50 protein-coding genes, 1 pseudogene and 1 riboswitch (1 of these 52 running past the window's edge) are annotated in these 57,671 nt (G+C 40.4%); of the genes and pseudogenes, 27 read left to right on the top strand and 24 right to left on the bottom strand.

Features of this window, described 5'->3' with window-relative positions; translation table 11 throughout:
* Positions 1–140: 140 nt before the first annotated feature.
* The 6 genes and pseudogenes from H6G75_RS21275 to H6G75_RS21300 all read right to left on the bottom strand — a co-directional run.
* Positions 141–239: pseudogene (locus H6G75_RS21275) on the bottom strand (Uma2 family endonuclease); the annotation flags it as partial.
* A gap of 116 nt (positions 240–355) precedes the next feature.
* On the bottom strand, positions 356–1,600 hold the full coding sequence (locus H6G75_RS21280) for a bifunctional sterol desaturase/short chain dehydrogenase (protein ID WP_190982012.1): 1,245 nt from the start codon (positions 1,598–1,600) through the stop codon (positions 356–358).
* A gap of 881 nt (positions 1,601–2,481) precedes the next feature.
* Complete coding sequence (locus tag H6G75_RS21285; protein ID WP_190982077.1) at positions 2,482–2,733, bottom strand: hypothetical protein; 252 nt, start codon at positions 2,731–2,733, stop codon at positions 2,482–2,484.
* 380 nt (positions 2,734–3,113) lie between these two features.
* Positions 3,114–3,749 carry a hypothetical protein gene (locus H6G75_RS21290; protein ID WP_190982013.1) on the bottom strand — a complete coding sequence of 212 codons (636 nt, stop codon included), beginning with the start codon at positions 3,747–3,749 and terminating at the stop codon, positions 3,114–3,116.
* Between the two features lie 117 nt (positions 3,750–3,866).
* Positions 3,867–4,622, bottom strand: coding sequence for an intradiol ring-cleavage dioxygenase (locus tag H6G75_RS21295; RefSeq protein ID WP_190982014.1), 756 nt, complete (start codon positions 4,620–4,622; stop codon positions 3,867–3,869).
* A gap of 251 nt (positions 4,623–4,873) precedes the next feature.
* The gene (locus tag H6G75_RS21300; RefSeq protein WP_190982015.1) at positions 4,874–5,134 is read right to left on the bottom strand and encodes a hypothetical protein; all 261 of its coding nucleotides are present in this window, start codon (positions 5,132–5,134) and stop codon (positions 4,874–4,876) included.
* 204 nt (positions 5,135–5,338) lie between these two features.
* On the opposite strand from H6G75_RS21300, the gene H6G75_RS21305 reads away from it, so the two are divergent.
* On the top strand, positions 5,339–6,022 hold the full coding sequence (locus H6G75_RS21305; protein ID WP_190982016.1) for a winged helix-turn-helix domain-containing protein: 684 nt from the start codon (positions 5,339–5,341) through the stop codon (positions 6,020–6,022).
* Complete coding sequence (locus H6G75_RS21310) at positions 6,019–7,479, top strand: ATP-binding protein (protein WP_190982017.1); 1,461 nt, start codon at positions 6,019–6,021, stop codon at positions 7,477–7,479. Before H6G75_RS21305 ends, H6G75_RS21310 begins: the two co-directional genes overlap by 4 nt.
* Before the next feature lie 246 nt (positions 7,480–7,725).
* Here H6G75_RS21310 and H6G75_RS21315 read toward each other — a convergent pair whose 3' ends face one another.
* Positions 7,726–7,944 (bottom strand): hypothetical protein, encoded by a 219-nt coding sequence (locus H6G75_RS21315; RefSeq protein ID WP_190592138.1) that lies wholly within the window; start codon positions 7,942–7,944, stop codon positions 7,726–7,728.
* 228 nt (positions 7,945–8,172) lie between these two features.
* Between H6G75_RS21315 and H6G75_RS21320 the strand changes: the two genes are divergently transcribed.
* The gene (locus H6G75_RS21320; RefSeq protein ID WP_190982018.1) at positions 8,173–8,487 is read left to right on the top strand and encodes a threonine dehydratase; all 315 of its coding nucleotides are present in this window, start codon (positions 8,173–8,175) and stop codon (positions 8,485–8,487) included.
* A 114-nt stretch (positions 8,488–8,601) separates the two neighbouring features.
* On the opposite strand, the gene H6G75_RS21325 is transcribed toward H6G75_RS21320, so the two are convergent.
* Positions 8,602–8,970 (bottom strand): Crp/Fnr family transcriptional regulator, encoded by a 369-nt coding sequence (locus H6G75_RS21325; RefSeq protein ID WP_190982075.1) that lies wholly within the window; start codon positions 8,968–8,970, stop codon positions 8,602–8,604.
* Between the two features lie 526 nt (positions 8,971–9,496).
* Here H6G75_RS21325 and H6G75_RS21330 point away from each other — a divergent pair.
* Positions 9,497–9,748, top strand: a complete 252-nt coding sequence (locus H6G75_RS21330) for a DUF6464 family protein (RefSeq protein WP_190982019.1) — start codon at positions 9,497–9,499, stop codon at positions 9,746–9,748.
* Between the two features lie 88 nt (positions 9,749–9,836).
* On the opposite strand, the gene H6G75_RS21335 is transcribed toward H6G75_RS21330, so the two are convergent.
* On the bottom strand, positions 9,837–10,433 hold the full coding sequence (locus tag H6G75_RS21335; RefSeq protein ID WP_190982020.1) for a hypothetical protein: 597 nt from the start codon (positions 10,431–10,433) through the stop codon (positions 9,837–9,839).
* 591 nt (positions 10,434–11,024) lie between these two features.
* Here H6G75_RS21335 and H6G75_RS21340 point away from each other — a divergent pair.
* Positions 11,025–11,579, top strand: a complete 555-nt coding sequence (locus H6G75_RS21340) for a methylmalonic aciduria and homocystinuria type D protein (protein WP_190982021.1) — start codon at positions 11,025–11,027, stop codon at positions 11,577–11,579.
* A 52-nt stretch (positions 11,580–11,631) separates the two neighbouring features.
* On the opposite strand, the gene H6G75_RS21345 is transcribed toward H6G75_RS21340, so the two are convergent.
* Positions 11,632–12,237 (bottom strand): thermonuclease family protein, encoded by a 606-nt coding sequence (locus H6G75_RS21345; protein WP_190982022.1) that lies wholly within the window; start codon positions 12,235–12,237, stop codon positions 11,632–11,634.
* A gap of 88 nt (positions 12,238–12,325) precedes the next feature.
* Positions 12,326–12,466: riboswitch (cobalamin riboswitch) on the top strand.
* 25 nt (positions 12,467–12,491) lie between these two features.
* Here H6G75_RS21345 and H6G75_RS21350 point away from each other — a divergent pair.
* The 5 genes from H6G75_RS21350 to H6G75_RS21370 all read left to right on the top strand — a co-directional run bounded on the left by H6G75_RS21350 (position 12,492) and on the right by H6G75_RS21370 (position 15,920).
* Positions 12,492–13,271, top strand: coding sequence for an energy-coupling factor ABC transporter permease (locus H6G75_RS21350; RefSeq protein WP_190982023.1), 780 nt, complete (start codon positions 12,492–12,494; stop codon positions 13,269–13,271).
* Entirely contained in the window at positions 13,258–13,560 is a 303-nt protein-coding gene (locus H6G75_RS21355; protein ID WP_190982024.1) for an energy-coupling factor ABC transporter substrate-binding protein, read from the top strand. Before H6G75_RS21350 ends, H6G75_RS21355 begins: the two co-directional genes overlap by 14 nt.
* Positions 13,557–14,369 (top strand): cobalt ECF transporter T component CbiQ, encoded by an 813-nt coding sequence (gene cbiQ, locus H6G75_RS21360; RefSeq protein ID WP_190982025.1) that lies wholly within the window; start codon positions 13,557–13,559, stop codon positions 14,367–14,369. The genes H6G75_RS21355 and cbiQ overlap by 4 nt, the downstream gene beginning before the upstream one ends.
* Positions 14,344–15,180, top strand: coding sequence for an energy-coupling factor ABC transporter ATP-binding protein (locus H6G75_RS21365; RefSeq protein WP_190982026.1), 837 nt, complete (start codon positions 14,344–14,346; stop codon positions 15,178–15,180). Before cbiQ ends, H6G75_RS21365 begins: the two co-directional genes overlap by 26 nt.
* A gap of 71 nt (positions 15,181–15,251) precedes the next feature.
* A complete protein-coding gene (locus H6G75_RS21370; protein ID WP_190982027.1) occupies positions 15,252–15,920 on the top strand; it encodes a Uma2 family endonuclease in 669 nt (222 codons plus the stop codon).
* Positions 15,921–16,061: 141 nt separating this feature from the next.
* Here the strand turns inward: H6G75_RS21370 and H6G75_RS21375 are convergent, their stop codons facing one another.
* Positions 16,062–21,797, bottom strand: coding sequence for an alpha-2-macroglobulin (locus tag H6G75_RS21375; protein ID WP_190982028.1), 5,736 nt, complete (start codon positions 21,795–21,797; stop codon positions 16,062–16,064).
* A gap of 351 nt (positions 21,798–22,148) precedes the next feature.
* On the opposite strand from H6G75_RS21375, the gene pbpC reads away from it, so the two are divergent.
* From pbpC to H6G75_RS21395, 4 genes are all read left to right on the top strand, one after another.
* Positions 22,149–24,470: a penicillin-binding protein 1C gene (gene pbpC, locus H6G75_RS21380; RefSeq protein WP_190982029.1), complete on the top strand. Its 2,322-nt coding sequence runs from the start codon at positions 22,149–22,151 to the stop codon at positions 24,468–24,470.
* Positions 24,471–24,694: 224 nt separating this feature from the next.
* Positions 24,695–26,581, top strand: coding sequence for an ATP-binding protein (locus H6G75_RS21385; protein WP_190982030.1), 1,887 nt, complete (start codon positions 24,695–24,697; stop codon positions 26,579–26,581).
* A 9-nt stretch (positions 26,582–26,590) separates the two neighbouring features.
* Complete coding sequence (locus H6G75_RS21390; RefSeq protein ID WP_190982031.1) at positions 26,591–27,856, top strand: sensor histidine kinase; 1,266 nt, start codon at positions 26,591–26,593, stop codon at positions 27,854–27,856.
* Positions 27,857–28,027: 171 nt separating this feature from the next.
* On the top strand, positions 28,028–28,183 hold the full coding sequence (locus tag H6G75_RS21395) for a hypothetical protein (protein ID WP_190982032.1): 156 nt from the start codon (positions 28,028–28,030) through the stop codon (positions 28,181–28,183).
* Between the two features lie 19 nt (positions 28,184–28,202).
* Here the strand turns inward: H6G75_RS21395 and H6G75_RS21400 are convergent, their stop codons facing one another.
* Both H6G75_RS21400 and H6G75_RS21405 read right to left on the bottom strand, forming a co-directional pair.
* Positions 28,203–28,739: a hypothetical protein gene (locus H6G75_RS21400; protein WP_242051604.1), complete on the bottom strand. Its 537-nt coding sequence runs from the start codon at positions 28,737–28,739 to the stop codon at positions 28,203–28,205.
* A 378-nt stretch (positions 28,740–29,117) separates the two neighbouring features.
* Positions 29,118–29,474: a Rieske (2Fe-2S) protein gene (locus H6G75_RS21405; protein WP_190592154.1), complete on the bottom strand. Its 357-nt coding sequence runs from the start codon at positions 29,472–29,474 to the stop codon at positions 29,118–29,120.
* A 151-nt stretch (positions 29,475–29,625) separates the two neighbouring features.
* Between H6G75_RS21405 and H6G75_RS21410 the strand changes: the two genes are divergently transcribed.
* Positions 29,626–29,886 carry a hypothetical protein gene (locus tag H6G75_RS21410; RefSeq protein ID WP_190592155.1) on the top strand — a complete coding sequence of 87 codons (261 nt, stop codon included), beginning with the start codon at positions 29,626–29,628 and terminating at the stop codon, positions 29,884–29,886.
* A 174-nt stretch (positions 29,887–30,060) separates the two neighbouring features.
* Here H6G75_RS21410 and H6G75_RS21415 read toward each other — a convergent pair whose 3' ends face one another.
* Complete coding sequence (locus H6G75_RS21415) at positions 30,061–31,179, bottom strand: ferrochelatase (RefSeq protein ID WP_190982034.1); 1,119 nt, start codon at positions 31,177–31,179, stop codon at positions 30,061–30,063.
* A 338-nt stretch (positions 31,180–31,517) separates the two neighbouring features.
* Between H6G75_RS21415 and H6G75_RS21420 the strand changes: the two genes are divergently transcribed.
* The 3 genes from H6G75_RS21420 (at position 31,518) to ilvB (ending at position 35,654) form a co-directional block, all read left to right on the top strand.
* Entirely contained in the window at positions 31,518–32,060 is a 543-nt protein-coding gene (locus tag H6G75_RS21420) for a hypothetical protein (protein WP_190982035.1), read from the top strand.
* 190 nt (positions 32,061–32,250) lie between these two features.
* Positions 32,251–33,513: an MFS transporter gene (locus tag H6G75_RS21425; RefSeq protein WP_190982036.1), complete on the top strand. Its 1,263-nt coding sequence runs from the start codon at positions 32,251–32,253 to the stop codon at positions 33,511–33,513.
* A gap of 245 nt (positions 33,514–33,758) precedes the next feature.
* On the top strand, positions 33,759–35,654 hold the full coding sequence (ilvB, locus tag H6G75_RS21430) for a biosynthetic-type acetolactate synthase large subunit (protein WP_190982037.1): 1,896 nt from the start codon (positions 33,759–33,761) through the stop codon (positions 35,652–35,654).
* 169 nt (positions 35,655–35,823) lie between these two features.
* Here ilvB and H6G75_RS21435 read toward each other — a convergent pair whose 3' ends face one another.
* Together H6G75_RS21435 and H6G75_RS21440 are read right to left on the bottom strand one after the other, a co-directional pair.
* Positions 35,824–36,861: a cyanophycinase gene (locus H6G75_RS21435; RefSeq protein WP_190982038.1), complete on the bottom strand. Its 1,038-nt coding sequence runs from the start codon at positions 36,859–36,861 to the stop codon at positions 35,824–35,826.
* Positions 36,862–37,024: 163 nt separating this feature from the next.
* Positions 37,025–38,212, bottom strand: coding sequence for a glycosyltransferase family 4 protein (locus H6G75_RS21440; RefSeq protein ID WP_190982039.1), 1,188 nt, complete (start codon positions 38,210–38,212; stop codon positions 37,025–37,027).
* A 428-nt stretch (positions 38,213–38,640) separates the two neighbouring features.
* Between H6G75_RS21440 and H6G75_RS21445 the strand changes: the two genes are divergently transcribed.
* Positions 38,641–39,150, top strand: coding sequence for a hypothetical protein (locus H6G75_RS21445; RefSeq protein WP_190982040.1), 510 nt, complete (start codon positions 38,641–38,643; stop codon positions 39,148–39,150).
* A gap of 132 nt (positions 39,151–39,282) precedes the next feature.
* Here H6G75_RS21445 and lepA read toward each other — a convergent pair whose 3' ends face one another.
* Positions 39,283–41,094, bottom strand: a complete 1,812-nt coding sequence (gene lepA / locus H6G75_RS21450) for a translation elongation factor 4 (RefSeq protein WP_190982041.1) — start codon at positions 41,092–41,094, stop codon at positions 39,283–39,285.
* Positions 41,095–41,686: 592 nt separating this feature from the next.
* Here lepA and H6G75_RS21455 point away from each other — a divergent pair.
* Positions 41,687–41,923 carry a hypothetical protein gene (locus tag H6G75_RS21455; RefSeq protein WP_190982042.1) on the top strand — a complete coding sequence of 79 codons (237 nt, stop codon included), beginning with the start codon at positions 41,687–41,689 and terminating at the stop codon, positions 41,921–41,923.
* Between the two features lie 149 nt (positions 41,924–42,072).
* A complete protein-coding gene (locus H6G75_RS21460) occupies positions 42,073–43,827 on the top strand; it encodes an ATP-binding protein (RefSeq protein WP_190982043.1) in 1,755 nt (584 codons plus the stop codon).
* 72 nt (positions 43,828–43,899) lie between these two features.
* Here the strand turns inward: H6G75_RS21460 and H6G75_RS21465 are convergent, their stop codons facing one another.
* Positions 43,900–45,204 carry a glutamate-5-semialdehyde dehydrogenase gene (locus tag H6G75_RS21465; protein ID WP_190982044.1) on the bottom strand — a complete coding sequence of 435 codons (1,305 nt, stop codon included), beginning with the start codon at positions 45,202–45,204 and terminating at the stop codon, positions 43,900–43,902.
* 97 nt (positions 45,205–45,301) lie between these two features.
* Positions 45,302–46,225, bottom strand: coding sequence for a nucleoside hydrolase (locus H6G75_RS21470; RefSeq protein ID WP_190982045.1), 924 nt, complete (start codon positions 46,223–46,225; stop codon positions 45,302–45,304).
* 16 nt (positions 46,226–46,241) lie between these two features.
* Here H6G75_RS21470 and H6G75_RS21475 point away from each other — a divergent pair, with 16 nt between their 5' ends.
* On the top strand, positions 46,242–46,673 hold the full coding sequence (locus H6G75_RS21475) for a nucleoside deaminase (protein WP_190982046.1): 432 nt from the start codon (positions 46,242–46,244) through the stop codon (positions 46,671–46,673).
* A gap of 7 nt (positions 46,674–46,680) precedes the next feature.
* Here H6G75_RS21475 and rbsK read toward each other — a convergent pair whose 3' ends face one another.
* Positions 46,681–47,640 (bottom strand): ribokinase, encoded by a 960-nt coding sequence (gene rbsK, locus H6G75_RS21480; RefSeq protein WP_190982047.1) that lies wholly within the window; start codon positions 47,638–47,640, stop codon positions 46,681–46,683.
* 237 nt (positions 47,641–47,877) lie between these two features.
* Here rbsK and H6G75_RS21485 point away from each other — a divergent pair, with 237 nt between their 5' ends.
* Complete coding sequence (locus tag H6G75_RS21485; protein ID WP_190982048.1) at positions 47,878–49,491, top strand: NAD(P)/FAD-dependent oxidoreductase; 1,614 nt, start codon at positions 47,878–47,880, stop codon at positions 49,489–49,491.
* Between the two features lie 200 nt (positions 49,492–49,691).
* Positions 49,692–50,072: a calcium-binding protein gene (locus H6G75_RS21490; RefSeq protein ID WP_190982049.1), complete on the top strand. Its 381-nt coding sequence runs from the start codon at positions 49,692–49,694 to the stop codon at positions 50,070–50,072.
* A gap of 19 nt (positions 50,073–50,091) precedes the next feature.
* Here H6G75_RS21490 and H6G75_RS21495 read toward each other — a convergent pair whose 3' ends face one another.
* Positions 50,092–50,658 carry a sugar O-acetyltransferase gene (locus H6G75_RS21495; protein WP_190982050.1) on the bottom strand — a complete coding sequence of 189 codons (567 nt, stop codon included), beginning with the start codon at positions 50,656–50,658 and terminating at the stop codon, positions 50,092–50,094.
* Positions 50,659–50,787: 129 nt separating this feature from the next.
* Between H6G75_RS21495 and H6G75_RS21500 the strand changes: the two genes are divergently transcribed.
* Both H6G75_RS21500 and H6G75_RS21505 read left to right on the top strand, forming a co-directional pair.
* A complete protein-coding gene (locus tag H6G75_RS21500) occupies positions 50,788–51,975 on the top strand; it encodes a patatin-like phospholipase family protein (protein ID WP_190982051.1) in 1,188 nt (395 codons plus the stop codon).
* Between the two features lie 444 nt (positions 51,976–52,419).
* Positions 52,420–52,767, top strand: coding sequence for an alpha/beta hydrolase (locus tag H6G75_RS21505; RefSeq protein ID WP_242051605.1), 348 nt, complete (start codon positions 52,420–52,422; stop codon positions 52,765–52,767).
* A gap of 81 nt (positions 52,768–52,848) precedes the next feature.
* Here the strand turns inward: H6G75_RS21505 and H6G75_RS21510 are convergent, their stop codons facing one another.
* From H6G75_RS21510 to H6G75_RS21520, 3 genes are all read right to left on the bottom strand, one after another.
* On the bottom strand, positions 52,849–53,967 hold the full coding sequence (locus H6G75_RS21510) for a mechanosensitive ion channel family protein (RefSeq protein ID WP_190982053.1): 1,119 nt from the start codon (positions 53,965–53,967) through the stop codon (positions 52,849–52,851).
* A 577-nt stretch (positions 53,968–54,544) separates the two neighbouring features.
* Positions 54,545–56,221 (bottom strand): NAD(P)H-quinone oxidoreductase subunit 4, encoded by a 1,677-nt coding sequence (locus tag H6G75_RS21515; RefSeq protein ID WP_190982076.1) that lies wholly within the window; start codon positions 56,219–56,221, stop codon positions 54,545–54,547.
* 194 nt (positions 56,222–56,415) lie between these two features.
* Positions 56,416–56,925, bottom strand: a complete 510-nt coding sequence (locus tag H6G75_RS21520) for a GNAT family N-acetyltransferase (RefSeq protein ID WP_190982054.1) — start codon at positions 56,923–56,925, stop codon at positions 56,416–56,418.
* A 167-nt stretch (positions 56,926–57,092) separates the two neighbouring features.
* On the opposite strand from H6G75_RS21520, the gene H6G75_RS21525 reads away from it, so the two are divergent.
* On the top strand, positions 57,093–57,671 hold the 5' portion of the coding sequence (locus H6G75_RS21525; RefSeq protein WP_190982055.1) for an isopenicillin N synthase family oxygenase. It continues 330 nt past the right edge of the window; the window shows 579 of its 909 coding nt (coding positions 1–579); the start codon lies at positions 57,093–57,095; its stop codon lies off the right edge, out of view.

Here is a 57,671-nt window from a genome sequence, read left to right on the forward strand (position 1 = left end):
AACTGTCTTTGTGAGATCCCACCCTCTAAGTACGCATCAATTATTTTCTGCCGAAAGTCAAGTGAGTATGCTTTCATTTATATCTTCTCATAATCTATATCTTATCTAATTACTGTATCTCATTAGACTGGAAAACGCTATAATTCTCCATTAATAATTTCGTAGCGTGTCCACTCATTTTCAGGTAGAACCTCTATATCGTGGATTGTCCAGCGTACTCCTTCAATAGCTTGACTCATAATAGTTTCCGTTTAGCTGGTTGCCTGTCTTTGTTTCATTTTATCTGCTAGAACCGAGTCAGAATTATACATACGATCGCCATCCTACATTTTACTGATGAGCGATCGCATTAATTCTAGTTCTTGGCTTTACTAAACACGCGATAATACAGCCATGTACTAGTCTCCTTGAAGGGAAATAGCAAATACGTCAAGGGATTAATTGTCACGATAATATTGCGAAAGTCCCGGACTGCCAAAAATACAATGAATTTTGCCACTTGGGTGGCTGACATTACCCCATAAGGATTAAGTTGACTTTTAAACGGGCCGAGAATTAATTTGCGAATGATGCAATTACCTTCTAAACGTTTAAGGGTAATAATATTTCCCAAGGTGCGTTTACTCAGTTCATAAAGGGGACTCAGGGCTGGTGATACCTCTGCTTCCGAAGTATTCACCCAAATTTCCTTGGTGGCTTTGTCTTGTGGCCCTGTCACCGTTGTCATGAAGATATCCATCAACCGCAATGCTGAAAAAGTATTCACCTCATAAGATGAATTGATGGCTTCGGGTGTGCGATCGCCATAAACATTCACACCATGATTGATAATCAAAATATCGACTTTTTCTAACCTATCTCGCAGTTGTGCCTCATTGCCCAACTCCCAAGGAAGTACCATTACTCCTGTTTGAGTGTTTAGCTTCTCTGGATTTGTCGTAATAGCTACAACCTTGGCATTGTGTTTAATCAATTCTGCCGTTAACGCTTGTCCCAAAGTTCCCGATGCACCAGTTATGGCAATGGTTTTACCTTTAAGAGAAAGTGCTGTACCCAGAATTTTATCCACCAACGGAAACACACCACTGTAATAAGCATTTACATCATCAAAATGGTGTCGCCAATGGTAAGCACGATTTACCCACAAACTCGAAGGAATAATTTCTAAAGGGCCGGGTAAGTGATTATAGTCAGTATCAATTTTTCCTTGAAAATAGCGTACCGATGCCCCATACAAAAAGGTGCAAGCGTATAGTACCCCTAACCACAACCCCCATTGGTTCACTAATAAAGCCACTATTATCAAAACAAAGACTAAAAGCACCGACTCTACAATATCGTGGTAAAGCTGAGATTCTTGATAAATTTTGAGAGAAACTACCGATAAGTCTCGCCGATAGGCTGCATGGTGTTTGTTATGCCATTTAGCCAACCAACTCACTTTGTGACATAAAGCATGGTAAGTGTCCCTGAGTACCTCTGCCAGCAACAGCGAAAAAACACCCCAAGCTGCAAACTGTAACCAGTTATTTACCAGCAGCCAATTAATCTGTAAATTTGCTTCAATCACAGTCCAGTTTTCAGCTAACATCTTTATCATATTTTTCAGTATGCCATTATCTTAATCAATCTTTATATTCTGATAAGATTGGCAAACCTTGATGCAGTTAGTTGAAAATTTTCAATTCATTCATCCTGAATCACACAGACTGTAGCCACACAGGGCTGATACAGAACCCAAATTGGAGTGGCTGGGGAGTAGTGTCGTTTTCTTTAAGGTCGATACAGATAGACTGCAAGGGGTAAGGGAAAAGAATGAAAGACCGATGAATTCGTGAAATTGTATCCGAACTTACGCAGAATTTGTTCCCAATTCCCTACTCTACAAATGAATGTCATGTTTTATGGCTGTACTTTAGCTTTATTAATAAAGATAAGTCAGATAATAAGAAATACTAAAAGCAAACATTACTAAGATGACAGGAATTAAATGATTTAACTCTAACTTGCGTTTCTTAAGTATTTGCCAACAAGATAGAGGAATTATCAAAGGCCAAAAGAGAGTTGTAATTAAAGATACAAGCAAATACAAAAATTTCTCTTCTGGAGAAGATGCAGGATGACGTAGAGAGAATCTTAGCCAGTTACCAAAAAAATAGCAGGTCATCAAAAGATAAGTAATGAATAACGTTACAGTTACTGGCATTTGATTCATAATTCATTCCTTACTTAAGGCTATGCAAGTTTTTGTTAATGAATTATTATTTTTGCAGATTTTATGATCATATTTTGTAGCGAAGAGACAACAGATAAAACAGTAGTTCCACTTAATGCGAAAAAATTTGAGGAAGTAGGTTGCTACTAATTAAGGTCGTTATTTAACAAGCACATTTTTCTTACTGGCTTATAAAATGTGGTATTGAGCAGATATTAAGACATAGCTAAATTTGAGGGTGTAGTAAAAAAGCGCCAAATCTCACGTTAATTTAGTACATCTTTAACGCCTACCCAGCCAGTTATTTTTTTGTAGGATCTGACATAACTTGTAACAGGAAGGTTTTTTGGCAGTTCAGGTTTACTAGGTATTTCTTCTCTGATAACTTCTGCTAACAAACTAGGACGCTGACAACTTAATACAGGCATATCTTGCCAACAGTGGCGGCAAAACCAGGTAATTTCAGAACCACGCACATGTTGTAAGAGTACTTCCGAACAGCAAGGACAGTAATTCATATTTTTCTACAATGAATTGATATAAAAGGGTTTTAAAATTAAGGCAGTCACTTGCTTTAACTGTGGTCATTCAAATAACTGTCTGTATCTACGAGGATAGTTATGAAATATAAGAATGTTGTGAAGAAAATAATATTAATCAACTATTCGTAATATTTATACAACTTGGTTTAAGTAATAACCTCAGACTTTTATGAATAAAGGTTACAATTCTTAGATGTAGTGATCTGTTTTGATTGTTGAAATCATCTGTAAAGGCTGGAAATAGGAAAGAGCTTTTTTGGGTGTGCTGTATTTTGTCTGAAAAAACAGCGATAGAGTCTGTTCTATTTTTGGAAAACAAACTCTATCGCTGTATAGTTGCAATTAATTTTCTGACTCTATCTTCTTGCATCAGAACGATTTTCTTCAGGAGGATTAGCAGGAACACCCAAAGCATCCTTTAATTTTTGTTCACTGACACCCAACTTCTGGGCAGCGGCGGCAAAATCAGGGCGGGGTGGGCGTTGACCTTGTCCTTGCCCTTGTCCGGGAGGGTTAGCCGGAACACCCAAAGCATCTTTTAATTTTTGTTCACTGACACCCAACTTCTGGGCAGCAGCAGCAAAATCAGGGCGGGGTGGGCGTTGACCTTGTCCTTGCCCTTGTCCGGGAGGATTAGCCGGAACACCCAAAGCATCTTTTAATTTTTGTTCACTGACACCCAACTTCTGGGCAGCGGCGGCAAAATCAGGGCGGGGTGGGCGTTGACCTTGTCCTTGCCCTTGTCCGGGAGGATTAGCCGGAACACCCAAAGCATCTTTTAATTTTTGTTCACTGACACCCAACTTCTGGGCGGCAGCGGCAAAGTCGGGGCGGGGTGGGCGTTGACCTTCTGGTGGTTGGTTGGAAGGTTGTGAAGCTTGAGCAATTTTATACGCTGGATTAGCTGCATTGACTTGATTTAAGGAAATTACACCGAATGTACCAGCGAGAATGGAAATTGTAGCTACGAATGCGGCTTTGTTGAGTTTCATAATTATCCTCTAGAAAGTTAAGTTGTTGATGTTTTTTATTTAACCGAGTAAAAATTACAGTTCGCCCTGATTGTGGATTACATTTTTGTAATTTTTGTGCATAGTATTTTGCCAAAATTACGTCATTTGCAGTCCAACATCAAAAGAGGCGGTGTAACCTTTTCCATTGCTTTTCAGCTTGAGTAACATTTGTTCGCCACCATCTTGAAAAATTCCGTCATCAGCATTCTTGATAGTGCGCTGTCCTTTGCTGACGTAAGGTGCTTGGGTGTAAATGCGATCGCTCATCGCATCGTCAAAATATAATTGCGATGTAAACTCATATTTCTCTTGTGTACGCACCTTCAAGTGGATATGCACAGTTCTCCCTTCATACCAACCAGGGTAAATAGTTGTGAACTGGACATTCCCCTGAGCGTCGGTGACTTGATAACCACGCAAGAACTTTTTACCCACAGTATTAAAACTTTGGTCTGTCACATCAGAATAAACACCCAACGCATCACAGTGCCAAATATCGACAATGGCACCTGCAACGGGTGTACAGCCAGTACTGCCAACCTGAGAAATGTGCAGTGTTAATTGCAGAGGTACACCTGCTTTGATTGCACCATCAGCAGGATCAATGCGAATATCAGAACGATTGAGTTTCTCATCCACAAAATATGGCCCTTCGGTTTGCTGTGGACTGAGAACACAACTAGGTGATGTTGCAGACTTGACTGTAGATGATACTGGCACAGATGCACTGATTTGTTCTTGTGTAGAAACAGATTTTCTCGGTATACAACCCACAACAAAGATTGCAGTTCCGGCTGCTCTAAATAAACCCAGTGCCTCTCTGCGATTTAATAGACGATTTTTGGTATTCATAAACTCTAGTAAGACTTATGTACAAAGATTATCTGTGGAGACTGGGTGAAGGGGTTTAAGAGGGTGTTTGAAAAGTGGTTGGTTGTGATTATTAGCACTTCTTGATCCCCCCTAACCCCCCTTTTTAAGGGGGGAAATGCTTTAAAGTCACCCTTTTTTAAGGGGGATTTAGGGGGATCTAAAATGTTTGGCTACTAACAATAGGACTTTTAAAACATCCTCTAAGGGTTTTAGATAAGTAAAGTCAAAATTCAAAAGTTGTCTTTCTTGTGACTATTTAAGTCTTGCTGAGAATTTGGGTTTTGACGATTACTTTGAGGGAGATTCTTTTTTGCTTGTGGACGGACTTGGCGACGTTTAATTTGTGGTTTTTTATTAGTTATTGGTTGTCCTGTAATATTTGTATTATGCACAGAAGTAGCATCGGCATTTGCTGAATTAGTTCCCACAAATCCAGAGGTTCCAATCATCAAAGGAATTATTGCTATACCTAATACTCTACGAATATTCATTATAATTAACCTCAAAATTTGCTGTAGCTGATATTTATGATTAAGCCATCTCAAAATGACAGACAGGCTATTTTCTCCATTACATTTTTGTAATTTGCTAAATTCTGAAGATTTGAGATAATAGTGGTATAAATTACAGATTTGTAATTTTAGTCACAAGAGGACAAATCTATAATGAAATCATCATTGAATTAGAGAAGACTTGTGAACGTTCTGTTTGTCGAAGATGAAGCAAAAATTGCGAACTTCGTCCGGGCTGGACTGAAGGAGCAAGGATTTGTCGTAGACTATTGCGACAACGGTGATGAGGGATATCTGCGAGCAATGGATAATGAATACGATGCCATTATTCTTGACATTATGGTGCCAGGAAAAGATGGACTGTCGATTCTCAAACAACTACGGCGAGAAGGGCGGAATGCTCCGGTAATTTTGTTAACAGCACGTAATGAATTAGACGATCGCCTGGCTGGTTTAAACTTGGGAGCCGATGATTACATTGCTAAACCTTTTTTTGTGGAAGAATTAGCGGCGCGGATTCATGCGGTGGTGCGTCGGAGTGTGGGCGATCGCCAAAATTTATTGACGGTTGGCTCAATCAAACTCGATCGCATCGCGCGGGAAGTCACTTGCAATCAACGCGCCATCGAACTTACTAGCCGCGAATTTAATTTACTGGAATATCTGATGCGTTCTCCCGGAAGAGTTTTTACCCGTACCCAAATCTTAGAACATATTTGGGGTTACGATTTTAACCCTAATACCAATGTTGTGGATGTGTGTATTCAGCGCATTCGCAAAAAAATTGAGCCGATTGATGAAACAAATTGGATTGAAAGTATTCGCGGCGTTGGCTATCGGTTTCGCAAACCAGAGAATCAATCGTGAAACATCTGCGATCGTTTCGACTCCGGATTGCGTTGTTATCTGCGGCTTTAGCTGGTACTACCTTGGTAGGTTTTGGTGCAATATCCTGGTTTCAGATTTACAATGCCAAAATTAGCCGCTTAGATGGCGAACTGTTAAATCAGTTAATCCGCGCCAATCGTCCCCCAGAACCAGGAAAGGAACCTCCCCGCCCAGAATTTTTACCTGTTGGCTTGGGTACAAATACCAAAATTCCTGTCGCCTTACTGGTGCTGAATACTGAGGGTAAAACCGTCTACGAATTTAACTCCTTAACTGGGGATACTGAGGTGAAAAATCTCTTGGTGAAGCGTTTAGAGTTAGCACCTGCACCGCCAGATATTCCCCGACAAAGAAGACCTGTAATTTTCGGCGCAAATCCGCCAGGACAACCACCACCGCGCCCAAATCCCCCACAATTTGTTACAGAACACACCGCGAAAGAAACTTGGCGAATTGGTGCATTGAAGTTTCCGAATTCTCAGGTAGCGGTTGCTGTCAGCTTACAACCCGTAAATCAAGAAATGGCCAGTATCCGCTATATTTTCTTGGTGTTAATTCCAGGGGCTTTACTGCTAGTGGCGGCTGGGGCTTGGTTTGTTTCTGGTGGGGCGTTACGTCCGATTCACGAATTAACGGGTGTCATTCAACAGGTAACAGTGCAAGGGTTAGATCAGCGTATTCCCACTGAGACAACAGATTTAGAATTTGTGGAACTGATTCAGGTGTTTAACCAAATGTTAGAACGTCTGGAACGCAGTTTTACCCAAGCTTCCCGCTTTAGTGCAGATGCAGCCCATGAACTGAAAACTCCATTAACTATTTTGCAAGGTGAATTAGAACAATCGCTCCAACAAGTTGAGCCAGGAAGTGATGTACAGCAACGTTTAACCAATTTACTGGATGAAGTGCATCGTTTAAGTACAATTATGCGGAAACTCTTGCTGCTGTCTTTGGCGGATGCAGGCAAAATGGGCTTGTATTTGGTGGATGTCAATATGTCTGAGTTGTTACAGGAGATGATTGAAGATGTAGAATTGCTGGCTCCTCAGTTGAATGTGCAAGCTAATATTCCTGAGAATTTGCGGGTAAAAGGCGATCGCGATTTACTTATGCAAGTTATACAAAACCTGCTGAGTAACGCAATTAAATATAATTTTGCTGATGGTTGGATTAAAATTCAGGCACATCAAACCCAAAAAAATCTTAAAATAACTGTTACCAATTCATCAAAAGATATTTTACCCAGCGATCGCGATCGGTTGTTTGAACGCTTTTATCGTGGTGATCCAGCCCGTACCCGGAAAGTAGAAGGTATTGGACTGGGACTCAGCCTCGCCCGTGAAATTGTCCGGGCGCACCGTGGCGAACTAGTCCTAGATTCTTCCACTTCTGGTCAAACAGGGTTTAGTCTCACTTTACCAATTGCATCATCTTGAATAGGGCTTATATTGTGTCCGGTCAATTACTTATTATTAAGGCCGTAGAGGGGAGAATTTTAATATTTCTGCACAGATTTACCGAATTATCACTGATATTACGCAGAGAATCACAGATGATTTCAATGAAATCATCTGATGTTAATACACAGCACTTTGCTATAAGAAAACGTTCTACCTCGGAAGTATTTATTAGCTTGATAAAATCAGCGACCAACTAAACAAACTTATGACCAATCAACCGCCTTAAACCTTGGATGTGGGTTTTAAAAATAACCATGCTACAAAAAATGTAGCAGCTGTGAATAGTTGCGTTAAATCCAAAGCAGAGAGATAACCATCTGCAAAAGAAGCGATACTGCGATCGGTAATGCCAAAGACCCAAGAAGAGAGTCCAAATAGCCAAATCCCATTCTTGAGATTGCCTACGAACTCTTTAGAGTCGGATGTTTTTTGGTCTTTCATGTCTTCTACTCCGATGGTGGAAAATCCAGTATCCGCAAATGAGAACGTTTTAATTTTTGACACTGATTTATAACTATATTAATAAATATTTCTTGATATTGACTAAACTGCCAAAAGATACATCTCATAGATGAATTATCGACATTTGGTAGTTATACCCGTGGGAGAATACCTAACCAGGACTAAATTAAGTCACAATAGCAGTAGGCAATCATAGAGGGTGCTGCTATGGATCGTCTAATTCAAATTCTTCGGAATGTCTTTATTCGCCTTGAAGGTTATTTTTCTGTAGTTTTCAAGGGCATTTTCGGTTTTTTCAGTGGTATTTTTGGCTTTTTTGGGAAAGTTTTCGGGTTTAGTAACTCTAGCTCTAGTTATTACTTGGAATCTGATGCGGCGCAAACTCTCAAGCGAGTTTCAGAAGAACCGACAAAAACAGAGCAGAAAACTACCTCGGAAACACCTTCCTTTACCCGTCGTCGTTCTCAGAAAAAAGTAGAGGACTATTACCTCAACATGGCGCGTGATGTTGGCAAGAAGTAAAAGTTAACTTGCAATATCAATCATCGTCAGGTGGGCAATGTTTACAACATAACAGTCTGTTGAAACCCGATTGTGAACTATTGCCCACTTGATTTTAAACCGAGTCACACTCACTTATACCATGTGTTGCAATCGAGACAAACGCTCTGAATAGTTTTTGATGACGTGGAGTGCAAACATAGGTGTTTCTTGAACAGCGAAGAGAAATCTTCTTTCATCCAAAGAGACAAGTTTACATTCAGTTTTAGCGATCGCAGTATAAGTCCGATTTTTAATACCTACAAGTACCCCCGTGCCAAACACATCACCAGTTGTAATTGTCTCTACAACTTTGCCGTTAACTAAAATGTTAATTTCTCCTGCAATAATACCAAACATAAAATCACCAGCCTGTCCTTCTGTAAAGATGATCTGACCTGCTGCATATATTTGAGGTTCGGCTTGTTTTTGAAATATCTCGATGGTGACGACTGGATTTAACAACATTATAGGAATACCAAACTTATACTTGGGCGATACAATAAACCAGAGTAGATTATACTACTACGGTCTGAGATGTTAGTGATACACTCAACAGATATTCATGCACTTTATTACAAGGTTTAGAAACCTGGAGTAGTCTTATTTGAGATAGGAAGAATAGAGACAAGGTAGACAAGGTAGATAGATATTTGATTTGTAAAAATCGAGAGGCTCAGATACCCGGCTTCTTAAAGAAGTCAGGTTTCTTTTGGTTTACGAATGATTTTGGACTGCTATATATTTTATTTTTGCAAAAATCAGAACAACCAGAAATGACTTTTTTCCTACTCTCTGAGTATATCAGTAAATTCAAAAAATTAAGCGAATTACTATATCTTTAGATACTAGTATTTTCTGTATATATATCCTTTTTTGCTAATTATTGTTCGTTTTTATTTACTAAAAATAAATTGCTAATGACGGATGAATAAATATTTCAATATCGCTAAAATCATTGACAAGCTTGGATTTTAGCTAGGTGTTGAATATGCGACGTATAGCTGATTTTATGTTGATGATTGTTTGTGGTGGGGTTTGGTATTTGCTGGGAATTATATCAACAATCGCTACACCACCAATGGAAGTTAGAGAAGAAAGTCAAAGTCGCAAACCCCAAAATTTGCTTGATAAAAGTGATTGTTTATATAATGCGCGATCGCCTTATATTCAATGTGCTGTAAATCCAACTGAATTGTGTGATCAATGTATTTATTTTGTGGAATATAGCAATCCTAAATAATTGATAAGCATCTCTCTCTTGTCTCTGTTGCTCACTCATCAAATAGGACTGCTATTTTCTCAGAAAACTTATCTCTAATTCTGTAAAACTAAATTGAACCCAAACCCGATTTAAGAGTAAAATAAGCAGCACAGAATCGACCGCCCTCTGGATGTTTGAGTACGGCTTTTCCTAAGTAAAAATTATCATCAATTTGAACTAATTGGTCTACCAATTCCCGAATCAGAAATGGGGGGTTCTCTGGTAAATCGAAACTCAAGCGTAAAACTTCAATATCTGGTTCTAATAAACACTGACCACGGGATGTCTGAAATTTAAATGCCAGGGTTCTTCCTCTCGTATCTGCCACATAACCATTATAGAAAGGCCAAATTAAGCGCCCTAGTAATAACCCATCATTGGTAAAAATATTATCACCAGTATTATTGTTGGCATCAAATGTCTTACCCTCCCAAGGTAGCCACATTTTTGTGATGATATCTAACCAACTATCTAAAACTGGATTGAAATTAGCAGTCAAAAACTCACCCCAATAGCGACCGTTTAAAGTTGGTTCTGGAACTTTACCTTGGCGATAAATCTTATCTAAGGCTGCGATTCCACCTTTTTGGTCAGATTTCAATTGTCTTTTAGCTACTTCCAGTTCTGCGCTTAAATTAACCTTGAGTTGCTGATCAATATTCATGAGTAGCCTCACTGAGTTTAGTTGATTCCTGAAAGCTAGGATTGACGCAATGAAGGAAATTTCACTATTGGGACTCAATCAAGTAACTGCTTCTATTATTACAATTCACAACGGCAGATTCAGTCACCAGCGCCAGATTGAGTAAATTTACCTGAAGCGTTCAACTTAATTATCCACCTCAGACTTCCCCAGACAGTACACTTGACTACCGTTGAATTTTTAACTTTTGCCAATTTGGCAAACAAATTGTTGTGAATACTGATATTGTTTGTATTGTGCAAGGGGTGTACCAGAAGTTGTCCTGACTTTATGGTTGGGGCAACTTCTCCAAAAATATCACCAGCAGGAAAAGTAGTACATATAAACTGAAGAGCCTCAGCAGTCTAAAATATTGATACCGAGAGTGTTAATGCTAAGTTTTAAATAAGGTTAATAAACGATAAAAATTAAATTAAAAATTCATAATCTATATATATAAATTGCAATAAAATTTGACTGCTGGGCGAAAATTGATGGTTTTTATAAAGTCTTAAGAGTTATTATCGATCCCAAGGAATAAATTAACAACTTGTAAAAAACCATATCAATTTAGTGAACTACCCAAGCGTTTACATTTCGGAACAAACCAGTCCCATAAATTTAACTGGCGATATGGGACAAGCTGTGCAAATTTCTATTCATGCACCGAGCCAATATATATGTACTAATTGCGAACGGATATTACCAGATTGGCAACAAGAACCCTTTTTTTGGGTTGTGATTGTTTTGCAACGATCGCAATTTTCTTTAGTGGAAAGTACCAAAGAAATCGAGGCGGAGAAACAAAAGTTACGCCAAAAGTTTATGGGATTTGGTTGTGATGTGGCTTTTGAATTGCGCGATCGCGGCTATCTCACAGACTTAATTGATCCACGTACTGGCTATCCTTTACTTTCTCGTCCCGGTGCGATACCGCACAATGATACTGCTGTAGTCAAAGCTTTACTTGGCTATCCAGTCATTAAAAATAAATGCTGTGTGCTGGTTCATCCAATTTGGGGTACAGCAGTTTATCCAAGTATTTTAATCTCCGCCGCACCCCCAACCTTGATTGAATTTGTCGTCAAAGAAATCGCCTGTCAACATGGATGGGAAGAGGAAGCCTGAAGTGTGAAAGTTTTTTTCAAGGATTTTTATGATCCAGACATTAGTAATGATTTTACTTCTTCCTCCGGTTGGTGAGCGAAGCCGAACCACTGCCTTCTTTTGCAAGACTGCGATATTCCCAAGGATTGGTAAATTTGCTATCACTCCAAACACCTATTTTTTGCTGTTGTGCTTGTGCTTCTGCTTTTTGAACTAAATCTTTACTCGGACATTTGTTTAAATAAGGGCGATAAACCTTAGCTAAACCTTCTTTTAATAAGACTTCTTGGACAAAAGTACCATCTTTTAAGCGGACTTCTGCAACCTTTCTGCCATAGCGATCGCTATCTGTGATGTTCAAAATAACGCGATCGCCTGATTGTTTTACTAATTGTTGTAAGCGTGCTTGTGCTTTGGCACCCCAGTCAAATTGATTGCGATCGCTGGCGAGTTTACTGTTCCTTTCTTTCTGCGAATGGGGTACTTCTGGCGCATCAATACAAGCAAAGCGCACATTGAATTTAAGTCCTTTTGCATCTTTGACAGCTAAAGTATCCCCATCACTCACCCGTTCTACCAAGTCTCCAGAAGCACCAAAGAATTTATCGCAACTCACCAAACCCAAAACCATCAAAGTTGCACTTAGCCAAAGTACCATCTGTTTTGTTAATTTCTGCATTCAACCTCACCTAACTCTGATGGATGATACTATATTTGATTTTTGAAATAGATGCGGCTTTGATGGAAGTGCCAACATTAAAAATAGTGATATATTTACTGAGATCGGTTCTAATGGGGAACAGCCATTAGACGTAAGGGGGAAAGTTCGGTGTAAATCCGGCACTGTCCCGCAACTGTGAACCAAAATTGGGTGAGTCAGGATGCCCGCCGATATAACTGAATATATTTACATAAATCTGCGAGGTACAGATTATGAACCGAAAAAAGCAGGCTTTAGCTAGTCTATGCCTGATGACAGTAATTAGTTTTTATTTAGTAGTTGGTTTACCCAAACCCGCCTACGCAATGCACATTATGGAAGGTTTTTTACCAGTGCAGTGGGCGATTTTTTGGTGGGTTGTCGCATTGCCGTTTTTTTTATTAGGGTTGCGGAGTTTGACGCGCATTACCCAAGCCAACCCCCAGCTTAAACTATTACTCGGCTTGGCGGGTGCGTTTACTTTTGTACTTTCCGCGTTGAAAATTCCTTCGGTTACAGGTAGCTGTTCTCATCCTACCGGCACAGGGTTAGGTGCGGTGCTGTTTGGCCCCTTAACCATGTCGGTTTTGGGTAGTTTAGTATTGTTGTTTCAGGCTTTGTTGTTAGCACATGGCGGTTTGACAACTTTGGGTGCAAATGCTTTTTCGATGGCGATCGCCGGGCCATTTGCCGCTTACTGGATATATAATTTCACAATTAAATTAGGTGGTAAAGAAAAAATTGCCATATTTCTCGCCGCCGCAGTCTCAGATTTACTCACCTACATTATTACTTCTATCCAACTCGCCTTAGCTTTTCCCGCGCCTGTTGGTGGCTTCATTGCTTCATTCACCAAATTCGCCGGAATTTTTGCCTTAACGCAAGTTCCTCTCGCAATTAGTGAAGGATTGCTAACTGTATTAGTGTGGAATTGGTTGCAATCTTATAATCCTCAAGAATTAGAATTGCTGAAATTAATTAAACGGGAACCTCAAGGAAATGAATCAGTCTAAAAAAGGGTTGAGTAACTGGTTATTAGTATTAGCTGTATTAGCTTTAGCTGTTGCACCATTAATCTTTGTCCGTGGTGGTGAATTTAGTGGTTCTGATGGCAAAGCTGAAGAAGAAATTAATAAAATTCAACCAGAATATAAACCTTGGTTCAAATCAATTTTTGAACCAGCTAGTGGGGAAATAGAAAGCTTATTATTTGCTTCGCAAGCGGCTTTGGGTGCGGGAGTAATTGGTTACGCCATTGGCTTATATAAAGGCCGTTCCCAACAACAAAAGCATGAAGAATGAGTTTGCAATTAGATACATTAGCTTATACTAATCGGTTGCGAAAATTACCCCCAGAGCATAAACTAATTTTTGCCTTGACTACTCTTGCTATTGCCCTTACCACCCATCCATTCGTGCAGATTTTAATAGCAATTTGGATGGGTGTTTGGACAATTGTTTATGCCAAAATTCCGGCTGGGATTTATTTTCGTTTGTTATTATTTACCATCGTTTTTTGTTTGACTAGTTTACCAGCCTTGATCATCAATGGTGTGTCAATTAATGATTTGCCAAAGGTGCAATTAGATGCTTTATATGGGCTAACCTTTGGGCAATTTTATATTTATGTCAGTCATCATGGCAGCCTGCAAGCCTGGTCAATATTCACCAGAGCTTTAGCCTCAGTTTCTTGCTTATATTTTCTCATGTTAACTGTTCCGTTTACAGAAATCTTACAAACTTTGCGTTACTTGCGATTTCCGGTGCTGTTAACTGATTTGTTATTACTGATGTATCGGTTTATTTTCATTTTGCTGAATACAGCCAATGAAATATGGACAGCGCAGAATTCTCGTGGTGGCTATCGCACTTGGCGTATTTGGATGAAAAGTTTAGCCATATTAATTGGACAACTTTTACAGCGCACCTTACAAAGATATAGTCAGTTTTCTCTGGGTTTAGAAGCGCGGGGTTTCACTGGGGAATTGCGAGTTTGGCATCCTCGCCGCTATCATCCCCAAACCAGATATATCATCGAAGCAATTTGCGGCTGTATTGGTTTAATCGGATTGGAATTTTGGCGGAATGCAGGAATATTTATTAGAATTTGAGCAAGTATGTTACACCTATTCCGGCGCACAGCAATCAGCTTTAAATGGTCTTAACTTAAAAGTTCCATTTGGTAAAAGATGTGCGCTAATTGGGCAGAATGGTTGTGGGAAAACTACGTTATTTTTATTAGCTAATGGTTTATATAAACCTGATAAGGGTGTTGTGCGGTGGCGTGGAGAACCGTTAAATTATCATCGCAATTATCTGGGGAAATTGCGTCAACAAGTCGGGCTAATCTTTCAAGATCCCGAACAGCAGTTAGTGGCTGCTACTGTGGAAGAAGATATATCTTATGGTTTGTGTAATTTAGGCTTGCCAGTTGCAGAAATTCAAGACCGAGTAGAACAAATATTAGTAGAGTTTGGGTTGACAGCTTTAGCAGAAAGACCAGTACATCATTTAAGTTTAGGACAAAAAAAGCGCGTTTCTATAGCAGATGTAATGGTATTGAATCCAGAATTATTATTATTAGATGAACCGACAGCTTATTTAGATGTGAAACATACGCGAAATTTGCTGAAAACTCTGCAAAAAATTCATCGAGATGGCACAACTTTAATGATGGCAACCCACGATTTAGATTTGGTATATCGTTGGGCAGATTGGGTTTTTGTGATGGATAAAGGACAACTGATTCTAGAAGGTGAACCGCAAGATGTATTGAGTCAGCGTGCTTTATTAGAAGAGTTAGAATTAGGCGTACCTTTGATATATGAAATGTTATTTGATGGGTTAGCGGATGAGGATGAAGCCGTTAGAGAAAGAGTGCGGCACAGAATATTAAAATTATTTCATGATTTTGCATCGTGATATGAGCAATAGTTATTAATAACTGTGGTTTGCTAAAGTGAGAAGTATATAACAAATCCCAAGCTTGGCAAATGGTGAAAACACAAGCAATACCTCCTTTGGAAAGTGGCGATCGCTTAACTCGTCCTGAATTTGAACGTCGTTATGATGCTGCAACCCATATCAGGAAAGCAGAATTGATTGAAGGAATTGTTTACGTGGCCTCTCCCTTAAGACATGAACAGCATGGTAAACCCCACAGTCGAGTGATGACTTGGTTAGGAGTCTATCAAGCCATGACTCCTGGTGTTGACTTGAGTGTTGAACCAACAGTCAGATTAGATTTAGATAACGAACCCCAACCAGATGCAGTGCTGTTTATTGAATCTGCGGCGGGTGGACAAACTCGATTAAGCCATGACGGTTACATTGAAGGTTCTCCCGAATTGATTGTGGAAATTGCTGCTAGTAGCGTCTCAATTGATACGGGTATTAAAAAGCAAGTTTATCGCCGGAATGGGGTGTTAGAGTATGTGATTTGGCAATCTTATGAAAATAAACTGGAATGGTTTCGCTTAGTTGATGGCGAGTATCAATTACTATCTCCTGGTGCAGATGGAATTATTCGTTCTCAGGTGTTTCCGGGGTTGTGGTTGGCAGTGGAGGCGCTGTTAAATAATCAGATGGCGCGAGTTTTGGAGGTGGTACAGGAGGGGTTGAAGTCGGCGGAATATGCTGCGTTTGTGCAGCGATTTGTTTAACGTAGACGCGAAGCGGCTTCCAGAATGGTACCGCAAAGGACGCATAGACGCGATAGCGGCTTCCCGCAGGGTAGGACACGAAGAGAAGAAAGAAGAGAGAAGGACTTTGCGTTTACCTCCGCGAACCTCTGCGTTTAAAACTCAACCCTTCTCCTCAAGCACAATAGTAGACTCAGCAGAACGCCCAAATTCTTCTGGTGCGTATTGTAAATGTGCTTCTGCGCCAGGCCAGGTGTATGTACCAGGAGTTACAGAACGGACTAAGTAATGTAGGCTGTAAACTCCTGGTTCGAGGTGGTCGGCGTAGGCGATAATGCGATCGCGGTAAATATTACGATAACCAAGTTGCCAACTATCGGCTTTCGCTTGCAGTGCGGCTGTCGCAGTTTGAAAACTTTGGTCTACGGCTTCAAATCCTGCTGGTAATGGGTCTTTAACTACTATATGGTCTACAGGATGATCGGCGATTATTTCTAAACCAATATCAAATACTTGTCCACTATCGACAGTTAAGGGTTTATCAACTGCATACATCCCGGTTTTTTGCAGAACTTTTTCTTCTCCGACTTTACTAATTTCTCTGGTGACACGTAACCCGTTAAATCTGCCTGGTTGGTTGCCTTGCAAGCGATAATTATAGGCAACTAAATAATGTAATTTGCCTTTGCCTGATTTTTGTATTATCAAATCATGGCGACCACGGGGTAATTTATCCATTGCCACATTTAGCTGCAAGTTTGGATTTTTGTAACCATCAAAGCGATTTTCACCTAACTTTTGACGAGCTAATTGAACTGTAGTGGCAAAATTTGGTGGTGTGGGTTGGAGTTGGCTATATTCTACTAATGCCGTTAAGGCTTGAGCATTATCATAGTTAGTTTGCCATGTGCCATCGCGGCGTAAACCTAATAGACTTTGGAATAATTTATCGATGACTTCTGGTTTACTTTGTTTGGCAATAAATAACCTTAAAGCTTGTGCTTGGGCGGTGGTAGATGAATTCATCCATCCCCAACTTTGGGGTAAACTAATTACGGCGTTGCGTCCAGTTTCATAGATATTTTTTTGTAACTGGTTCAACATTTGTTGTGATTCATCTTGCCATTCGGGGAATTGCGATAAATACCGCGCTAGTTTGATTTGCGTAACTATATCAAAGTTATTACGTTGCTGATAAATATCGCCTAAGAAACTATTGCTTTTATCACCTAATTCTGCTAAAGCAATTAAGGCATTTAATTGCAGTTGATTTTTACAAATTTGTTGTTTACAAAAATCATACTGTCCTGGGTTCGCCAAAACCTTTTGCAGATAATTTTTCAAGCGCGTTAGTGTTGCAGAATCAATAAAACCAGGAAATACTTGATTAGCTTTTACTAATGATTCAGCCGAGTATGCAGAAACCCAAGGATCTGATTTTTCTTGTCCTGGATAAGCAGCAAAACCACCATCGGCTATTTGTAATTTTTGCAGTTGGGTAATGGCTTGATTTGCTTTTTGGCTAGGATTAAATTCAGCGAATGTTTGACTGTATTGTTTAGCTAAAGTTTGCAGGTTAGCAGCAATAATTAATTGACTGGCGGCTGGTTCTGCAAAGGGTAAATCATCATCTTCTAAAACTTGTTTGGCTGGTGCTTTAATTTCGGGTATTAATGTACTCGCTAGTTGAATATCTAAACCGCCTGCTTCGGGGTAGATATTTTTATCAACATTCAGAGGAATTTTAACTTGCTTTTCTGTTACCCCAGTTTCAACAACTTGTTCGGTAATTTCTAGCGGCTTGACTTCCAAGGGTAATTCAAAAGCATCGGCTGTATTATTTAGTTGAGTGGTGAACCTAACTTTACTTTCGCCAACGCCACCTGCAATCATGGGGAAGCGATAAGCTTTGGTGGCTGGTTCGGCGTTGGTTTGCAATGAAGTCGTGGTGGGGTTATTTTCCGCAAACTTGACTGTACCGCTAAGTTCACCGTTAATTGAGAGGTTTCCGTTATTCCCGGTGGTGTTGGTGATTGATAAACCTGCGAAGATGCGATCGCCTGGACGGACAAACTGTGGCAAGATGGCATTAGTTAGCAGTGGTTTGGTGGTGATAAATGTCGCGTCAGCGTTACCAAAGCGTAAGTTTCCATCGGTAGCGACAGCCATCACCCGCCATGTCGTGAAATCATCCGGTAATTTAAAGGTTATTTGCGCCTTCCCACTCGCATCAGCTAACACAGAACCATTGTAGTAAGCCAACGCCTGAAAATCTGTACGGACACGGGTATTTGCTGCACCGACAGAAAAACCACCGCCATAACCCCAGCCTTTAGGCTTCGCTATATCTTGGGGTTGTATCACCACATCAGGACGATTATCGCTGAACCGGGTAGATATTTGCTGTTCTGCATAAACTGTATCTACCAAGTTTGGCGGACGATAACCAGATAGTTGCAACACCGCTTCATTCACCACCATGACAGTAAATTGTCCTGGGGTGGGGTTATTTTGGTTGTCTTTTAGTTCTAGTTGTATTGTTTGTTCTGCACCAGGTTCTAAAGATGCTTGCAATGGTGTGACTTGCACCTTTAAATATTTATCTTGCAAGTTGACTTTAAAAGGTGAGAAACCAATTTTTACAAGTTTATCTAAACTTCCTGGTTCGACTTGGTTAAGAGGTGCGCCTTGTCTGACTAATACAGCTTCTACTGCTGCATTGGGTAACATTTCTGGGGTGACTTGAAACTGAATTTGGGGTGCGCCTCCCTTAACTTTTGTGACTTGTTGATAAATTGGTTTGTCTTTAATGACTGCAAAATATAATTCGGCTTCCGGGTAGGGAGATTGAATTAAAGCGGTGGCAGTTTCTCCAGGATTATACTCTTTTTTATCGAGTTTAACTTCTAGGCGATTTTCATCTTCCGAACTCCAATAAACTGGTGTTTCTCCTGTTGCCCAAATTTGCAAATCTGTCGCCGTTAATTCTTCTTTTGTATCGCTAAAATTAGCTCTAATTCTGTATGAACCTGATTCGCGTGGTGTTAAAGTTAATATTTGGGGACTCTCAGCAGAAGTAATATCTGTTTGTTCTACTGTTTTATATTCCACTTGATTTTTAGCAGTGCGACTTCCTTCTACTAACTGCGTCACACTACTATATTTCATCTGTTGTAATTCTAAATGCACCCGTTGACCTGTGATGGGTTTTCCTGTAGGTTCAGTCACTATCATTTCTACAGGTAAAGCCTTACCTGCATCAGCAATAAAATTGCTTTTAAGTCCAATTAGTTTGTTACTGGGTAAAGCGGTAAACTTTTGAGAAGCCGCCACAGATAAATTAGAAACATCTGCAACTTGCACATCTACTTGGTAAGTCATTGGGTAAGGTAAATCTTTCGCCACCGTTACAGTTTGACTCGTTTTACCACTTGCATCTAACTTGTCGCTAGTTTGCAAAACCTCACTGGTTAACGATGGACTTTCTTCCGGCCAAAACCATTGTCTACCAAAACTAAATTCTTCCCAACCTTTAGGGATAAAACTAGTTTGTTGGCGCGTGACAAAATATTTTGCTTCCCCAGCTTCCACAGGCGCACCAAATAAATAATTACTCGCGGCTTTCGCTTCCACTTTATCGTTAGCTAGGGCAAATTCTTTATCTAAATTAAGTTCAACTTTAAAGTTAGGTGGTTTAAACTCAGCCACACGAAACTCGCCGGAAATTTCTTGTCCTTTTTTACCTTTACCCTGAATTGTATAGTATCCCAAAGCTTGAGTTTTCTGAATGGGTAACTCTAAAGAAAATGTCCCAAACTCATTGGTAGTTTTGCCACCTAATTGGGTTTTTTGTCCGTCGGGATTAATTAGAGTTAATTGATAAACAGCGTTTTTATCTTGCTGGAGAGTCCCATTTTCTAAATAATCAGCAAAACCAGTAAACCAAGCTTTTTCGCCTGGTTGATACAAGTCCCTATCAGAAAAAATTACACCACGAGATTCTGCTTTAGCTTCTTGCCAACCTGCATCAATACCATAACCAAAAGACCCGCTATATTCTTCGGTTCTGGCAAAAGCCCAATCTTGATTTTCTCGCGCAATTACTAATAGTTGTGGTGATTTAGTAAATCTTTGATTATTAGGAAAACACTGCTTTAAATTATCAACTTGTAATCTAAAAGTGCCATTTTCATCAGTTTTACCCGTCGTGCAAGGTAAAGCATTACTAGGATATTTTTCCTCTAACTTTGATTGATAAACTTCAATAGCTGCATTCTTAGCTGGTGAACCATCACTCAAATGATGCACACGAATTAAACCAGAGTCAGGAAACCATTGACTAAATACACCCAAATTTGTTAATTGAACTAAACCATAAGTTACAGGTTCCCGCCACAATTCCTTGCCATTATCTTGATATTTATTTGTACGTGCTTGGACTCCATAAGCTAACATCCCTGTCGGACTACCAAGCTTTTCTCTTAGCGGGACATTGACATCAACAAGCTGATTCTTTTTAGAGTTGACTTTAAAGCTTTGCCAGGAATTTAGCTGTGGTAATAACTCATTATCATTACCTTTTGGCGAAGCACTATTAAAATACACTAAATCCGTAGGTTGAACTACACGATAAGCGGCTTTATATTTAGATTCTGGTAAATTAACTGTACTAATATTTAACTGTAAATTTTGATTTGAGGGAAAAATATGTAAATCTGAGGGAACCCAAATATCACCCGCTAAATCACCAGTATTATATTGTAAGGTGACAGGTTTATTTAAAGTCTGACCAAATTTATCTTTAATATTTGTCCCAATCGTAATTTTATAATTAGTCGCAGGTTCTAAAGCGTAGGGATTAAGAGTCACCAAATTAGATTCTTCTGGAACTTGGAACAGTCGAGAAATATCTTTTGGTGCTGGGTCAATTTTGATATTATCTTTAACTGAATCTGCCAATAATATATTATTAAATTCTAGCTGCGGACTACCTTTAATAAATCTGCCATAAGTTCCGTTAACATCAGGCTGTCCGTAAAAGTTGATGGTTTTAAATTCTAAAGGTGAATAAGTCGCCAACTTACTCACCGACTCTTTATCTGTAGGTAAGTTACCGTAATTTGGTAATATACCAGGAGAAAACACCAGACGGTAGTTAGTCCCTTTTTCTAAACTTTGCTGGGGTATGAGATTATAAACCCAATTACGTGCTGAAGGGTCAAAAGTTGCTAAAGGATCTTCACCTTCTGTTGGTTTTTCTTCTTTAGCTAAATCTATATTAAAACTGATATCCTGATTTTTACCTTCCGGTACAAGCTTAAGATGTTCTTGTAACGAAGCTAAGTTTAATTCCACATTCGAGGTAAATTGTAGCTTTTGTTTTAAATCTATAGGTTGAATCTCCGCCTTCTCCACAGGATTCACACCAGGTAAATCAGTCAACTTAATAGGTTCAGTGTTAAAAGTCCAAGCTAAATCTTGATTTAACTTGTGATTTTTTAAATCTGCCAAACCTGCTTTTAAAGTAACTTGAAACCTTGTCGCTTGGGGTAGTGCCTTATCTGCTTGAAAACCTACCATACGCGGCGTTAAAAAGCGAAATTTACCGGGTAAAGGCGGCCATACAGTAAATTTTTGTAATAAATTTTGTTGTTCTGCACTATCTAAATTTTCAACAGGAATTAATGCTTCCTTAAAGCGGATGCGAATTTGATTTAAAGGTGTAGCATCACCAATAGGACTAATTTGTTCAATCCAGTCCGGTAACTTTGGTGGCGTGAGGGGAGAAACGGCGGGTAACGGTTCTTTATTGGAGGATACACCTAATAAACTACAGCCGCTAATGCTGAGTAAAAATGTCAGAATAATAAATAATTGCAGAACAATTTTAATAATCATATTAAATCACTTTAAATCTTTTCTTTCTTTGCGTTCTACCCTGCGGGAAGCCGCTAACGCGTCTATGTGTCCTTTGCGGTTCGTTAAAAAGTCTTGAATTTATCCATGTTTTGGCTAAGACTTGCCTATAAACGAACCGCAAAGAGCGCAAAGGACACAAAGGAAGAGAAGAGAGAAGAGAGAGGAACTCGGTATACAATGGATAACCAATTTAATGTAGCCATTTCCAAAAATCACTACAATTCTTAATTTAAATTGGTATAAATTGTTAAGTCTTTGCAATATTACCTGATCAAAGAATAGCGATCGCGTCAAAATTAAAGTAGTTTTTACTATCCAGGGGAGTCTCTGATGAGACTAAGTAGGCGGCTCATCCGAAAGTCAAAATTCTTCTTAGCTATTGTATTTGTCTGCCTAGTGGTGCGGCTACTGCCATATTTTGCGCCTATTAATACCGCAGACATCGCCCAAAATCAGTTAGCTTTGGAATTTAGCGATCGCAATGGGCTACCATTAGGAACAATCCTCACCCGTGACCAAGAACATACCGCCGTTGTACCCTTAAATCAAGTTTCTCCCCAATTTATCAACGCCATTATCGCCGCCGAAGATAGCAGTTTCTACCATCATGGCGCGTTGGATATCAAAGCCATTATCCGCGCCATCAACCAAGCCATTCACGCCAAACAAATAGTCTCCGGTGCTTCCACAATTACTATGCAGTTAGCACGGATGTTAGAACCATCCACCCGCAACTTGTCAGGGAAATTGCAAGAAATTTGGTTAGCTTGGCGGTTAGCGGCGGGAATGAATAAAGATGAAATTCTGGCTGCATATATCAACCGTCTGCCAATGGGCGGCAATATATATGGTGTAGAAGCCGCATCCCGCACTTATTTTTCTACTCCCGCCAGTGAGTTAAATCTTGCCCAGGCTAGTCTTTTGGCTGCTATTCCTAATAATCCCACCTACTTTGACCCGTTACAACATTGGGATAGACTCAAACAACGTCAGAAATACGTCCTCAACCGGATGGTACAGGATGGTTATATCACTCAGCAAATAGCCGACAAAACCCAAACCGAAAAGGTAGTTTTTCAGTCTCGCCAACGGGGAATTATCGCTGCACCTCATTTCTTGTTTTGGTTAGCACATCAAATGCAGATCCCCTCAACATCTAGCGGTGTTCCCCCCTTTTTAAGGGGGGTTAGGGGGGATCATCTCATCCAAACCACCATCGACAAGCCATTACAACAATTCGTCGAAGCCCAAGCACAGCAAGTCATCTCCAACCTCGCCGCTAACAATGTCCACGATGCAGCAGCTTTGGTAATTGACAACCACACAGGCGAAGTTTTAGCTTACGTCGGTTCACCTGATTATTTCAACGAAGCCAAACTTGGACGCAACGATGGCGTACAAGCCCTACGTCAACCAGGTTCTACCCTCAAACCCTTTGTCTATGAGTTGGCGTTAGAAAAAAAACTGATTCGCCCAAACACCATCCTGGCTGATGTCCCCGCCCACTACGCCATCCCTGGGGCGAAACTGTATAGCCCTACAGATTATACTCAACGCTTTCTCGGCCCGGTGCGGGTGCGGATAGCTTTAGCCAATTCTTTAAATGTGCCAGCTGTGAGAGTATTAGAGAAAATTGGCGTACCGAATTTTTTAGCACGTCTGCATGAATTAGGCTTTACTCACCTGAATCAAACCTCAGAATATTACGGTTTGGGTTTAACTCTCGGTAGTGGGGAAGTTACGTTATGGGAACTTGCTCAAGCTTACGTCACAATGGCGAGACAAGGACAAAGTATCCCACTTGTGCCTACTATTCCCCACTCCCCACTCCCCGGTTTACTGAGCGAAGTCGAAGTAAACGCCCCTAACCAAACAACATGGCAACTGATTACTGATATATTGAGCGATCGCCACGCCCGTGCCACTGCTTTTGGTGTAGACTCAGTATTAAACTTGCCCTTCCCCGCCGCCGTCAAAACTGGTACTTCTTCCAACTTCCGTGATACTTGGACTGTTGGCTTTACTACCGACTACACCGTTGCAACTTGGGTAGGAAATTTCAACGGCGAACCAATGCGTCAAGTATCTGGTGTTATGGGTGCAGCACCTTTGTGGAACCGTATTATGTTGCACCTGCATGAAAACCAAGAACCCGCAGCGTTTACAGTTCCCCAAGGATTAATTCAACTCCCTATATGTGCAAACTCTGGTTTACGCCCCACACCAGACTGTAACTCTGTTGTACAAGAGTATTTTTACCCAGAAGATAAAATTGCTTACGCAACTCAAGACAAGTTTAATTTACCACCCGAATATAATGATTGGTTAGCCAAGCAGCAATCAAATTTTGTTTCTAGTAATTTACGCATTGTCTCGCCCCAAAATGGTGATTTGTACTTACTCTATCCTGGTACAGAAGGACAGCAAAAATTAGAATTTAAACTAGCCGGAAATCCATCCTCTGTTGAGTGGCGATTGAATGGAGAACAACTAGATACACAATCAACTAATTTATTTTGGTATCTGCGTCCGGGAAACTGGAATTTAGAAGCGCAAAGTGGAGACTCTAGAGATAAAGTGAATTTTCACGTAGAATTAGCCAAAATTCGACCAACAAAGCGGGGTTTTTCAGTTGTTAATTCTCAGAGATAAACATGGTGGCTGAGTATATCATAAAACTGCATAAAAATAGCTAATGTTGTCTATAGCAATTCTTAAATTATGCGGAAGAAATCAGATACTCCACTTCTCAAAGAATTTGGGTATCTAACATATTTAATTTGTGAAAATTAAATATATTTGTCATCGTTCATCTTGAGTAAAGATTTGGGAATACTAAGTTTACCTAAGTTAATACAGCACTAGCAATCTCTGGCATGATATTGGCGTTTGTTCCCTATTCCATTTACGTGACTGGGTTTATTCCACATGGACATTGTTATCTCTGGAAACCCGAACTTATATGGCTGAATATTATTTCTGATACTGCGATCGCCTTAGCTTATTATTCCATACCTCTGTTATTAATTTACTTTATATCCAAACGTCAAGATGTTCCCTTTAATGGAGTATTTCTGTTATTTGGGGTTTTTATCTTGGCTTGTGGTAGTGGACATTTAATAGATATTTGGACACTGTGGCATCCTGATTATTGGGCTTCATCAATTTTAAAAGCCTTTACAGCAATTATCTCAATATATACAGCCTTTGCTTTAATTTATCTCATGCCACAAGCTCTGACTCTGCCCACTCCAGCGCAGTTAGAAGCTATCAATAAAGTGCTTAAAAGTGAAATCATTGAGCGTAAACGTATCGAACAAGAACTACGCCGTGCTGAAGAAGTTGCTAAAAATTCTAGCCAAGCCAAGAGTGAATTTCTTGCTAATATGAGCCATGAATTACGCACACCACTCAACGGTATTCTTGGCTATACACAAATTTTACAACGCACAGAAAAATTGAGTGAAAAAGGTAGTAAAGGTGTCGGGGTAATTTATCAGTGTGGCTCTCATTTATTAACCATGATTAATGAGATTTTAGATTTATCTAAAATCGAAGCCAGAAAACTAGAATTAAATCCAATTGATTTTTATTTACCTGCATTTTTAGATAGCATCAGTGAAATTTGTCGTATCCGAGCCGAACAAAAAGTTATTAAATTTTATCTATTATTTGACCCAGATTTACCCATAGGTATTCAGGCTGATGAACAACGCTTGCGACAAGTTTTGATTAATTTGCTGGGTAATGCCATTAAATTTACTCAACAAGGCAGTGTTACCTTTAAAGTTAGAGTTATTAACCAAACCATTAATAATGAAGGTAAAGTAATCTATAAGCTCCGGTTTGAAGTGATAGATACTGGCACAGGTATTGCACCTGAGCAAATAGAAAAAATATTTGTACCGTTTGAACAAGCAGGAAATCAGAAACTACAAACAGAAGGTACAGGTTTAGGACTGGCCATCAGCCAAAAAATTATTTCGTTGATGGGTAGTCAAATTCAAGTAGAAAGTGAATTTGGCAAAGGCAGTACTTTTTGGTTTGAAGTAGAATCACCAGAATCTAAAGATTGGGCGAAAGTTTCTAGAGTTGTTGAACAGGGAATTATTATCGGTTATCAAGGAGAAAAACGCTCAATTTTGATGGTGGATGATAAATGGGAAAATCGCTCAGTGATTGTCAATTTATTAGAACCAGTGGGGTTTGATGTCATAGAAGCTACTCATGGAAAAGAAGCATGGGAAAAAATCAACACTCATCAACCAGACTTGATAATTACTGATTTAGTCATGCCTGTAATGAATGGTTTTGAGTTGATTAAAAGTTTGCGTCAGTCTAGTCAATTTGCCGAAATACCTGCGATCGCTTCTTCTGCCAGTGTCTTTGCAATTGATGAATATAAAAGTATTGATATGGGTGCAAATGCCTTTATCCCCAAGCCGATAGAAGCAGAAACACTGCTAGAGTTATTACGAAAATTTCTGCAACTAGAATGGTTATACGACAATCAGCCAAACACCACAAAACCAAATAATACAAATACTTCAGATGCTTTAGATAATTTTATTCTGCCTGCCAAAGAGGTTTTAGAGCAATTCTTAGCACTCACTCAAGATGGCGATATTCAAAACATTTTAGAATTAGCGGAACAACTCGCTTCACAGCAGCAGTTCCATACCTTTACTAATCAAATTATCCAGTTAGCCAAAAATTTTCAACTCAAACGGTTGGAAACTTTTATTCAACAACAAATTAGTTAAAACAGCATCATGAATCAGGGTTTAAGAAAGGGATTTATTTTGATTGTGGATGATAATCCCACCAATTTATCAGTTCTTTCGGAAGCACTCGCGGGTGAGGGTTGGCGTTTTCGTGTCGCGGTGGATGGCGAAAGTGCGATCGCTCAAGCTGAACGCAACCCACCAGAATTAATTTTACTGGATGTCCAAATGCCCGGTATTGACGGTTTTGAAACCTGTCGTCGTCTCAAAGCGAATCTGGTAACACAAAATATTCCGATTATTTTCACCACAGCCTTAGCTGATACAGAAAGCAAAATTCACGGATTTTCCCTGGGTGCAGTTGATTATATCCCTAAACCTTTTGCCCAGGAAGAAGTAATTGCGCGAGTGCGTGTACATTTACAACTCCAGCAATTAACTCAGTCTTTAGAAGAACAAGTACGCGATCGCACCACTGCATTACAAAAAGCCCAAGTGCAACTGGTACAACAAGAAAAACTCTCAACTCTAGGAGAGTTAATCGCGGGAATCGCCCACGAAATGAACAATCCCATTGGCTTTATTGTCAACAATATTCCACCTTTACAAGAATATATTGCTGACATCACCAAGCTACTGCAACTCTACGAACAAGAATATCCCACCCCAACAGTCAAAATTAAGACTTTTATTCATCACCTGGATTTGACATTTGTTCTGGAAGACTTGGAAAAAATTGTCAGTTCCATTGAGGTAGGTTCCGAACGTATCCAGCACCTTTCAAATTCACTTCGCAGTTTCTCACGCTCAGACAGCGACACCAAATTACCTGCTGATTTGCATACGGGTATGGATAGTACGCTGTTGATTTTACAACATCGCCTCAAGCCTAATGGCGATCGCCCAGCCATTGAAGTAATTCGCGCTTATGGTAAGTTACCTCATGTTCACTGCTACATCGGTGAAATGAATCAAGTATTTATGAATCTGCTGGCTAACGCCGTTGATGCCCTTGATGAAGCAATTATCCAAGGTAAAATGAGCGATCGCATTCCCCAAATTCAAATTACCACCGATGTCAATTCTCAAGAAATGGCGGTAATTAAAATTGCTGACAATGGTATCGGGATTCCTGAAAGACTTAAACAACGACTGTTTGAACCTTTATTTACGACAAAACCCGTCGGTAAAGGTACAGGACTTGGGTTATCCATCGCCCATCAAATTGTTGTTGAAAAACACAACGGCATCATGGATGTTCATTCTCAACCAGGGATTGGAACCGAGTTTACCATCGCCATTCCCATGTCCTGACGATACCTTACTTAAATGACATAGACCATAGGTATACCCAAATACTTGGAATTGAAGAATATTTTTATACCTTGCGATCGCCCAAATAAACTTAATAATACCTCTTCAGAAATTTGCTGTTTTGAAATTGATGATTTAAAGTAGTGCTGAGTTTTTCGGAAACAATCATCAATGACTACTTTAACGACAGAAAATCAAAAATCCACCAAGCAGAAAAAACAGTCTTTTGGGCGTGTAGATATTGGTTCTCCTAAAGTTCCATTTCGCAAAACCAAAAAGATTAAGCAAGAACATGAGTTACTCAGTGACTGGGAACACGCTAGTTAATTAATTACCACTAGCAACTCTACTGACACAATTGAGATACTGGTGTCATTCGGGGGCGATTGTATTGGTAAAATCCCTCAAGATTGAGTAAAGCTTTGCGGTATAAAATCCACGTAGCACTATCCTCGTCAACATTGACGGTATTGAGGATATTTGCCTGACTAAGTGTTAAACGTTCTTCTGCATCCCACTTAAATTCAGCAGAATCAACTGTATTTTTCTGCGGAATATCCCACACAATACTTAGACCTTCGCCTGTAATGAGATTTTTATCTGCTATCCCACGCACACAAACAAATTGATCAGAGTGCGGATACCCATAATAACCATTCACTTGATTTCCAGTTTTAGAAAAATTAAAACAAACTCCAGCCCCATCCCGCCAATCTTGGGGGTCAGGTTGACTGCAAAATTGATATTGACCATTTACTAAACTGGCAATATTGACTGGTTGATTTGTTAACTGCAAGTCTTGAGCAAAAAGAACCTTACCAAAAATCAGTGAACCTGTGAATAAAGTTAAACAGACAATACCCATAGGTAAGAAATTGCTCATGATTAGCATTATCTCACCGCTATATTTCTGGGAGACTTGCTTGGAGAAAAAGATTTAAATGAACTAATTTCTAAACAACTGGAGCCGCAGCAACCACCATAAACATGAGTAATGCCAACATCAAAACCAAGAGTTTGACAATTAGGTAAGTTGTAGGATCATAAAGTGAAAAATCGCTAAACATGAGACACCTCCATTAACCATGTTTGCAAAGTTAATTTCAGCAATAAACCTGATGTGGATTAACTGTGTTTCCTACATTTATATTTTCTCTCAGAATTCTCTGACCAGAACCATTATGTAATTTTAGGTAACATTTCTAGTGTGTAAGCAGGGTGGGCAGTTTGCCTGCCCAATTAATGCGATCGTAATTTTAGTTTAACTTTCAGGCACATCAATCAAAATACTGCCTTCTTCCACACGTATCGGAAAAACTGGCAGTGTTTTTTGTTGTGAAACTAATGACAATACCTTACCAACTCCTGGCGGCCAGGGACACCAATTATTCACCTCGCCAGTACCTAAATCAAAAGCACTGCGGTGAAACGGACAAACAATCGCGCCGTCTTCAATTTTGCCATTCTTCAGAGGTAATTTTAAATGTGGGCAAGTATTTTCTACTGCATATAATTTATTCTCATGATTCAGCAAGAGAATTTTGCGCTTACCGACATTCACGACTTCTCTCGCACCTGGGGCAAGTGCATTAGCCGCCAGAACTTTAGTCCAGCCCATTGAGTTCTCCTTCATTAATGGATCTGTTTTCAGTTTCCCGCAATTGTGACCCTAGTGCGTATTGTTGCCGCCTGACTGCTGCCATAACAGGCGGTATAACATAGAGTAGACAAGATACTAACTTTAAATTACTTTACAAAGGTCGGAAAAAATGGGTCGCATAAATCCCTACACCCTGCAAATGCAAATTACCCGGATGTTTGACCAAGGACAATCATTTTTCGCTACAACCAAAGTCCAGGAATGGTTAAAAGAACGCAATCAAAATCCCCTAGACTACGATATTATTTTCCACCAAAAACCCGCTCCTCCTGGCTCTAAAGAAGTCATGGTGGTAGAAATTGAACTGCGCCGCAAAGATGGACAGCCTGTAGATGCTTGGTTGCAAGAACAAGCCAACCTTCATGCGTAAGTTGTTTAAAGTGCTGAGTGCTGAGTAGTAACCCAGTTCCTTACAAATGCTTGAACTGCTATAAAATTTAAGATTTTGGATTTTAAATTATCCGCAAGAAGGGTGGACAAAACTTTGCCCACCCTTATTGCTATCGAAATGATTAATTCTGACTTCTGACTTCTAACTTCTTCATCAATGATGATGATGATGGTGATGATGTTCAGTTAAGTGAGGATTCACTGTCACAGCTTGTTCTGACAACAAATCGGCAATATGAGGATTTGCCCATTCTGCCGCCATTGCCAAAAATTCTGGATTGTCGTTAACACAAGCCATCTGCACATAATCCACACCAGAATGCTGCTTTTCTAAAGCATGAATAATGTGGTGGACATCTAATAAAGTTTCATGGTTTTCCGTAGCAAAACCAATGGGCATAAATACTATGACTTTTGCACCCAATTGAATCAGGTTTTTAGCAGCTTGTTCAGCGTTAGGCTGTGTCCATTCAATTAAAGGTGTATCGTGATTCAACCAACCCACCGATATTAAAGGATAGCGGTTAATCAATTTATCTCGGACTAAATCATACAACGCTTGGCTTTCGGTGATCCCAGATGTAAAACCTTTGGCTTTGTGGGGACAACCGTGATTCATTAATACAACCCCGATTTGGGAAGGTAAGTAATTTGCAGCTAAATCAGCATCGATTTTTTCTTCTACCAGATGCGCCATCAAATCGATGTAAGCTGGTTCGTTGTAAAAAGACGGAATGTAACGCTGTCCTTTAACCCAGTGTTCTTCTGCGTCTGCGATTTCGGCTAAAGCGTTATTCACTTGCTCGATCGCAATTCCACTGGTAAAAATCGAATCAACAACCAACAGTGGGTAAATTAACAGCTTATCAAACCCTTGGCTTTGGATTTCTGCTAAAACTTGCTTGGGTAAGAAAGGCGCACAGAAGTTAAATGCTTTGAATACTTTAACGCGATCGCCCCACTTTGCCTGTAAATTCTGTTCAATCCCGGCTCGTTGCTGCTCAAATATGGCGTTGTGTGGCGAAATAAAATCATGATGTGTATGACCCCATTCATGGCGGTCAAATAACGCCAAAAGTCTTGCTAGAGGCGGATAAATCCAAGTAGGAACGGGTGCAAACTTCGCTGTAAGTAAATTTAAAGCCTGTTCATTATAATTGGCAAAATCTTCGTAGCTTTCGACTTCACCATAGCCCATCAATAATACAGCTACACGGTCTTGACCAGGTAGATGCTCATGGGTGTGTTGCAATTTTTCTGGGGTAGCAACCACAATACATTCCTCAATATAAATTCAGAGTCAAGAGCTAGGTAATAACTCTCGTGTATTTTTCTGAATCATAAATCATTATCCCTTCCGGGGGGATAGGATAACTAGAAAATTAACAACAATACTTCAAAAGACATACTTAGAATTAATCCTAGATACTGAGTATGACAAAATAATTACCGAGTATCCTCAAGAAAAATTTAACTAATAGATTCTCCTTATGGGAAATTTTTAAGTATTTTTTATGTCTTTCTATTTCAATAGAAATACTTAATTTAATTCTGGATAAATGAACAAAAACGCCAGAATAAACAACAGACACTTGTGAGCATAAAAGATAAATGATGATCATCCTTTGCCCAGGAATTCATGAACCAGAACTCACGGAAAACTTTATTTCAGGATGCTTCAGCCAAAAAAGAGATAAAATTATGGTGTGTCCGGGGCAAGGTGTTTTAGCATTATCAGCCCCACATATTTTGCAGTTTTTAAGCGATCGCTGCAAAAATCGTCAAAATACACCTATTGTATTTATTAGCTTCAGTGCGGGAGTCTTGGGAGCGATCGCCGCCGCCTGGAACTGGCAAATCTGGGGAGGACAAGTCAAAGCGTTTATTGCTATAGATGGATGGGGTGTACCTTTATGGGGGAATTTTCCTATTCATCGCCTCAGCCACGATTATTTTACACATTGGAGTTCCTCGTTACTCGGTAGTGGGCATAATAATTTTTACGCAGAACCAACCGTTGATCATTTATCTATGTGGCGATCGCCCCAAAATGTCCAAGGTTGGTGGGTAGACTCTTCAAATGAAGATTCTCCTCAACAAATGCGCTTGACTGCTGCTGAGTTTTTGCATTTGTTGGTAAAACGCTATGAATAAAAATAGTCCGGAAAACAGCGTCAGTACACAGGAGTGAGAAATAGGAAGCAGAAAAATTTTAGATTTTGGATTTTGGATTTTCAATGATGTCATCCACAATTGAACTACCAGAAAACTAAAATTTCACACTTCATACTTGATACCTTCCCTTAGCTGTTCTATCTACCCTAGTCGTTATCACTAAGAACCGATGTTTCCAACTGAACCTGCTGCTGTCAATAATGGGTTTAGCGCACTGCTAAAAAACCGTGGCTTCATGCTTCTGTGGATTGGACAACTCATTTCCCAGTTGGCAGATAAAGTCTTTTTCGTGTTGATGATTGCCTTACTGGAATTTTATCCAGCCCCGCCAGGATTAGCCCAAAACTCAATGTACTCAACCTTAATGGTGGCATTTACTATCCCCGCCATTTTATTCGGTTCTGCGGGTGGTGTATTTGTGGATCGGTTGCCAAAAAAGTTGATTATGGTAGGCTCCGATATTGTGCGTGGGCTATTAACACTGTGTCTGCCCTTTTTACCAAGAGAATTTTTAATTTTATTAATTCTCACCTTTTGCATCTCTACAGTAACGCAGTTTTTTGCCCCCGCAGAACAAGCAGCCATTCCCTTGTTAGTGCGGCGGGAAAATTTATTGGCAGCCAACGCCCTGTTTAGCAGCACCATGATGGGGGCTTTGATTGTAGGTTTTGCCATTGGAGAACCTATATTAAGTTGGGCAAAAACCTTAATGGGAGAAGAATACGGGCAAGAAATTATCGTTGGTGGACTATACATTTTATCGGGTGTGATGATGCAGCCGATTCAATTTAAAGAACATAAACCCCATCGAGAACATCGAGTATCTGTTAACCCTTGGGCGGAATTTCGAGAAAGTGTGCGCTATCTCAAGAAAAACCGCTTAGTTTTAAACGCAATGCTGCAATTAACCACCTTATATTGTGTGTTTGCAGCTTTAACAGTCCTGACAATTCGATTAGCAGAAGAGTTTGGTTTAAAAGAAAAACAGTTTGGCTTTTTCTTAGCAGCAGCTGGAGTCGGAATGCTCATCGGGGCGGGGATTTTAGGTCACTGGGGGGATAAATTACACCACAAACCTTTGCCTTTGATGGGATTTTTAGCAATGGCACTTGTTTTGGGAGTCTTTACATTTACCCATAACTTATTGCTGGCATTAGGATTGTGTACATTGTTAGGTATAGGTGCAGCTTTGATTGGCGTACCCATGCAAACTTTAATTCAGCAGCAAACACCCCCAACCATGCACGGTAAAGTATTTGGTTTTCAAAACCATGCCGTAAATATTGCTTTATCTGTACCTTTAGCCATTACTGGGCCATTAACAGATGCCCTTGGGTTGCGTGTAGTTTTAGTGACAATGAGTGTTGTAGTTGCTGCCGTTGGTGTTTGGGCATGGCAGAACACCCGCCGAGTATTACAAGATGTGATTTAAAGAGCTTGATAATCATGCTTAATTGTCTATGATTAAAAATAGTCAGCTTTGCTGATTAAAACAAGCGCAACTTTGTTATTTCATATTTTTAAGATATTCCGCACAAACAGATAAATCTGTTTGTCACTTCTACCTTGTGATTGATATTTAAAAAATCGGTAGGCACTAAATCGAACTTTTCCATTAAAATGAAATCTTAACTACAGAATTTCAGCGTTAACTTAGCTATTATCTGAGGTTCGATCGTGACCTTGAGCTTGCCTTCCCCGATTAGTCCCGCAAAAACCGAAAATCAAAACCAGTCTGCTGCTCAATCGTCAGTTGTGACACCCAAACGGGCAACTGGTGGTTTCGCTTTACTAGATAGCCTGCTGCGCCACGGCGTTGAGTATATATTCGGTTATCCTGGTGGGGCAATCCTGCCGATTTATGATGATTTATACAAAGTAGAATCCACTGGTGCGCTGAAGCACATCCTGGTAAGGCATGAACAAGGCGCAGCCCACGCCGCAGACGGCTATGCCCGCGCCACTGGTAAAGTCGGAGTGTGCTTTGGCACTTCTGGCCCAGGGGCGACAAACTTGGTAACAGGTATCGCTACAGCCTACATGGATTCAATTCCAATGGTGATCGTCACGGGACAAGTACCCCGGAAAATGATCGGTACAGATGCGTTCCAAGAAACCGATATTTACGGCATTACTTTACCCATAGTCAAGCACTCTTATGTGGTGCGTGACCCTAAAGATATGGCCAGAATCGTGGCTGAAGCATTCCACATCGCCAGCACTGGACGGCCAGGGCCAGTTTTAATTGATGTCCCCAAAGATGTCGCCTTTGAAGAATTTGATTATGAGCCTGTAGAACCAGGTTCAGTTAAATTACCGGGCTATCGCCCCACCGTTAAGGGAAATCCCCGCCAAATCAATGCGGCAATTAAGTTACTGAAAGAAAGCCGTCGTCCATTGTTGTATGTTGGTGGTGGTGCGATCGCAGCTAACGCCCATGAAGAAGTTAAACAGTTAGCTGAGTTATTCAATATTCCTGTCACTACCACATTGATGGGAATTGGGGCATTTGATGAACATCATCCTCTGTCTGTGGGGATGTTGGGAATGCACGGCACAGCCTACGCTAACTTTGCTGTGAGCGACTGTGATTTGCTGATTTGCGTGGGTGCGAGATTTGATGACCGCGTAACAGGGAAATTAGATGAATTTGCTTCCCGCGCCAAAGTAATTCACATCGACATCGACCCAGCAGAAGTTGGAAAAAACCGTATTCCCGAAGTACCCATTGTTGGTGATGTCCGCAATGTCTTGGTTGATTTGTTGCGGCGCTGCAAGCAATCTGGGGTTAAACCTACACCCAACCAAAACCAAGAATGGTTGAATTTAATTAACCGTTGGCGGGAAGAATACCCCTTAGTTGTTCCCCAACATCCCGACAGCATCTCTCCCCAAGAAGCCATTGTCGAAGTTAGTCGCCAAGCACCCCACGCCTTCTACACTACAGATGTGGGTCAGCATCAAATGTGGGCGGCGCAGTTCCTCAAGAATGGCCCACGCCGTTGGATTTCCAGCGCGGGTTTAGGAACAATGGGTTTTGGCTTACCTGCGGCCATTGGTGCAAAAGTCGCCTTCCCCAATGAAGAAGTGATTTGTATCAGTGGTGATGCGAGTTTCCAAATGTGTTTACAAGAATTGGGAACAGCAGCACAATATGGGATTAATGTCAAGACTGTAATCGTGAACAATGGTTGGCAAGGAATGGTGCGCCAGTGGCAACAAGCCTTTCACGGCGAACGTTACTCTTCTTCCAACATGGAAGTCGGGATGCCAGATATTGAGTTGTTAGCGAAAGCTTACGGTATCAAAGGCATTGTAGTTAAAGAACGGGAGCAATTAAAAGATGCGATCGCCGAAATGTTGGCACATAACGGCCCCGTCATCTTAAATGTTCACGTCACCAGAGATGAAAACTGCTATCCAATGGTAGCCCCTGGTAAGAGCAACGCTCAAATGGTCGGTTTACCCAAGCAACCACCAACCAGTTCTGTAGAACCTGTTTGTTGTAGTCACTGCGGTAGCATGAATGCACCAAACCATAACTTCTGTGCTGAGTGTGGGACGAAGTTGTAAGTTAAATAACTTGGGGTGTAGGGGTGTAAGGGTGTAAGGGTGTAAGGAAAGCAGAAGGCAGAAGGACAATTAGAAAGGTTCTCAGTCCATCTAATAAAAGACCAAAGCACTTCTTTTCCTCGCACCCTCACACCCTCACCCCCTTACACCCTCACACCCTCACACCCACTCAATAGGGATCAGAATTAAACCTCCCCCGCTTCACACTCCTAAAGTAATAACCGCGATTTGGTGGATTTCTCAGGTCGAATGTATCGCCACTGGGAACCCGCCAAATTTTATAGTCATGGTAAGTCAGAGGTGTCCGGGGTTTACATACCTCCGGTGGGTGGTCTCCTAGAACAAAGTAGGCGGCGTTTCTCCCCATCACCTTAGCTAGACCATATTTATCTATGACAAGGGATGTCTCCTCACTAATAGCTATTCCTAAAACACGGTTAGCTTTGCCATCCTGAATTTGTCGCGCAATAAAAGCCATAATGCGACCCATACGTTTGCGGCTATCGAAGTGGGTATCGATGATGGTTCCGCGCAAATGACCCCATTGAAAAAAATCATAAGAAAAGGTGATGTTTCGATAAGGGTCTTCGAGTATTTCTCTGGTTTCTATGCTGTCTTCGCAGGCACAAGAATCGTAGATATACTCACTGTGAATCATTGCACCTGCACTCGTCCCGCCAATTGCACCGCCTCTAGCGTAGACTTCTCGCACAGCGTTTTCTAGTCTGGTGTTTTTCCAACTGCGGATATATTGACATTGGTCTCCCCCAGCAAAGAAAACTACGCCAGCTTTTCTAACTTTGGTGACGATATCTTCGCGGTTGGCATCATTGCGGTTACTAATGATGAGTGTTTTGACTGAGTTCACACCTCTCATACCGTAAATCAGGTGATTGTAATCTTCACTGCCATAGGCGCGGAGAACTACCACATCAACTTTATTGGCGCTGCTGCTAGTATCTCCACGAACTTGGTCAATCATCCATTGAATAGCCTTCTCAACATCAGGGCCACCGCCGCCTAAGTTTAGTACGGGGCCAGCTAGACGAGGAAGGTGGGAAAGGGGCGGAACAACATCAACAGTGTTGTCAATGAAGTGGCGTTTCAGGTATGCTGTAAGACGGGTTATTAAACTGGCACCCATCCTTAACAACACAGTTCCCAAATTCTTCCAGAACTTTGCTATATCTGGGAATGCCTTCGTCATACTAACTTTATAGAGCAAACTGCATTTACTGTTTACTCTCGCATCAGAAGGCTTGAAATTCCCAGCGTACAGGTCTTGTAATGTTTTTTAACGTCAAATAGTCCAGAGTAATCATTTATTCTCTGGTTTAGGGCCAGTATGCTCAGTTTTACTCTGTGTTTAATTACCAGACAACTTGCGATCGCTCCTGTACCACTCGCTGATAAACTGACTCTGTTTGCTGGGCTAGTTTTGACCAGCTAAAGCGGCGTTCTAAATCTTCGTAAGCGTTATCTACCAGCCATTGCCGATATCCGGGGTTTTTCAAAACCTCCAAAATTCCCCATGCTAAGGAATCAGGATCATTTACCCCAGTGACGATACCTGTTTTGGTATGCTGAACAACTTCCGGGAAACCACCCGTGTCAGAGACTACTACGGGTACGCGCGATGCAAAGCTTTCTAAAGCCACAATACCAAAGGGTTCATAAAAACTAGGGAATACAGCACAGTCGGCGATGGTTTGGAATTTATCTAAGTATTCATCAGATAAGAAACCAGTAAAGTAGCATTTCTCCCAAATGCCTAAATCTGCGGCTTGGCGTTTAAGATGATCGGTATTACCGCCACCAATAATCACAAATTTGACGTAACCACCCATCTCTGCAAGAACTTTGGGTGCAGCATTTAATAATACTGGTACACCTTTTTCATAAGTCATCCGCCCGACATAGTAAACAATTTTTTCCCCATCTTCGGCAAATTGGCGGCGAAAATCTTGCGCGTGAAAATCTTCGTGATGCTGTTTTTTCTCTGGACGGATACCGTTATAAATCACATCGATTTTATCCCAAGGGCTGCTGAGGGCGCGTTCTACCTCCCGGCGCATATAGTCTGTACAAACGATAACTCGCCAAGCATCGAAAGCAAGTAAGTTTTCTTTGCCATGAATATAACGTTGAATATCGTTATGAATTCCGTTATAGCGTCCATGTTCTGTGGCGTGAATTGTTGCAATTAAAGGAATTTTAAAAGTATGCTTGAGGGCGATCGCAGCATCACCTACTAACCAATCATGGGCATGGATGATATCAAACGGCCCTTCCTCCAAAATTAACTTACCACCGTGATGACCCATGCTTTGGTTAAGATTGACAATCCAGTGAAAAAAGTCATTACTATGTCCTACTGGTACCCGATGCACATTTATGCCTTCCACTACCTCATACATCGGTGCTTGACCAAATTCCACTGTAATTAAGTGAATTTCATGTCCTAACTTAGCTATTTCTGGATACAACTCAGCTACGTGTCTCGCAATACCGCCGACTATTCTTGGTGGAAATTCCCAACTTAATACAAGTATTTTCATGTACTAAAATCTCCAAATTTTTATAAATTTCTCAAAAAACTAGCTGTATCTCAAAAATACAAGGAGAAGAAATCTATTGAGTCGGTATGTTTACCAAAGTTTTCTAATTTTTTAATAATTTTAGGGATAGATCACAGGTTATCAAGGTTGGGCAAATTAGCAAATACCTTATGAAACTTACTAGATTAATTGATAAATGTTCCTAGTGTATGGAGTATCTAACCCCTCTTTCAAGTTTTAGTACTGCTTGTTTTCATGCTTGAGTAAAAACCATCAGGAAATAAATCAACGGTATCTTGCACCATTCTCAATGAATCCTGATTTGCTTAACACCCACACCACTGTGATAGTCTCTTTACTGTAACTTTGCATAAGTTATACCCAAAGCTACGTAGTAAACAAATTTTAAACCTTGGGTGGAAAGAGTCATGCAATCTATACCAATCAAGTTCTACAGACGAGTTCTGCTGACTGTTGCGATATCTGTTATGGGCATAATAGCGTCTTCTCCAGCTACGTTGACAGCACCTACGAAAACTCAACTATTGTCTCGAAAATGTACAACTAGTGGTTATATTGGACGAAGGCAAAGAGATGTATCTATCGGTAGAGAAGTATACACTAGTCAATTTAATATGATTGCTAACTCTAACGAAAAGTTAAGAGCTAGGGTTGCTTGCGACATTACCAAACCTCAGCCTGGTGCATTTAAAACACTATATCTTGAGATGGGGGTTGATGATGCAGATAGAAATTCTGACACAGTAGTAACTGTATTTTTCAACGGCGAAGAGGTTTTAAATAAAGCTGTTCAAAAAGGGCCTGTTAAAAAAGTATCTTTAGATGTGCGTAATGTACGCAGTGCTACTATTGAAGTCTGGACTCCTGATAGGTATGGAAATTCTGTCCACTTCGTTAAAGCTGAACTTTTAAAATGATCTTCAGCTTATTGCAGGCATACTTTAATAATTAAAACAGGTGTAGCGACAATTCATGAAGAATTGTCGCTACAGTAATTTTTTCAGGTTAAGTTCTAACTGATCAATTGTGAGTAGGTAAAATTTCCCTGATCAATTTTGATCTAACCGTAAGACTGCCATAAAAGCTTCTTGGGGTACATCTACTGTACCTACTGCTTTCATCCGCTTTTTACCTTTGGCTTGCTTCTGCAACAGTTTTTTCTTGCGGCTGATGTCACCGCCGTAACACTTGGCGAGTACATCTTTGCGTAAGGCGGGAATATGTTCACTGGCGATGACTTTACTACCAATGGCGGCTTGAATTGGCACTTTAAATTGATGGCGGGGAATTAATTCTTTGAGTTTCTCAGCCATTGACCGCCCGACGTTATAAGCTTTATCGCGGTGGACAATCATTGCTAAAGAATCCACGGGGTCGCCGTTAATCATGATATCTAGCTTTACCAGGGGATTTTCGCGGTAGCCAATGATATGGTATTCCATACTGGCATAACCGCGCGATCGCGATTTCATTTGGTCAAAAAAGTCGGTGACAACTTCTGCCAAGGGTATCTCATAAGTTAAGGTGGTGCGCCCTTGGGTGAGATATTTCATATCTTTGAAAATACCACGGCGATTTTGTGACAACTCCATCAATGTGCCGACAAAACCCTCCGGTGTAATCATCTCTACCTGTACGTAGGGTTCTTCGATTTTCTCACGGTCATTAGGTGCTGGCAAATGGCTGGGATTATCAATATATAATTCCTCGCCCTTAATAGTAGTGACTTTATAAACCACCGAAGGCGCAGTAATAATTAAATCCAAGTCATACTCACGCTCTAATCGTTCCTGCACGATTTCCATGTGCAGTAACCCCAGGAACCCACACCGGAAACCAAAACCCATCGCGCTCGAAGTTTCTGGTTCGTAGTGCAGCGCCGCATCATTGAGCCTGAGCTTTTCTAAAGCTTCCCGCAAGTCTTCAAATTGGTCAGCATCGATAGGGAACATCCCACAAAAAACCATTGGGTTGGCTTCTGTGTACCCTGGTAAGGGGTCTGCGGCTTTGGCATTAGATAAGGTAATGGTATCGCCTACCCGCGCATCTGCTACGGCTTTAATGGCGGCTGCCAAATAACCCACTTCCCCGGCGTGGAGGTCATCAACTTGCTTTTGGGTGGGAGATAGAACACCCAACTCATCGATTTCGTATTCCTTGCCGGAAGCCATCAGATAAATGCGATCGCCTTTTTTCACGCGCCCATCCATCACCCGGAAGTAGACAATTACCCCCCGATAGGGATCGTAATAGCTATCAAAAATTAACGCCCGTAAACGTTCATTAACTCTATCGGGTGCGGGTGGAATCCGTTCCACAATCGTCTCTAAAATCTCATCAATCCCAATTCCTTCTTTGGCTGAAGCGAGAATTGCCCCACTGCAATCAAGACCGATAATTTCTTCAATTTCGCTAATTACCCGGTCTGGTTCGGCACCAGGCAGGTCAATTTTATTCAAAACTGGAATAATTTCCAAGTTATGCTCTAACGCCAAGTAGACATTCGCCAGAGTTTGCGCTTCTACACCTTGAGACGCATCTACAACTAACAGCGCCCCTTCACAAGCCGCCAAACTGCGGGACACCTCATAAGAAAAGTCTACGTGTCCGGGAGTGTCAATTAAATTTAATACATACTGCTGACCATCTTTAGCAGTGTAATTCATCCGGGCAGCTTGCAGCTTAATGGTAATGCCGCGCTCCCGTTCTAAATCCATATTGTCGAGAAACTGCTCCTTCATCTGTCGTTGATCAACAGTGCCGGTAGCTTGCAACAGGCGATCGGCCAGGGTTGATTTCCCGTGATCAATGTGAGCAATAATACAGAAATTGCGAATGCGAACTGCGGGAACGTCAGTCATATACTATCTTTGCTGAAGCAGCAACCAAGGTTATAAAGAGCGATTTACTTAATGTATTTTAATGCTTTCTTTGCCAAGACGCTGCTATTTAGGAGAGGGAGTGGGGAGTTGGGAGGTGTGGGAGGGGTGGGAGACAAGGGAGACAAGGGGGACAAGGGGGACAAGGGGGACAAGGTAGATAAGTCTGTAGCATGGCAAATGACTAATAACTAATGACCAATGACAAATGACTATTGACCCTTAAGTATTTTGCAAATCTATATAAAGTCTCTATAATTAAGTCTATTTTTCCTTGCAGGTATTGAACAGTCAGCAGCGTACAATAAAGATATATAAGTACATAGTGTAGGGATCGTGGGCAGTTACACCTCGTAAATGCTCGGATCTACTGATTTACTGACAAAACTTCTAGAGCATTGAAAGAGTGAGTTCTATGAAAATTGCCACTTAAAAATTTCAAGCTGTTATTTTTGGTGAGAGTTCGGGGAACTATGTATCTATACCTTTAAGATTTGTCAGTAAACTAACCCGAAACTTGAGTAGAACTACTTTACAAAGCTTTGGAGAAAACAAATTCAGAGTATATAAACCTATGAATATGAAAGAGAGAGCTACCGAAGGGGAGCAAAGACAAGGCGATAAGGTAGAAATTGCTGTCCGCCTAGATTCTGAGCTATTAGAGCAAATTCAGCATCTTACCAATGATCCTAGCAAAGTCATTGAGGTAGCAATTCGCCAATGGTTACGGGGTGAGATTCATAGAGATGATGAACTGACACGGACTCCTTATCGCACACCTGTACCACCTAGAGGTGAGTGGAATGATTGACAGCCACAAACAAGCTTTTCATAGACAAGAACACCAAGGTCAATCATCTTATTCACAACAGTCAAAACACCCAATGTAAGTCTGCAAAAGCTATCAACAGCTTTTGCAAACCTGTATTGAGTTGCCACTTGTCTACCCAACTCGATTAAATGACTATTACTGCCAACTCCCAATTGCCAAACTTATTTTCTCAAAATCTGGAAGACATAGCTAATCAAACAAATGGCTCGTCACCAGCTCTCGGTGCTGAGTTGGTGTATGTGCAGGATGGGTCAGGCCGCTACCTGACATTTTATTGGCAGCGTAGTGAAGTTCTGGGATTAAACCCTGAGCAAATAGTCAGCAGCCATGAAGAGGAAATTTTTGCTCCTGTGGATAAGGTAGCCTATTTGGAACGATTGCACCGAATTTTAGCAAGTTTGGTGCCAGAAAAGTTTCAATGTTGGTTTCGCTACCAGCAAGAGTTGTATGAGTTGGAGTTAGTAATTTGTCCAATCATACCGCCACTGGGAACTGCCGCCACTACAGTTATAGTGATGGGGCGGTTATTACAGGCGACAGTGAATCAACAAGAAATCAGTAATATACCCAAAGCGCCTACACCAATCGAGTTGGCTTTACGTTCGCAACAACATCAAAAACTAGTAACGAAAATTACTAGAAATATTCGGCGAACTTTGGACTTAGACATTATTTGGCAACAAACAGTAGATAGTTTGGGTAAAGCACTCAAACTAGAACGTTGCATTATCTGTCCCTATCAGCCCTCTAGCTCTAAAGTACGTGTCATAGCAGAGTACCATCAGCCAGAACGCAGTTCGATGCTTGGCTTAGAAATAGATGTCGCTTCTGAGCCAGCATTTGCCCAAGCATTAGCCACTTTAGAACCTGTGGTGATGGAGGTATCACAATATGCACTGTGTCCACAGCAGAAAGTTTTAGTAGTTGCAACCTGCTATCAAGACCAAGCCAATGGTTTGATTGCTGTGGCTGTGCGAGATGAATGCTATCCTCTCACAAAAGCTGAACTGGAATTAGCCAAAGAAGTAGCTGATCAATTAGGAACTGCGATCGCTCATGCTACTTTATATAAAGAATTAGAAGCAGCCAGACAAAAAGCCGAAGAAGCCTCACGCCTCAAAAGTGAATTTTTAGCCAACGTTTCCCACGAAATTCGTACTCCCCTCAATGGCATGATTGGCTTTCTAAAGCTGATTCTAGAGGGGATGGCAGATGACCCAGAAGAACAGCATCAGTTTCTTTTAGAAGCCCATCAATCATCCATTCACCTGCTGAACATCATCAATGATATTTTGGATATTGCCAAAATTGAAGCAGGCAAAATGGAATTAGACTGCGCTCCGGTGAAATTAGATGAGCTATTTTGTGGTGTAGAAAGTTTCATGCGTCCCCAAGCAGAAATGAAAAACCTCAGCTTTCGGATGCAAATTCCTACCACCTGCGATGAAATTGTTGTCCAAGGCAATTATCAACGGCTACTCCAAGTCATGCTGAACTTGGTAAACAATGCCATTAAATTTACTCATGAAGGTGGTATAACCATCACATCCGAAATTGTCCAGAAAAAAGTCAAATTCCAAGAACAGCAATTTCCCGGTATGGTTAGAGTCCGGGTAGCAGATACTGGTATTGGTGTTTCTTTAGACAAGCAAGATAAATTATTTCAATTATTTTCTCAAGTAGATGGTTCCCGCACTCGCCAATATGGCGGTACAGGTTTGGGGTTGGCAATATCCCAAAAGCTAATTGAAGCGATGGGTGGCGAAGTACATTTTTACAGCTTGGGTGAAGGACTAGGTTCAACTGTCACCTTTACTGTACCTTTGTATCATCAACCAGTGATTGTTTCTTCTAGTGATGGTAACTTAGATTGTGCTTGTTGATACAGGTTATAGGTGATAGGTTACAGGTTACAGGTTAGAGTAAAAATACTAGTCCCTAGCCCCTAGCCCCTCCTACAAATCGCGGTGAATAAACGCCTTGGCATTTGAGCCGGTGTAACTAGCGACAATATGACCATTACCAGTCATTTGATATTTATAAGTTACCAAGCCTTCTAAGCCAACAGGGCCACGGGGAGGCATTTGTTGAGTGCTAATACCAACTTCTGCGCCAAAACCATAGCGGAAACCATCAGCAAAGCGTGTAGAACAATTGTGAAAAACGCCAGCAGAATTTACTAAGCCAAAGAAAGATTCTGCGGTAGCGATATCTTCAGTAATAATTGCGTCGGTGTGGCGAGAACCATATTGGTTAATATGAGCGATCGCATCTTCTAAAGAGTCTACAATTTTAACTGACAAAATTAAATCGCTATATTCTGTTTCCCAATCAACTTCGGTAGCTGGGGCAATATTTGGTAATATTTCTAAGGTGCGTTGATCACCTTTTAATTCCACATGATTGGTGGCTAAAGCTGCGGCAATTTTGGGTAAAAATTCTCCAGCAATTGCTTGATGTACTAATAAAGTTTCAATAGCATTACAAGCAGCCGCATATTGAATTTTCGCATCAACAGTAATTTCTACGGCTTTGTTAATATCAGCAGCTTGATCAATATAAGCATGACAAATGCCATCAGCATGACCAAGGACAGGAATGCGGGTATTTTCTTGCACAAACCTGACAAAAGAATTAGAACCTCTAGGAATAATTAAATCTACATATTTATCTAATTTCAACAGTCCTACAGTTTCTTCCCTTGTGGTGAGTAACTGCACCGCATCAGGACTAACAGCAGTTTGAGATAATCCTTGTTTAATTGCTTTGACTATGGCTTCACAAGAACGTACAGCTTCTTTACCACATTTGAGAATTACACCATTACCTGATTTAATCGCCAAAGAAACAATTTGAATGGCGGCTTCAGGACGGGCTTCAAAAATAATGCCTAACACACCCAAAGGACAAGAGATGCGCTTGAGGACTAAGCCAGTATCGAGTTCGCGGTGAATTTGGACTTTACCTATTGGATCAGCCAGTTTACCAACATCTCGGACTCCAGCGATCGCATCTCTTAATTTATGTTCATCTAACTGCAACCGTTTATACAGAGGTTTAGCAATTCCTTCCGCCGCCGCCGCTTGACAGTCAGCCACATTTGCCTGCAATATTTCCTCTCTAGCTGATTCTAACCCTTGGGCGATCGCTGCGATCGCTTCATTTTTTGCTTCTGTGGAAAGAATAGCCAATTTACTTGCAGCCGCGCGAGTTTTTTCGGCAATGCTAACTAGGGATGGTGCAACTTCAACAATGGTCATGAGAAAAAATAACTCTTAATTATGGTAGAAACATTTATTTTCCATCCTATAGCAATCTGATTTCCACTGTTGCCTCTTCCCTGTTACCTGTTACCTTTCATCTTGCCCATTGTTCCAAGATATAAGCATAAAAAGCATCTTTATCAACAGTATCCATTGCATAAATTTTCCGCCCACCGGGAACAACTTTCGTCCGTCCTTGACTTAAGCCGGTGGTAATAATTTCAGTTTCCCACTGTCGCAGTTGATAAAATTCTGGGTGTCCTAAATAAGCCGTCGCCAACACATCCCAAAAATAATAATCTTGGGGAATTACCAGTGCGTAACATTGTCCGGCTAAATCAGAGATGGGATAGTGACGTTGTTTGCCCATTTTGTACACAATATCTGATGTCACTGGGACATTGTTAGTTAAATCTAACGGACACATAATAATTTCAATTTGGGTTTGCCAAACTCGCGCGGCGGAAACTGCATCCCAATAAACATTCCATTCCGCCGAACCATCTTGTCCGGCTTCTAAACTTTTTTCGACATTACCACCAACATTCAACGCGCCACCCATCCAAACAATTCTTTGAATTTTGGCTTCAATGTCTGGTGCTTTATCTAATGCCACTGCAACTGTCGTTAATGGCCCTGTTACCATCAGCGTTACTGGTGTTGGTGCTTCTCGTAACACCCGCACCATAAAATCTTGTCCAGGTTCGGCAACCAAAGGTGTATTAATAGTATCCTGCTGGTTAAGAATGGGCAGATGATCAACAATAAACGAATCACGTCGATAAAGTCGAGGGAAAGGATTAATACCGCGTACTGTACTTTCGGCAACTGGGATGTGAGAAAATCCCATCAAATCAATGATTTTACGTGTCGCACTAACGGCAGGTTGAACATAACAATCAGCAGGAGTGACGACAACACCAAGCAATTCTATATGATCCATCGTCAACAGCAGCATAGTTGCTAGATAATCATCTACACCACCATCGTGATCCATTAATACCAGTTGTTTTGACATAAAGGAGAATAAGAGAATGGATGAATTTATGCAAGCTGCGATCGCAGAAGCTAGACAAAGTAGACAAGAAGGTGGAATTCCTATCGGTTCCGTTCTCGTCAAGGATGGCGAGATTCTTGGTAGAGGACACAATAAGCGCGTCCAAGACGGCGATCCTGTTACCCATGCCGAAATTGATTGTCTCCGTAACGCTGGCAGAATTGGCAGTTACAGAGGTACCACCCTATATTCAACCTTAATGCCGTGCTATTTGTGCGCCGGAGCGGTTGTGCAGTTTGGTATCAAAAAAGTCATCGCCGGCGAATCTCGCACATTTCCTGGTGCGAAAGAATTTATGGTATCTCACGGCGTGGAAGTAATTGATTTAAATTTAGATGAATGCGAACAAATGATGAGTGACTTTATTCAAACCAACCCCGAACTCTGGAATGAAGATATTGGGAAATAGTCATTTGTTATTTGTCATTTGTCCTTTGTGACGTTTCCCTACTCCCTACTCCCCTATCTTTAAGGAAAGCCTCAAAAGTCAACTTATCAGGTAACGAAGTTTGTGCGCCGGCTTTTGTCGCGGCTAAAGCACCTGCGGCTGCACCCCAAATCACGGCTTGATGTAAAGACATTCCAGCGTAAAGTGCAGCAGCTAAACCACCATTAAAAGCATCACCCGCCGCCACCGTATCTACAACATCAACAGGAAAAGCCGGAACAAAAAATGTTTCTTCGGCTGTGGCGCAAACTACGCCTTTTGCGCCTAATTTGACGATCGCAGATTTTACACCTCTTTGCAATAACACTGTTGCGGCTTTGGTTGCTGACTCTTGGTTATCTACTTTAAAACCAACTAATTGTCCGGCTTCTACTTCATTGGGGGTAATAATATCTACTAACGGGTAAAGTTCGGCAGGTAAATCAGATTGTACCGGCGCAGGATCAAGAATTACAGTAATATTTGCATTGCGTCCAGCTTGAGCAGCCGATACAACTGCATTCAAGGGAATTTCTAATTGTAAAAGTAGTGCTTTAGCTGTTGGTAATAAAGGCGATAACCTCTCCACATCTGCTTGATTTACTTCTCCATTTGCACCAGGAACTACCACAATTTGGTTTTGTCCAGCATCATCAACAATAATTATGGCAACACCAGAACTGACGCTTTCATCTCGGAAAATATTCTCAGTTTGTACGCCAGCCGTTTGCAAATTCTCCAGTAGTTCTGCACCAAAACCTTTGGTTCCCACACGTCCTACCATCTGAGTTGGAATTCCCAACCGCGCTAATGCTACAGCTTGATTTGCACCTTTACCGCCTGGGACTTGGAAAAAATGTTTTCCTAATAAAGTTTCGCCACTAGTTGGTAAATGGGAGGCGGTGGCGACTAAATCTAGATTGATACTGCCGAAAACAATAATACTCATAACGATAATTTTGCTGCGGTAGTTGAATGAAATGAATATTACAAACCAGTGAATTTATTGAATTTTTAGAGCTTGATTTTTATGACTATCAAAAATTTAACAAAATATCTTGCCAACTTAGTAAGAACTTTACTCATAGCAGCAACAGCTTTAAGGTAACTACATATACAAAAACTATACTGGGTAACGATTCATCACAAAAGAAACTAAAAAATTTACAAAACCCAATATAGATTTATGAGTCATTCACAACTGTTTCACAAACTAGCCAATACATTTCGGATTATCCGTTATTGTCAACAGCGTAATATCTCGACTAGCCAAGGTTTAGAAGAAATTTTGGCAATTCAGAAAATGATGTCAGTACGCAAAACTAAACGCCGAGAATTTCTCGCAGATATGGGAAAGTTCACCCTAATCGGTGGTGCAATGGGTGTAAGTACTGCTTATGCTCATCGTACCTTAGCAGCACCATCTTCAACTGATGCCAAAATAGCCATTATTGGAGGTGGGTTAGCAGGTTTAGCTTGTGCTTATGAACTGCAAAAAAAAGGCATTTTTGCTACTGTTTATGAAGCTAGTCAACGCATTGGTGGACGTTGTTATTCTCTAGAAGGTTTTTTTCCTGGACAAGTTGCAGAAAGAGGTGGCGAGTTTATCGATAACCTGCATAAAACTATGCTGGGATATGTGAAAGAATTTAAGCTAGAGGTAGAAGATTTATCTAAAGAATCTGGAGAAGTTTTTTATTACTTTAATGGTCAACGTTATTCTGAGTCACTGGTAGTTGAAGAATTTCGAGATTTTGTAGCAGCGATGCAAGATGATTTACGCACTATTCAAGAACCAACGGCGAATAATTTTACAGCAGCAGAACGCCGCCTTGATTTCATCAATTTACAAGATTATCTTGATAGTCGCGGGGCAGGAAATTTAATTAAGCAAGTGATTAAATCTGCCTATACTGGTGAATATGGACGAGAAATTACAGAACAAAGTTGTCTGAGTTTTTTATTATTTGCCCATGCAGATAAACGCTCAAAATTTCAGCCATTTGGTGTGTTTAGTGATGAGCGATATCATGTAATTGGGGGTAATCAACAAATTGTGAAAGCTTTAGAAACAAAATTATCAGGACAAATTAAGGCTGGCAAAAAACTTATAGCAGCTAGAAAAGATAGTTTAGGGAAAATTGAATTATTCTTTGAAAATAGTGTCAGTGAAAAATTTGATGCGGTGGTTTTTGCAATCCCGTTTTCAACTTTACGCGCAGTAGATTTAACAGGATTGCGACTTCCTCAATGGAAAATCAACGCTATTAACAATTTTGTTTATGGCACTAACTCAAAACTAATGGTAGGGTTTAATAGCCGTCCTTGGGTGAATTTTGGTAGTAATGGAGAAGCTTATGCTAATCTCCCATTTATTCAAGGAACTTGGGAAACAAATCCTAGCCAAGCAACTAATTATCGTGGAATATTGACAGATTTTACTGGTGGTAATTTAGGTGCAAGTCTCAATCCTAAATCTCTTCAGCAAGATACTGCAAATTTTTTGAGTAACTTAAAATTTATCTTTCCAGGCGCAGATATTTCAGCCACCAAAGTTAAAAGCAACCAGTATTTAGCTTATCTGGAAAATTGGTCATTAAATTCTTTCACTAAGGGCAGTTATACTTGCAACCAACCTGGATATTTTACTAGCATTGCTGGCAATGAAGGTACACCAGTAGATAACATTTATTTTGCTGGCGAACATACTAACTCATTTTATGAGTGGCAAGGTTTTATGGAAGGTGCGGCAATTTCTGGAGTTGTTGCAGCTAAACAAATTTATCAGACTTTTAAATAAGCGATCGCTTCTATTTGATGCCTTCCCAACTGACAGTAAAATTTATAGGTAATTAAGCGCATAGCCTAAAAAATACCAGCTTTATACTAAGCACTTAGTATAAAGCTCTTAACTCTGTAAAACAGCAACAAAAAAATTGACAGTCAATAGCTAAAGCGATATACCATATCAAGGTGCAATATACGCAAGTTTTTATTCTTATGTCTAGTGTTGAACGCGACGAAACCAGAGAACATCGCATCGCCACAGAAGTCATTGCAGATGCGGAAGATAAAGAAGACCGGGCAATGGGTTGGTATTATTACCTAGAAGAAGCCTTGAATTGTCCGTTTATGGCTAAATGGGCGAAAAAATCCCGCAAAACCTCGACAATAGAGGAAAAAACTGTTGAGGTGCTAGGAATGGCTCCTGATGATGAGTGTTTAAAAGATATGTATGTGGAAGTGGCTGATCTTAATGGAAAGGATGATGATGTCTATTCGGCAAAATTATCAGACATTAAGCCTATTGATGCAGATGGTGACACTGAACAAGCGATCGCAGATTGGCACTATTGGCTGGCTAGAGGCTACAAGTTCTAGAATATCGCCATGTAGCTCTTTAATTATCTGATAAGTAGCGAATAATTCGACAGGGGTTTCCAGCCGCAATAACATTTGCAGGTATATCTTTCACCACAACACTACCAGCACCAATTGTTGTGTTGTCACCAATTGTGACCCCTGGACAAATAATCGCATTTCCACCTATCCAGACATTGTTACCGATTTTCACGGGTGCAGCTAGTTCTTGACCTGTCAGCCGAATTTCTGGTTCTACGGGATGATACGCAGTATAAATCTGCACGTAGGGCGCACATAAAACATTATTACCAATTTCAACTATATTGCAGTCTAAAATTACGCAGCCGTAATTCATATATAATTTATGACCAGCATAAATATTACTGCCGTAATCACAGTGAAATGGTGGCACAATGGTAGTTTTTTCTCCTACCTTGGCGAATAATTCTTGGAGTATTTGTTGTCTTTGCTCTTGCTGTTCAGCATTTGTATTATTGTAGGTTTGCAAAAGACGGTTAGCACGTCGATTCTCAGCGGTTAATTCTGGATCTTCTGCTAAATACAACTCACCAGCTAACATTTTTTGTTTTTCTGTTTTCTTCATTAGCTATTTTTAATTTTTATTAAATAAAAGAGTGAATTTAAAAATAAATTTCCCAGGTGATTTTATTATCAATACTATTGCAATAAAAATCAAAAATTTTGCTTGATTTTAGCAAAAATTCGGAGGAATATGCCTTTTCGGATTTTAAGCTTGGATGGTGGCGGAATAAGGGGAGTAGTTGCTGCAACGATTTTGGCAGCTATTGAGCAGCAAATTAATCAGCCTTTGCACGAGTATTTTAACTTAATTGCCGGGACTTCTACAGGCTCAATTTTAGCTGCTGCGATCGCCACAGGACGCAACAGCCAAAATATCATTGACCTGTACACCCAAAAAAGCTCAAGAATCTTTCCTTACAGAAGTCTTTTTTCCTTACAGCGGCTACCTCTCATCCTCAAGTATGGTATTTCTGCACCAAAGTTTTCTGATAGCGGTTTAATTCAAGTACTTAAAGAAAATTTAGGTGAAACAAAATTATTTGATATTCCTGAACCAAAATTATTAATTACCTCCTACGACACCATTGCTAGAGAACCAATAATATTTAAAAGTTGGCGACAAGATAAAGACTATGGCAATGTCCCACTGTGGGAAATTTGCGTTTGTTCGGCTTCTGCACCTACTTATTTTCCTGCACATCAACTAGATAGAATAGTTAACGGCACAGTTGAAAGAGCTACAGAAAATACTGTTACCCTAGATGGTAATGCTTCATATACAGAAAACCTTTATAACAACACACAAATTAGAATTGTGAGTGGTACAGGTAGAGGTCAAACTCGCACTATCAAAAAATATAAAGGTTATACAAGAGAAGCCTTGTTAGATTCCCCTTGGGAGAGAGTACCAGATAATACGGCAACTTACTCAATTAAATGTATCTACTCTGCTATTGATGGTGGTGTGGCGGCTAATAACCCATCAGCTTGTGCTATAGCAGAAGCCTTAAGATTAGGCAATAGACTAGAAGATATTACCATTCTTTCCATCGGTACAGGCGATCGCACACGCATTATCCCATTTGCCCAAGCTGAAGGCTGGGGTTTGTTACAATGGGCGCAGCCAATCATTGGGATATTATTTGATGCTTCCTCTAGTGTTCACCAGTACATTACAGAACAGGTAATTCTAGATAACCAGATTTTACGCTTGCAATTTAAGTTAGACCGAGAGCTAATTGGTAAGCGATTAAGTGATGATATTGATGATGTCAGTCCTGAGAATCTTCAGAATTTAATGGAAGCCGCAAAGGTTTATATTCAGCAGCCATTAATACGCAATGCTTTACAGAAGTTTTTACAACTCAACAGTAATTAGTAGAAAAATGTAGAGACGTTACATGTAAAGTCTCTACATTTTTGGGTTTGGCGTTTGTCTGTCATTTACCCGGAATACGCTGTATGTAGATGTTATTTTATGTTTTGGCGTTGCATAAATGCGGGATGAAATTATAAAATTCCACTTTTAAAACTCTTTCTCTTTGAGCCTTTGCGCCTTTGCGTGAGACAAAAATCATCCACGTAATCAGCAACGTCTATATTTTTAGCTTGTAGCCTGTGCCGCTAAAAAGATTTGTTGCGCTGTTATTTGTAAATTGGGAAAAACAGAAGAAACAAGTTGATCATTATTTTGAAATAATTGTTTGCGATACTTAGTACACTTGATCAGTTTGCTCATCAGCTTGATTCTGATACGCTGCATTCCTTCAATTATCAACCAAAAGATCCAAGTCAACTTGAACAGTTCCACTCAGAACCGAGTATGTATGAACCGGATTCTTTGGGGAAGGACTATTCAAACGAAGCAGTATTAAGGAATTTTTTCTATCATGATTGTCAACCAGATGTGCTAGATTGGGCAATCTCGAAAGGGCGATCGCAACAATCTTTAGCATATATATTTGAAACACATCCTCTAAAAGCCTTTCCTGCAATTGAACGTAAATATATTGTTTGTACCAATGACCGAATTATATCTCCTGCATGGTCACGCTACGCTGCACGCCAGCGTCTAGGAGTCGATGCGATCGAATTACCGTCTGGACATTGCCCACATTTGTCTTGTCCTGAAATGCTGGCTTCAGCATTAACTACAACACCAATTCAGTAATTAAATAATATAATTAGGGGCGAACGATTATTCACCCCTACTGAAGTTTTTTTCAAAATTAAATATTAGTTCTGTGACTGATTAATTATTCATTCCCAGTTGACTAAGCTTATGCTTTTCTGGGGTAGTTTCCAGTTCCACAGATAGAAAATCAATGCCTTCTTTTTCTAACAATTCTAGAATGGCTAGATTTAAGTTTTTCTCTGCGGCGAAATAGAGTTTGTCATCATTAACAAAGCCAACGATGTTAATCACACGGGCATTATTCTCTATCTGGCTAAAGCGGACGATAATTTCCTTTGATAAGCCTTTAATAGATTCAGGCATTACTTGAATTGCATCGCAGATTCTAGCAGTTTGCTGGGCGGAAATATTATCAATTTTTAGAGTTAAGCTAATGCCCCATTTTAGTTCCTCACCGGGATTTTGTGACCAATTCTCAACAATGCCAGTAATCATTCTAGAGTTGGGCATTTTTAAAATAGAACCCCACTTGTATACGTGCAAGGTTGTGGTTCTAAATCCAATATTGAGAACTTGAACAAAACCCTCTACGCCTGCTACACCTACCCAGTCGCCTTCCCGATAAAGATTATCAGAGTAGATAATAATTGTACAAAACCAATCGTAGACAATATCTTTGAATAACAAACCTAACGTAATACCAGCACCACCTAATAAGCCAACTAGGGCGGCGGCTGATTGTCCTAGAAAGATTTCACTGACTTTAATAGTAATGACTATAATGGCTGCCGATTGAAATATTTTCGGCATTAATGGTCTAAGTAATTCATCAAGGTCGGTGTCAGTATGCAGTACTAAGTTAGCAATTATTTGACCTAAAATGGAAGCGGCTCGATAAATAGCATAAGCAACTATAAAAACGACAATTAAGTTAAGGGTTTTACCAATTGATTCGCTTAATTGAATGCCTAATTCTGGTGACAGAATTTCTTTGACAAACCACAGTCCGGCAATCAAGATTAACCAACTTAAAGACGGTTTGATAATTCCTACTAGTTCATCGTCTAGGTCGGTTTTGGTTTGTTTTGTAAAGCGTTCAATAGTTCTAACTATTAATTCCACTACAAATCGTCTTAATGTTTGTGTCAAAGTTAAGACGACAATGACAGTCACTATTTTGCCAATAGGTATGCCAGAGTAATCAATATTTTTCAGTAAGTTCAAAATTTCTTGCATAAGATTAGCCAACCAGTAATAGATGCTTAGACTTAATCACCCTGTGCTTTTTGTATAACAATCATTTAATGCTGAGAAAGACTCATGCTGTGTGTTTGTACAACACTATCTGAGTAGCGGAAGGTGAATTTGACGTTTCGCCCTTAATTCAGCATTTGATATAGTGTTATGAGCTAAATGTTACTCATGCTAATACTGGTTGTAATCCGGTGATATTCTTAAAATCTTGGTTAATTGCTAATGAGCTAAGTATTATTACTATTCTATATAGTACGATATATTTCTAATTACTTGGATTGTTTGGGTTTAAGCAATCTACTGTTCATGAAGATTTGCGATCGCACCATATAATACCATTTCACTTTAAAAATGATACGGATATGCAAGTAGCGCCTCGACTTCGCTCGGCGACCAGAAGCAGAGTTGCAGAGGAAGCGATTTCTATCAGTAATTTCGTGAAATGGTATAACCCCTCAGACTGGAAGTATGGGGCTATACAATCAATAAATTAGCCGTCATCAACTGCATACATCACCACGCAGTTAATGACGGCTGATTAATTTTTTGGCGGAAGAATTTATTTAATGATTCCTAAAACTTCCGGCTGGGCAACTTGGGGTGCAAATAATCCCTTGGCATAAATTTCCGGCTTGGCTTCGGCAAATTGAATATATGATTGGCGTACTTGGCTATTCACAGCCACAGTTTTGACATCATACATTTGTGTAGCCAATTTGGGATAAATCCCAACACCAATAATCAGCACCAAGAAACAAGCGGCGATAAAGATTTCACGGGGTTGGGCATCTCGGTAAACTGCTTCACTGGGTAGGAGACAGTCTGTACCGAAGCAAACTGTTCCTTCATCTTCTTGATTTTCAAAAGCAGAGTTACCAATATCACAGGTAAGTTCTGCGCCAGTACCGTAAAATACTTGTCGCAACATCGACAGCAGATAAATCGGGGTGAGGATAACTCCGACGGCTGCTAAGAACACCATAACGGTGCAGAATGTCGGACTGTAAATGTCACTGGTGGTAATACCAACAAATACTTGCAGTTCACTCACAAAGCCACTCATACCAGGAAGGGCGAGTGATGCCATTGCGCCAGCAGTAAACAGAGCAAATACCTTTGGCATAATTTGACCAATACCGCCCATACTTTCCATTGCCATTGTATGGGTGCGATCGTAGGTAACACCAGCTAAGAAGAATAGGACTGCGGCAATTAAACCGTGGGAAAGCATTTGCAGCATTGCACCACTGACACCGACATCAGTAAAGGAGGCAATTCCCAGCAGTACAAAACCCATGTGAGAAATAGACGAATAAGCGAGGCGGCGCTTCATGTTCGTCTGAGCAAAGGAGTTTAATGCACCATAGATAATATTGATGACACCAAGAGTTGCGAGAACTGGTGCAAAGTAAACATGGGCATCGGAGAGCATTTCTAAATTGATGCGAATTAAACCATATCCGCCCATTTTCAGCAGTACACCTGCTAATAGCATGGATACAGGGGCAGATGCTTCACCGTGGGCATCGGGCAACCATGTATGCAAGGGAAATACGGCTAATTTGACACCAAAGGCAATTAATAACCCAGCATATAACCACAGTTCTAAAGCTAAGGGATAATTTTTTGCACTAAGTTCAACGATATCGAAGGTTGTATTATCGCCGTAGAGCGCCATTGCTAGGCCAGCTACGAGAATAAAAATAGAAGCGGCGGCGGTGTAAAGTAAGAATTTGGTGGCAGCGTAACGGCGTTTTTGACCACCCCAAATGGAGACTAGCAGGTAAACAGGAACTAATTCTAGTTCCCACATAATAAAGAACAACAGTAAGTCTTGGGCGACGAATACGCCGATTTGTGCGCCATACAGCAGCAACATCAAGAAGTAAAACAGGCGTGGCTTGAGGTTAACTTGCCATGCAGCAAACATTGAAAGGGTTGTGACTAGTCCTGCCAGTAGCACAAGTGGCGCGGATATTCCATCGACTGAAACTGCCCAACTGAACCCCAACTGAGGCACCCAGGTATATTTCTCCGCGAGTTGAAACGTTGCACTGCTGGCATCGTAATGCTTCCAAAAGGCGTAGCACATCAAGATAAAATCCGCGATCGCCACACCTAGGGCATACCAGCGCACAAGTTTGCCGTCTTTATCAGGCAGCACGGGAATGAGCATGGAAGCAACGAGTGGGAGCAGAATAATCGCGGTTAGCCAAGGAAATCCATCCGCTATCATGGCAGTAAGCAAAAATACTCATAGTTGAATAACTTCATTATATGCAATTATGTTAAATTTTCTTCATAAATCTTTATCGCAGATTGCTATAGAAGGAATTGATTATGCCAATGTTGCGATAATAGTAAAGTGGCTTAAATATAAGTAATAATGGTGATTATTTGCCCAAAAACTGAATAATTCACACCTTAGATTCAATAAAGTCTCAATTCCATAAAAATCCAGTTATCTCGATATTCTGGAGGGATTTCTGTTTTTTCAAAATATGGTGCGATATCTTGAAAACCGAGTGAATGATACAGTGCTTGCGCTGCTTTCGTAAAAGGAGCCGTATCTAAGCACAGTTTTGAGTAACCTAAATTAGCAGCTTCATAGATAATATTTTCTAATAAAGCTCGGCCTATACCTTGGGCGCGAAATTTTGGTTGGACGTACAGCCTTTTTATTTCTCCAACTTCCTGATCAATGCTGCGTAAGCCAACACAACCCACAATTTTGCCTTTATATCTTGCCAAAAGTAAGCGTCCGGTTGGCGGCATAAATTCATCGATTTGTTCAAGACATTCTTCTAAGGAGGAATTAACATCAAAACTCATGTTAAATTCCTGGTTCCACATCAAGTTTATCCAGCTAAAATATTCAAGCAGCAAATCTTTGAGATGGGCTTTGTCTTTGTCAGTTTCGCATTGAATAATTTTTAGCAAAATAATTTCCTTATTATGTATGAGTAGAGTGATGTAAATATTTTGCAGGAGGCAGTGGTTCGGCTTCGCTCACCAAGCTGGAAAAGGCAGGAGGGACAAGATTTATAGGGGAATTAACTCGATAAACTTATAAAGTAAAGCAAATAAAATTTATATAGATTTTTCCAATGTGCAGAATACCAATTCTTGATTTATCAGCCTTGATAAATACTGATTCCCAAGCTCAAGATGCTGTAGTGAAACAAATTTATCAAGCTTGCCATGAAGTTGGCTTTATGTATTTGCAAAATCATGGCATTTCAAAAGAATTGATTGCAGAAGTATTTAGCTATAGTCAACATATTTTTAATTTACCGCTAGAAGTTAAACAACAAATAGCTTGGCAAGATGAATTTAGTAATACTGGTTATGTTGGCAGAGAAAGAGAGCGACTCAATCCAAGTCAACCAGGAGACTTAAAAGAAGCTTTTAATTTTAGTAAGGTAGAAGTTGCGTTTTCTATTAATGGTGTGAGTTTAGCAAACAACTCTTGTATTATTGCATTTTATAAAGCTTGTACAGAACTAGCTAACAAAGTATTAACAACATTTGCTTTGGCGTTGGGATTACCAACAGATTTTTTAACGATTAGACACAATCAGCAAAATCATACTCTGCGACTGTTACATTATCCGCCAATCCAAGAACTTCCGAAACCTGGACAAGTGCGTGCGGGGGAGCATTCTGATTATGGCAGTATTACTTTG

It is taken from the genome of Nostoc sp. FACHB-280, from assembly GCF_014697615.1.
Lineage (GTDB): Bacteria > Cyanobacteriota > Cyanobacteriia > Cyanobacteriales > Nostocaceae > Nostoc_B.

What these genes read in the sequence shown, in the direction of transcription:
- H6G75_RS21280 (WP_190982012.1), bottom strand. Translation starts at nt 1,600, where the DNA reads ATGATAAAGATGTTAGCTGAAAACTGGACTGTGATTGAAGCAAATTTA.
- H6G75_RS21285 (WP_190982077.1), bottom strand. Translation starts at nt 2,733, where the DNA reads ATGAATTACTGTCCTTGCTGTTCGGAAGTACTCTTACAACATGTGCGT.
- H6G75_RS21290 (WP_190982013.1), bottom strand. Translation starts at nt 3,749, where the DNA reads ATGAAACTCAACAAAGCCGCATTCGTAGCTACAATTTCCATTCTCGCT.
- H6G75_RS21295 (WP_190982014.1), bottom strand. Translation starts at nt 4,622, where the DNA reads ATGAATACCAAAAATCGTCTATTAAATCGCAGAGAGGCACTGGGTTTA.
- H6G75_RS21300 (WP_190982015.1), bottom strand. Translation starts at nt 5,134, where the DNA reads ATGAATATTCGTAGAGTATTAGGTATAGCAATAATTCCTTTGATGATT.
- H6G75_RS21315 (WP_190592138.1), bottom strand. Translation starts at nt 7,944, where the DNA reads ATGAAAGACCAAAAAACATCCGACTCTAAAGAGTTCGTAGGCAATCTC.
- H6G75_RS21320 (WP_190982018.1), top strand. Translation starts at nt 8,173, where the DNA reads ATGGATCGTCTAATTCAAATTCTTCGGAATGTCTTTATTCGCCTTGAA.
- H6G75_RS21330 (WP_190982019.1), top strand. Translation starts at nt 9,497, where the DNA reads ATGCGACGTATAGCTGATTTTATGTTGATGATTGTTTGTGGTGGGGTT.
- H6G75_RS21335 (WP_190982020.1), bottom strand. Translation starts at nt 10,433, where the DNA reads ATGAATATTGATCAGCAACTCAAGGTTAATTTAAGCGCAGAACTGGAA.
- H6G75_RS21345 (WP_190982022.1), bottom strand. Translation starts at nt 12,237, where the DNA reads ATGCAGAAATTAACAAAACAGATGGTACTTTGGCTAAGTGCAACTTTG.
- H6G75_RS21350 (WP_190982023.1), top strand. Translation starts at nt 12,492, where the DNA reads ATGAACCGAAAAAAGCAGGCTTTAGCTAGTCTATGCCTGATGACAGTA.
- H6G75_RS21355 (WP_190982024.1), top strand. Translation starts at nt 13,258, where the DNA reads ATGAATCAGTCTAAAAAAGGGTTGAGTAACTGGTTATTAGTATTAGCT.
- cbiQ (WP_190982025.1), top strand. Translation starts at nt 13,557, where the DNA reads ATGAGTTTGCAATTAGATACATTAGCTTATACTAATCGGTTGCGAAAA.
- H6G75_RS21365 (WP_190982026.1), top strand. Translation starts at nt 14,344, where the DNA reads ATGCAGGAATATTTATTAGAATTTGAGCAAGTATGTTACACCTATTCC.
- H6G75_RS21370 (WP_190982027.1), top strand. Translation starts at nt 15,252, where the DNA reads ATGGTGAAAACACAAGCAATACCTCCTTTGGAAAGTGGCGATCGCTTA.
- H6G75_RS21375 (WP_190982028.1), bottom strand. Translation starts at nt 21,797, where the DNA reads ATGATTATTAAAATTGTTCTGCAATTATTTATTATTCTGACATTTTTA.
- pbpC (WP_190982029.1), top strand. Translation starts at nt 22,149, where the DNA reads ATGAGACTAAGTAGGCGGCTCATCCGAAAGTCAAAATTCTTCTTAGCT.
- H6G75_RS21385 (WP_190982030.1), top strand. Translation starts at nt 24,695, where the DNA reads ATGATATTGGCGTTTGTTCCCTATTCCATTTACGTGACTGGGTTTATT.
- H6G75_RS21390 (WP_190982031.1), top strand. Translation starts at nt 26,591, where the DNA reads ATGAATCAGGGTTTAAGAAAGGGATTTATTTTGATTGTGGATGATAAT.
- H6G75_RS21395 (WP_190982032.1), top strand. Translation starts at nt 28,028, where the DNA reads ATGACTACTTTAACGACAGAAAATCAAAAATCCACCAAGCAGAAAAAA.
- H6G75_RS21400 (WP_242051604.1), bottom strand. Translation starts at nt 28,739, where the DNA reads ATGAGCAATTTCTTACCTATGGGTATTGTCTGTTTAACTTTATTCACA.
- H6G75_RS21405 (WP_190592154.1), bottom strand. Translation starts at nt 29,474, where the DNA reads ATGGGCTGGACTAAAGTTCTGGCGGCTAATGCACTTGCCCCAGGTGCG.
- H6G75_RS21410 (WP_190592155.1), top strand. Translation starts at nt 29,626, where the DNA reads ATGGGTCGCATAAATCCCTACACCCTGCAAATGCAAATTACCCGGATG.
- H6G75_RS21420 (WP_190982035.1), top strand. Translation starts at nt 31,518, where the DNA reads ATGATGATCATCCTTTGCCCAGGAATTCATGAACCAGAACTCACGGAA.
- H6G75_RS21425 (WP_190982036.1), top strand. Translation starts at nt 32,251, where the DNA reads ATGTTTCCAACTGAACCTGCTGCTGTCAATAATGGGTTTAGCGCACTG.
- H6G75_RS21435 (WP_190982038.1), bottom strand. Translation starts at nt 36,861, where the DNA reads ATGACGAAGGCATTCCCAGATATAGCAAAGTTCTGGAAGAATTTGGGA.
- H6G75_RS21440 (WP_190982039.1), bottom strand. Translation starts at nt 38,212, where the DNA reads ATGAAAATACTTGTATTAAGTTGGGAATTTCCACCAAGAATAGTCGGC.
- H6G75_RS21445 (WP_190982040.1), top strand. Translation starts at nt 38,641, where the DNA reads ATGCAATCTATACCAATCAAGTTCTACAGACGAGTTCTGCTGACTGTT.
- lepA (WP_190982041.1), bottom strand. Translation starts at nt 41,094, where the DNA reads ATGACTGACGTTCCCGCAGTTCGCATTCGCAATTTCTGTATTATTGCT.
- H6G75_RS21455 (WP_190982042.1), top strand. Translation starts at nt 41,687, where the DNA reads ATGAATATGAAAGAGAGAGCTACCGAAGGGGAGCAAAGACAAGGCGAT.
- H6G75_RS21460 (WP_190982043.1), top strand. Translation starts at nt 42,073, where the DNA reads ATGACTATTACTGCCAACTCCCAATTGCCAAACTTATTTTCTCAAAAT.
- H6G75_RS21465 (WP_190982044.1), bottom strand. Translation starts at nt 45,204, where the DNA reads ATGACCATTGTTGAAGTTGCACCATCCCTAGTTAGCATTGCCGAAAAA.
- H6G75_RS21470 (WP_190982045.1), bottom strand. Translation starts at nt 46,225, where the DNA reads ATGTCAAAACAACTGGTATTAATGGATCACGATGGTGGTGTAGATGAT.
- H6G75_RS21475 (WP_190982046.1), top strand. Translation starts at nt 46,242, where the DNA reads ATGGATGAATTTATGCAAGCTGCGATCGCAGAAGCTAGACAAAGTAGA.
- rbsK (WP_190982047.1), bottom strand. Translation starts at nt 47,640, where the DNA reads ATGAGTATTATTGTTTTCGGCAGTATCAATCTAGATTTAGTCGCCACC.
- H6G75_RS21485 (WP_190982048.1), top strand. Translation starts at nt 47,878, where the DNA reads ATGAGTCATTCACAACTGTTTCACAAACTAGCCAATACATTTCGGATT.
- H6G75_RS21490 (WP_190982049.1), top strand. Translation starts at nt 49,692, where the DNA reads ATGTCTAGTGTTGAACGCGACGAAACCAGAGAACATCGCATCGCCACA.
- H6G75_RS21495 (WP_190982050.1), bottom strand. Translation starts at nt 50,658, where the DNA reads ATGAAGAAAACAGAAAAACAAAAAATGTTAGCTGGTGAGTTGTATTTA.
- H6G75_RS21500 (WP_190982051.1), top strand. Translation starts at nt 50,788, where the DNA reads ATGCCTTTTCGGATTTTAAGCTTGGATGGTGGCGGAATAAGGGGAGTA.
- H6G75_RS21505 (WP_242051605.1), top strand. Translation starts at nt 52,420, where the DNA reads ATGTATGAACCGGATTCTTTGGGGAAGGACTATTCAAACGAAGCAGTA.
- H6G75_RS21510 (WP_190982053.1), bottom strand. Translation starts at nt 53,967, where the DNA reads ATGCAAGAAATTTTGAACTTACTGAAAAATATTGATTACTCTGGCATA.
- H6G75_RS21515 (WP_190982076.1), bottom strand. Translation starts at nt 56,221, where the DNA reads ATGATAGCGGATGGATTTCCTTGGCTAACCGCGATTATTCTGCTCCCA.